Source organism: Mesorhizobium comanense (genome assembly GCF_005503535.1).
Taxonomy (GTDB): Bacteria; Pseudomonadota; Alphaproteobacteria; order Rhizobiales; family Rhizobiaceae; genus Mesorhizobium; species Mesorhizobium comanense.
Window position 1 is genome coordinate 681910 of sequence record NZ_SCNN01000001.1, and the last position, 56910, is coordinate 738819.

At 63.5% G+C, this 56910-nt stretch carries 51 protein-coding genes, 1 tRNA gene, 1 pseudogene and 1 riboswitch (1 of these 54 only partly in view); of the genes and pseudogenes, 25 read left to right on the plus strand and 28 right to left on the minus strand.

Annotation, left to right across the window (positions count from 1 at the left end; all coding sequences use genetic code 11):
* Positions 1-162: 162 nt before the first annotated feature.
* The gene (locus FFS37_RS03205) at positions 163-576 is read left to right on the plus strand and encodes a tellurite resistance TerB family protein (protein ID WP_137929475.1); all 414 of its coding nucleotides are present in this window, start codon (positions 163-165) and stop codon (positions 574-576) included.
* Between the two features lie 21 nt (positions 577-597).
* Here FFS37_RS03205 and FFS37_RS03210 read toward each other — a convergent pair whose 3' ends face one another.
* Positions 598-1449 carry a transporter substrate-binding domain-containing protein gene (locus FFS37_RS03210; RefSeq protein WP_137929476.1) on the minus strand — a complete coding sequence of 284 codons (852 nt, stop codon included), beginning with the start codon at positions 1447-1449 and terminating at the stop codon, positions 598-600.
* Positions 1450-1710: 261 nt separating this feature from the next.
* Here FFS37_RS03210 and FFS37_RS03215 point away from each other — a divergent pair, with 261 nt between their 5' ends.
* The 3 genes from FFS37_RS03215 to FFS37_RS03225 all read left to right on the plus strand — a co-directional run bounded on the left by FFS37_RS03215 (position 1711) and on the right by FFS37_RS03225 (position 3934).
* Positions 1711-2442, plus strand: coding sequence for a helix-turn-helix transcriptional regulator (locus FFS37_RS03215; RefSeq protein ID WP_137929477.1), 732 nt, complete (start codon positions 1711-1713; stop codon positions 2440-2442).
* Positions 2443-2540: 98 nt separating this feature from the next.
* Entirely contained in the window at positions 2541-3179 is a 639-nt protein-coding gene (locus FFS37_RS03220; RefSeq protein ID WP_137929478.1) for an acyl-homoserine-lactone synthase, read from the plus strand.
* The gene (locus FFS37_RS03225; RefSeq protein WP_137929479.1) at positions 3176-3934 is read left to right on the plus strand and encodes an enoyl-CoA hydratase-related protein; all 759 of its coding nucleotides are present in this window, start codon (positions 3176-3178) and stop codon (positions 3932-3934) included. The genes FFS37_RS03220 and FFS37_RS03225 overlap by 4 nt, the downstream gene beginning before the upstream one ends.
* A gap of 105 nt (positions 3935-4039) precedes the next feature.
* Here the strand turns inward: FFS37_RS03225 and ppk2 are convergent, their stop codons facing one another.
* On the minus strand, positions 4040-4948 hold the full coding sequence (gene ppk2, locus FFS37_RS03230; RefSeq protein ID WP_137929480.1) for a polyphosphate kinase 2: 909 nt from the start codon (positions 4946-4948) through the stop codon (positions 4040-4042).
* Between the two features lie 110 nt (positions 4949-5058).
* Between ppk2 and FFS37_RS03235 the strand changes: the two genes are divergently transcribed.
* The 3 genes from FFS37_RS03235 to FFS37_RS03245 all read left to right on the plus strand — a co-directional run bounded on the left by FFS37_RS03235 (position 5059) and on the right by FFS37_RS03245 (position 8267).
* Entirely contained in the window at positions 5059-6324 is a 1266-nt protein-coding gene (locus FFS37_RS03235; RefSeq protein ID WP_137929481.1) for an ATP-binding protein, read from the plus strand.
* Positions 6325-6437: 113 nt separating this feature from the next.
* Positions 6438-7163: a phosphate signaling complex protein PhoU gene (gene phoU / locus FFS37_RS03240; RefSeq protein ID WP_137929482.1), complete on the plus strand. Its 726-nt coding sequence runs from the start codon at positions 6438-6440 to the stop codon at positions 7161-7163.
* 96 nt (positions 7164-7259) lie between these two features.
* Entirely contained in the window at positions 7260-8267 is a 1008-nt protein-coding gene (locus tag FFS37_RS03245) for a magnesium and cobalt transport protein CorA (protein ID WP_137929483.1), read from the plus strand.
* Positions 8268-8358: 91 nt separating this feature from the next.
* Here the strand turns inward: FFS37_RS03245 and FFS37_RS03250 are convergent, their stop codons facing one another.
* Positions 8359-8877 carry a GcrA family cell cycle regulator gene (locus FFS37_RS03250; RefSeq protein ID WP_137929484.1) on the minus strand — a complete coding sequence of 173 codons (519 nt, stop codon included), beginning with the start codon at positions 8875-8877 and terminating at the stop codon, positions 8359-8361.
* Positions 8878-9235: 358 nt separating this feature from the next.
* On the opposite strand from FFS37_RS03250, the gene FFS37_RS03255 reads away from it, so the two are divergent.
* From FFS37_RS03255 to FFS37_RS03265, 3 genes are all read left to right on the plus strand, one after another.
* Positions 9236-10435, plus strand: a complete 1200-nt coding sequence (locus FFS37_RS03255; protein ID WP_137929485.1) for an aspartate aminotransferase family protein — start codon at positions 9236-9238, stop codon at positions 10433-10435.
* Positions 10436-10452: 17 nt separating this feature from the next.
* Complete coding sequence (gene argF, locus FFS37_RS03260; protein ID WP_137929486.1) at positions 10453-11364, plus strand: ornithine carbamoyltransferase; 912 nt, start codon at positions 10453-10455, stop codon at positions 11362-11364.
* A 147-nt stretch (positions 11365-11511) separates the two neighbouring features.
* Positions 11512-12519: an Hsp33 family molecular chaperone gene (locus tag FFS37_RS03265; RefSeq protein WP_171026146.1), complete on the plus strand. Its 1008-nt coding sequence runs from the start codon at positions 11512-11514 to the stop codon at positions 12517-12519.
* Between the two features lie 125 nt (positions 12520-12644).
* Here the strand turns inward: FFS37_RS03265 and FFS37_RS03270 are convergent, their stop codons facing one another.
* Positions 12645-13196 (minus strand): TetR/AcrR family transcriptional regulator, encoded by a 552-nt coding sequence (locus FFS37_RS03270; protein WP_137929488.1) that lies wholly within the window; start codon positions 13194-13196, stop codon positions 12645-12647.
* 90 nt (positions 13197-13286) lie between these two features.
* Between FFS37_RS03270 and FFS37_RS03275 the strand changes: the two genes are divergently transcribed.
* A complete protein-coding gene (locus FFS37_RS03275; RefSeq protein WP_137929489.1) occupies positions 13287-14756 on the plus strand; it encodes an MFS transporter in 1470 nt (489 codons plus the stop codon).
* Between the two features lie 69 nt (positions 14757-14825).
* On the opposite strand, the gene apaG is transcribed toward FFS37_RS03275, so the two are convergent.
* Complete coding sequence (gene apaG / locus FFS37_RS03280; protein WP_137929490.1) at positions 14826-15218, minus strand: Co2+/Mg2+ efflux protein ApaG; 393 nt, start codon at positions 15216-15218, stop codon at positions 14826-14828.
* Positions 15219-15438: 220 nt separating this feature from the next.
* Here apaG and FFS37_RS03285 point away from each other — a divergent pair, with 220 nt between their 5' ends.
* Positions 15439-16590, plus strand: a complete 1152-nt coding sequence (locus FFS37_RS03285; protein ID WP_137929491.1) for a ceramide glucosyltransferase — start codon at positions 15439-15441, stop codon at positions 16588-16590.
* Positions 16591-16609: 19 nt separating this feature from the next.
* Here FFS37_RS03285 and FFS37_RS03290 read toward each other — a convergent pair whose 3' ends face one another.
* Positions 16610-17800 (minus strand): O-succinylhomoserine sulfhydrylase, encoded by a 1191-nt coding sequence (locus tag FFS37_RS03290; RefSeq protein WP_137929492.1) that lies wholly within the window; start codon positions 17798-17800, stop codon positions 16610-16612.
* A gap of 56 nt (positions 17801-17856) precedes the next feature.
* A riboswitch (SAM riboswitch) is annotated at positions 17857-17934 on the minus strand.
* Positions 17935-18057: 123 nt separating this feature from the next.
* Here FFS37_RS03290 and FFS37_RS03295 point away from each other — a divergent pair.
* Entirely contained in the window at positions 18058-19170 is a 1113-nt protein-coding gene (locus tag FFS37_RS03295) for a 2'-deoxycytidine 5'-triphosphate deaminase (protein WP_408631425.1), read from the plus strand.
* A gap of 196 nt (positions 19171-19366) precedes the next feature.
* On the opposite strand, the gene araD1 is transcribed toward FFS37_RS03295, so the two are convergent.
* The 4 genes from araD1 to chvE form a co-directional block, all read right to left on the minus strand.
* On the minus strand, positions 19367-20359 hold the full coding sequence (araD1, locus tag FFS37_RS03300) for an AraD1 family protein (RefSeq protein WP_137929493.1): 993 nt from the start codon (positions 20357-20359) through the stop codon (positions 19367-19369).
* Between the two features lie 201 nt (positions 20360-20560).
* Positions 20561-21847, minus strand: a complete 1287-nt coding sequence (mmsB, locus tag FFS37_RS03305) for a multiple monosaccharide ABC transporter permease (protein ID WP_137929494.1) — start codon at positions 21845-21847, stop codon at positions 20561-20563.
* A complete protein-coding gene (mmsA, locus tag FFS37_RS03310) occupies positions 21844-23373 on the minus strand; it encodes a multiple monosaccharide ABC transporter ATP-binding protein (protein WP_137929495.1) in 1530 nt (509 codons plus the stop codon). The genes mmsB and mmsA overlap by 4 nt, the downstream gene beginning before the upstream one ends.
* 164 nt (positions 23374-23537) lie before the next feature.
* Entirely contained in the window at positions 23538-24608 is a 1071-nt protein-coding gene (gene chvE / locus FFS37_RS03315) for a multiple monosaccharide ABC transporter substrate-binding protein (RefSeq protein ID WP_137929496.1), read from the minus strand.
* 267 nt (positions 24609-24875) lie between these two features.
* Between chvE and FFS37_RS03320 the strand changes: the two genes are divergently transcribed.
* The 4 genes from FFS37_RS03320 to FFS37_RS03335 all read left to right on the plus strand — a co-directional run bounded on the left by FFS37_RS03320 (position 24876) and on the right by FFS37_RS03335 (position 33521).
* Positions 24876-25865, plus strand: a complete 990-nt coding sequence (locus FFS37_RS03320; protein ID WP_137929497.1) for a LysR family transcriptional regulator — start codon at positions 24876-24878, stop codon at positions 25863-25865.
* A 60-nt stretch (positions 25866-25925) separates the two neighbouring features.
* Positions 25926-26666, plus strand: a complete 741-nt coding sequence (locus FFS37_RS03325; RefSeq protein ID WP_137929498.1) for a response regulator — start codon at positions 25926-25928, stop codon at positions 26664-26666.
* Positions 26667-26671: 5 nt separating this feature from the next.
* Positions 26672-28396 (plus strand): sensor histidine kinase, encoded by a 1725-nt coding sequence (locus FFS37_RS03330; protein WP_232375572.1) that lies wholly within the window; start codon positions 26672-26674, stop codon positions 28394-28396.
* Positions 28397-28709: 313 nt separating this feature from the next.
* Positions 28710-33521 carry an autotransporter domain-containing protein gene (locus FFS37_RS03335; protein WP_171026147.1) on the plus strand — a complete coding sequence of 1604 codons (4812 nt, stop codon included), beginning with the start codon at positions 28710-28712 and terminating at the stop codon, positions 33519-33521.
* A gap of 153 nt (positions 33522-33674) precedes the next feature.
* On the opposite strand, the gene FFS37_RS35670 is transcribed toward FFS37_RS03335, so the two are convergent.
* Positions 33675-34223 carry a hypothetical protein gene (locus FFS37_RS35670; RefSeq protein ID WP_171026148.1) on the minus strand — a complete coding sequence of 183 codons (549 nt, stop codon included), beginning with the start codon at positions 34221-34223 and terminating at the stop codon, positions 33675-33677.
* Positions 34224-34298: 75 nt separating this feature from the next.
* Here FFS37_RS35670 and FFS37_RS03345 point away from each other — a divergent pair, with 75 nt between their 5' ends.
* The gene (locus FFS37_RS03345; RefSeq protein ID WP_137929502.1) at positions 34299-35063 is read left to right on the plus strand and encodes a Stf0 family sulfotransferase; all 765 of its coding nucleotides are present in this window, start codon (positions 34299-34301) and stop codon (positions 35061-35063) included.
* A 123-nt stretch (positions 35064-35186) separates the two neighbouring features.
* On the opposite strand, the gene FFS37_RS03350 is transcribed toward FFS37_RS03345, so the two are convergent.
* The 12 genes and pseudogenes from FFS37_RS03350 to FFS37_RS03405 form a co-directional block, all read right to left on the minus strand.
* A complete protein-coding gene (locus tag FFS37_RS03350; RefSeq protein WP_137929503.1) occupies positions 35187-35867 on the minus strand; it encodes a hypothetical protein in 681 nt (226 codons plus the stop codon).
* 575 nt (positions 35868-36442) lie between these two features.
* Positions 36443-36718: a toxin-antitoxin system HicB family antitoxin gene (locus FFS37_RS03355; RefSeq protein WP_232375554.1), complete on the minus strand. Its 276-nt coding sequence runs from the start codon at positions 36716-36718 to the stop codon at positions 36443-36445.
* Positions 36691-36840, minus strand: a pseudogene (locus tag FFS37_RS03360) (hypothetical protein); the annotation flags it as partial. The gene FFS37_RS03355 and the pseudogene FFS37_RS03360, both read right to left, overlap by 28 nt.
* 209 nt (positions 36841-37049) lie before the next feature.
* Positions 37050-37123, minus strand: a tRNA-Gly gene (locus FFS37_RS03365).
* Between the two features lie 75 nt (positions 37124-37198).
* The gene (locus FFS37_RS03370; protein WP_137929506.1) at positions 37199-39106 is read right to left on the minus strand and encodes an acyltransferase family protein; all 1908 of its coding nucleotides are present in this window, start codon (positions 39104-39106) and stop codon (positions 37199-37201) included.
* Between the two features lie 211 nt (positions 39107-39317).
* Positions 39318-40808 carry a hypothetical protein gene (locus FFS37_RS03375; RefSeq protein WP_137929507.1) on the minus strand — a complete coding sequence of 497 codons (1491 nt, stop codon included), beginning with the start codon at positions 40806-40808 and terminating at the stop codon, positions 39318-39320.
* Positions 40805-41230: a GtrA family protein gene (locus FFS37_RS03380; protein ID WP_137929508.1), complete on the minus strand. Its 426-nt coding sequence runs from the start codon at positions 41228-41230 to the stop codon at positions 40805-40807. The genes FFS37_RS03375 and FFS37_RS03380 overlap by 4 nt, the downstream gene beginning before the upstream one ends.
* A 32-nt stretch (positions 41231-41262) precedes the next feature.
* Entirely contained in the window at positions 41263-42291 is a 1029-nt protein-coding gene (locus FFS37_RS03385; RefSeq protein ID WP_137929509.1) for a glycosyltransferase family 2 protein, read from the minus strand.
* 89 nt (positions 42292-42380) lie between these two features.
* On the minus strand, positions 42381-43814 hold the full coding sequence (locus tag FFS37_RS03390) for a sensor histidine kinase (protein ID WP_137929510.1): 1434 nt from the start codon (positions 43812-43814) through the stop codon (positions 42381-42383).
* Complete coding sequence (locus FFS37_RS03395; protein WP_137929511.1) at positions 43811-44485, minus strand: response regulator transcription factor; 675 nt, start codon at positions 44483-44485, stop codon at positions 43811-43813. Before FFS37_RS03395 ends, FFS37_RS03390 begins: the two co-directional genes overlap by 4 nt.
* A 49-nt stretch (positions 44486-44534) precedes the next feature.
* Positions 44535-44915, minus strand: a complete 381-nt coding sequence (locus FFS37_RS03400) for a hypothetical protein (protein WP_137929512.1) — start codon at positions 44913-44915, stop codon at positions 44535-44537.
* A 306-nt stretch (positions 44916-45221) separates the two neighbouring features.
* The gene (locus FFS37_RS03405; RefSeq protein ID WP_137929513.1) at positions 45222-45839 is read right to left on the minus strand and encodes an outer membrane protein; all 618 of its coding nucleotides are present in this window, start codon (positions 45837-45839) and stop codon (positions 45222-45224) included.
* A gap of 472 nt (positions 45840-46311) precedes the next feature.
* On the opposite strand from FFS37_RS03405, the gene FFS37_RS03410 reads away from it, so the two are divergent.
* The 3 genes from FFS37_RS03410 (at position 46312) to FFS37_RS03420 (ending at position 48416) form a co-directional block, all read left to right on the plus strand.
* A complete protein-coding gene (locus FFS37_RS03410; protein WP_137929514.1) occupies positions 46312-47250 on the plus strand; it encodes a hypothetical protein in 939 nt (312 codons plus the stop codon).
* 83 nt (positions 47251-47333) lie between these two features.
* Positions 47334-48083: a galactosyltransferase Lgt5 gene (locus FFS37_RS03415; RefSeq protein ID WP_137929515.1), complete on the plus strand. Its 750-nt coding sequence runs from the start codon at positions 47334-47336 to the stop codon at positions 48081-48083.
* 69 nt (positions 48084-48152) lie between these two features.
* The gene (locus FFS37_RS03420; RefSeq protein ID WP_137929516.1) at positions 48153-48416 is read left to right on the plus strand and encodes a DUF6460 domain-containing protein; all 264 of its coding nucleotides are present in this window, start codon (positions 48153-48155) and stop codon (positions 48414-48416) included.
* Between the two features lie 43 nt (positions 48417-48459).
* On the opposite strand, the gene FFS37_RS03425 is transcribed toward FFS37_RS03420, so the two are convergent.
* Positions 48460-49362 (minus strand): histone deacetylase family protein, encoded by a 903-nt coding sequence (locus FFS37_RS03425; RefSeq protein WP_137929517.1) that lies wholly within the window; start codon positions 49360-49362, stop codon positions 48460-48462.
* 132 nt (positions 49363-49494) lie between these two features.
* On the opposite strand from FFS37_RS03425, the gene FFS37_RS03430 reads away from it, so the two are divergent.
* Complete coding sequence (locus FFS37_RS03430) at positions 49495-50835, plus strand: MATE family efflux transporter (RefSeq protein ID WP_171026149.1); 1341 nt, start codon at positions 49495-49497, stop codon at positions 50833-50835.
* Here FFS37_RS03430 and FFS37_RS03435 read toward each other — a convergent pair.
* The gene (locus tag FFS37_RS03435; RefSeq protein ID WP_137929518.1) at positions 50828-51904 is read right to left on the minus strand and encodes a quinone-dependent dihydroorotate dehydrogenase; all 1077 of its coding nucleotides are present in this window, start codon (positions 51902-51904) and stop codon (positions 50828-50830) included. The two genes, FFS37_RS03430 and FFS37_RS03435, sit on opposite strands and share 8 nt — an antisense overlap.
* Positions 51901-52251 carry a DUF952 domain-containing protein gene (locus FFS37_RS03440; RefSeq protein WP_137929519.1) on the minus strand — a complete coding sequence of 117 codons (351 nt, stop codon included), beginning with the start codon at positions 52249-52251 and terminating at the stop codon, positions 51901-51903. Before FFS37_RS03440 ends, FFS37_RS03435 begins: the two co-directional genes overlap by 4 nt.
* A gap of 107 nt (positions 52252-52358) precedes the next feature.
* Here FFS37_RS03440 and FFS37_RS03445 point away from each other — a divergent pair, with 107 nt between their 5' ends.
* A complete protein-coding gene (locus FFS37_RS03445; RefSeq protein WP_137929520.1) occupies positions 52359-52793 on the plus strand; it encodes a hypothetical protein in 435 nt (144 codons plus the stop codon).
* Positions 52794-52917: 124 nt separating this feature from the next.
* Positions 52918-53577 carry a response regulator transcription factor gene (locus tag FFS37_RS03450; RefSeq protein WP_137929521.1) on the plus strand — a complete coding sequence of 220 codons (660 nt, stop codon included), beginning with the start codon at positions 52918-52920 and terminating at the stop codon, positions 53575-53577.
* A 24-nt stretch (positions 53578-53601) separates the two neighbouring features.
* On the opposite strand, the gene FFS37_RS03455 is transcribed toward FFS37_RS03450, so the two are convergent.
* A complete protein-coding gene (locus tag FFS37_RS03455; protein ID WP_137929522.1) occupies positions 53602-54894 on the minus strand; it encodes an MDR family MFS transporter in 1293 nt (430 codons plus the stop codon).
* Between the two features lie 226 nt (positions 54895-55120).
* On the opposite strand from FFS37_RS03455, the gene FFS37_RS03460 reads away from it, so the two are divergent.
* Positions 55121-55756: a TetR family transcriptional regulator gene (locus FFS37_RS03460; RefSeq protein ID WP_137929717.1), complete on the plus strand. Its 636-nt coding sequence runs from the start codon at positions 55121-55123 to the stop codon at positions 55754-55756.
* 33 nt (positions 55757-55789) lie between these two features.
* Here the strand turns inward: FFS37_RS03460 and FFS37_RS03465 are convergent, their stop codons facing one another.
* Positions 55790-56910: the 3' portion of a PAS domain-containing hybrid sensor histidine kinase/response regulator gene (locus tag FFS37_RS03465; protein WP_137929523.1), read on the minus strand. 2389 nt of this gene lie beyond the right edge of the window; only the last 1121 of its 3510 coding nucleotides appear in the window; its start codon lies beyond the right edge, outside the window; the stop codon is at positions 55790-55792.

The window sequence follows — 56910 nt, forward strand, 5'->3', positions numbered from 1 at the left end:
CCAGTTATTCGTCGGCCAGACTGTTGGCTGGTACGGCCGCAGGTGTCGATTTTCATCCGGTCTCTAGGCGTGCATGGCCGGAGCGTCAACGCGTGGAGCGCCTTTTTCCTTGCGGCGCCAATGGCGCGTTCCTACCTTCGAAGCCCGTCAAAGGAGTAAAGAATGCCGTCGCCGACCCCGCATGAAGCCTTGATCTACCTGATGGTCATCACGTCCGCCTCAGACCGTGACATGACCGATGTCGAATTGGCGCGGATCGGCGAAGTCGTCCGCTCATGGCCGGTGTTCGAGGATTTCAGGCACGACCGGCTGGTCGAGGTTGCCCAGGACTGCCAGCAGATGCTGCATGAAAAGGATGGTCTTGAAGGCGTTCTCGCACGCGTTGGCGAGGCCTTGCCTGAACGTCTCCGCGACACCGCCTATGCCGCCGCCTTTGAGGTCGCCGCCGTCGATCTCGAAATGCGCATGGAGGAGGTGCGGGTGCTGCAGCTTATCCGCCGGGAGCTCGATCTCGACACGCTGACCGTTGCCGCCATCGGCCGTGCCGCCAAGGCGCGCCTGCGCACACTGACCTGAGAGTCTCTTTGGCCGCGGCCCCTAGAAAAAGCTGACCGGAAAGTAGCGCAGGTAGAATTCGGCGAAGGTGCCCTTCATCGAAATCTCCTGTAGCGCATAGTCGAGCGCAGATGCCAGCGCCGGATTGTCCGCCTTCGTGGCGATGGCCAGGCCTGTTCCCAGATATTCAGGCGCGAGATAGGGACCGCCGGCAAAACGGCAGCAGCCGGCCGCATCGGAGCCGCCGAGCCAGAAGGCGAAGCGCATGCCGTCGCCGAAGGCGGCATCGATCTTGCCCGCCTTGAGATCGCCGTAGAGGGCGTCCGGTCCATCGAAGGTGACGACCTGGACCGTTTTGAAATAGTCCCTCAGCATGCGCTCATGCGCCGAGCCCGCGATGACGCCGACGCGCTTGCCGCGCAGCTTGTCGAAGATCGGCTCCGCCAGCGCCTTGCTTTTCGGCATGATGAAGCGGGCTGGAAACTGCAGATAGGAGCGCGAGAAGGCGTATGCCTGGCGCGACTGCGCCGTGGCGGCGATGCCTGCGATGATCGCTTCGCCTTCGCCCTTATCGAGCGCGCCCTGGAGCTCGGCCCAGGGCAATGCCTGGATCTGGCATTTGTCGGCAACTCCGAGCTCCGCGCATATGGCGCGCGCCAGATCGATATGGAACCCGGACAGCTTTCCCGAGCCGTCGAGAAAGTTGAAGGGCGGAAAATCCGTGGTCGTCAGGAATCGCAGTCGCGGCAGGGCCGAAAGATCCGGCTTGGGCAGCCGTTCCTTGGCGTCCCACAACACTGGCACCTGTGGCTCGGCGGCGTGCGCTCGGGCAGCCCATGATGGCGCCGCGATCAGGGCCGCCGCCAGGATCAGGGACCTCCATTGCAACGCCACGATAGAACTCCGCCCGCACTCACCTATGCACCGGTTTTGGTACGAAAATGGTACAGGCACAATGGTTTTTGATTTCAACGCGCCAATTTCAGGATATGGTCTGGTGCGTTTGCAAACAGCGGTGGCTGCCCTGGTGGGGGTACCAGGGTCGAGAACCACAACCGGAAATGTGCGCGTTGCAATCCGCGGTCGGTGGCAAAGTGCGCGCAAGGCGCGGACCATCGATCCCAATGCATAAGGCAACATGGGGTTGATGTTGCGATGAGTCAGTTCGATCGAACGCTGGAATACATTGACCAATTGCAGCACGCCGCAACGGCGGCTGCGGTCTGCGAGAGACTGCTGGGCGTAACGTCGGATTTCGGTCTGACCGCGCTGATGGCCGGCACCGTCCCGCAGCCGGGCACGCCGGTCGGTCAGCAGAAGCAGCATGTTCTGCTGTGCGATTGGCCCGTCGAATGGCTGGAGCGCTACGTGGCGCGCAACTATGTCGATCACGATCCCGTGGTCAGCCACATGAAGCAGCTGCAGGCGCCGTTCAAGTGGCAGGAAGCCGCGCGAGGCGTGTCCATCGACAAGAGCAGCGGCGAAGTGATGGGAGACGCGGGTTCCTTCAAGCTGCGCGACGGCCTGGCTTTCCCCTTGATTACACTCGATGGCCAGATCGTCATGGTCTCGCTGGGCGGTGAGGCGGTCGAGCTGTCGGCGGCCGAGTTCGGCCTGGTCTCGCTCGTCTCGACCTATGCCGTTGGCCGCGCCATGCAACTTCACACCATGGCCGGCAGGACGATCGACCATATCGAGTTGACGCCACGCGAACGCGAGTGTCTGCAATGGGCGGCAGTCGGCAAGTCGGAATGGGAGATTTCGCAAATCCTCGGTATCTCCGAACACACATCGGAGAAACATCTTCTTAACGCCAAAAGCAAACTCGGTGCCGTGAACCGGGTGCAGGCAGTCGCCGAGGCGATACGGCGCGGCTACATTAGCTAGGATGGCCGTGCCGGACCAGAATTTCTTGCCTACGTGATCACGCAATTTTCCCACTGAAGCACGGCCGTATCTTCCTCTTAAACCCAGGAGACGACGGAATGCTTTTTTGTCTTACAACCCAAGAACTGATGGAACGTCCCGACTTGTGGGAGGCGGTCCATCGGCTGCGTTACCAGATATTTGTCGAAGAGATGGGGTGGGAGGATCTTCGGCGCCCGGATGGTTTCGAAGTTGATCAATTCGATCATGACGAGGCGGTGCATCAGATCGTCATCCGGGGCAATGAAATCGCCGGCTATCAGCGGATGCTGCCGACCACGCGGCCGCATCTTTTGACCGAGGTCTTGACCGACCTCTCCGAGGGAACGCCACCCTCAGGCCCCAACATCTGGGAGTTGACCCGCTATGCCGTGGCCTCCGGCTTCCGCGACGGCCGTCGCGGCGTTTCGACCGTCGGTACGGAATTGATCGCCGGTTTCGTCGAGTGGGGGCTGAAGCGCGGCGTCGACAAGGTGATCATCGAATTCGAACCGATGTGGGTGCTGCGCGCCTTGCAGCTGCATTTCCTGGCGACGCCGCTGGGCTATCAGCGCACCTATGGCAACCAGCAGGTCGTGGCGACGCTGCTCACCTTCAACGAACATACGCTGGAGGTGGTGCGCTCGCGCCGCAATCATCATGCTCCGGTCCTGGCCAGGGGATATCCCGACATGTTCGGGCAAAGGAGGGCGTCATGAGATCGGATACGGTCGTGCACCCGCAGCCTGAACTGCGCAACCACACGCTGATCGTCACCGTGTCGTCGACCGATGGCCGGCCGGTGCTCGACAGAAGGGCCTATGAGAGCCTTGCCAGGACGTTCCACGAGGCCGCGGAAAACGACGAGGTGCGTGTCGTCGTGCTGCGTGGCCTGGCGGGTTGCTTCTGCCTCGGTGGCGATTTCTCGGAATTCCTCGATGCCACCAAGCATCAGAAGCTGATCGCCGCCGTCACCGACATGTTCCGCATGCTGGCGACGTTTCCCAAGCCGATCCTGGCCTGTGTCGATGGCGATGCCGTTGGCGTCGGATGCACCATCCTGTTCCACTGCGACATGGTGATCGCATCCGGCGCGAGCACTTTCCGGGTGCCGTTCGTCGATTTCGGCCTGGTGCCGGACGCGGCGACCAGCATCCTGGCGCCGCAGAAGCTCGGCTATGCCGGCGCCTTCCGCTTCTTCTGCCTCGGCGACACGCTGAACGCCGAGGATGCCAGGGCGCTCGGCCTCGTTGCCGAGATCGTCCACGGCGGTGTCGAGGAGGCCGCGCTCGGCCGGGCAAGGCAACTCGCCAAGAAACCGGTGGCGGCCCTGCTTCAGACCCGCGGGCTGCTCAAGGGAAATCCCGGCGCACTGTGCGAGCGCATCGACGAGGAAATATCGCTGTTCCAGCAGGCACTGCAGGATGACGCCACGCTGCGGCGCCTGCAACGTATCGCCAGGCTTGCGGCCTGAGCGATGGCCTGAGCAATTCCGGGAAAATGGTTCGCCGTTTCCGTGAAACGGTGAACCTGTCCTGGAATGCCGTGCCGCGTGGGGAACCATGCGGCGCGGCGAAAATCACCCTTCCTTGCCGAGGAACGACGGCCCGTCGCCGATGATCTTCTTGTCTTCCTTGCCGATCACATCGAGATCGCGTCCCTCATAGGGCAGCGACAACAGGATGCGGCGCATCACCGCCAGCCGCGCGCGGCGCTTGTCGTTGGCGCGCACGATGATCCATGGCGCGAACTCCTTGTGGGTACGCTCGAACATGGTGTCGCGCGCCTTGGTGTAATCGTCCCACTTGGTGATGCCGGCAATGTCGATCGGCGAAAACTTCCAGCTCTTCAGCGGGCTGTAGCGGCGATCGTGAAAGCGCTCGAGCTGCGTCTCCTGGCCGATGTTCAGCCAGAATTTGAAGAAATGGATGCCATCATTGACGATCATCCGCTCGAAATGCGGCGTCTCGTCGAGGAACCGCTCGTGTTGTTCGGGCGTGCAGAAGCCCATCACCGGCTCGACGCCGGCGCGGTTGTACCAGGAGCGGTCGAAGGTGACGAATTCACCCGATGTCGGGAAGTGGTCGACATAGCGCTGGTAGTACCATTGCCCAAGCTCGGTGGGAGTTGGCTTGGTCAGCGCGACATTGCGCGCGGTGCGCGGGTTGAGGTACTGGCGAACCACGAAGATCGTACCGCCCTTGCCGGCGGCGTCGCGGCCCTCGAACAGCGCCATCGCCCGCTTGCCGGTCGCCTGCAGCCAGGCCTGCGCCTTGACCAGTTCGATCTGCAGCTTCTCGAGCGTCTCGTCATACTCCTCGCTTTTCATTTTCTTGTCGTAGGGATAGCCGCCCGCGGTCAGCTTGTTGTTCTCGACCCAGTCCGGAAGCTCCCGGTTCTCGATATCGAATTCCCGCTCCTTGCCGTCGATCTTGAGCTTCAACGGCGCCGAGGCCGGTTCGGCGGATTTTTCCTTGGCTTTTTTCATCGAGACAAACCTTTCCAGCTTCCGGACTCATGCTATTGGGGGCCTTCCTGCCGGTCCAGCACGAAAGTTGCCAGGCTGGCGAAACCTGGCAATGCGGGACGCAGGGGCCAATGGCTGACCGGGGCGCGGACGACAAGGATGTGGCGGGGACGATCGCCGCCCGGCTATGGAACGGCCGCTGGCTGATCCTGGCGGGCTTTCTCGCAATTCTCGCTGTATATTTCCTTGCCGGCATTTCCGCCTATGTGCTGGTGCCGGCTTTGGCCATGCTGCTCGGGGCCGCGCTACTGCCTGCCGGCGGGGCGGGCCAGTCGCCAGAGGACGCTGCCGCCATCGAGGCGATTGGCTTGCAGCGCCTGTCTGGCGAGTATCTGGCGGCTGCCGTTGCCGATCCGCTCATCATCTTCGATCATGCCGCGACGATCGTCCATGCCAATGCCTCCGCCTTCGCGGCCTTCGGCGGCATCGCACCGGGCATATCGCTGCCGCTGAAATTCCGGGCGCCGGAGATGCAGGCCCTGCTGGACAGCATGCTGTCTGGCGCCGTCGCATCTGACGTTGTCGACTATACCGAGAAGCTGCCGGTCGAACGCGCCTACCGGGTCAGCGCGTCCTCGGTCGGGCACGGCACGGATCTTTATGTGCTGGTGTTCAAGGACCAGAGTGAGGCGCGACGCATCGACCGCATGCGCGCCGACTTCATCGCCAATGCCAGCCATGAACTGCGCACCCCGCTCGCCTCGATAGCTGGTTTCATCGAGACGCTGCGTGGACCGGCCCGCAACGATCCGGCGGCACGCGAACAATTCCTGCAGATCATGCAGAACCAGACAGGCCGCATGGCGCGGTTGATCGACGACCTCCTGTCGTTGTCGCGGCTGGAGATGAAGCCCTATCTCAAGCCCGGTACCGAGGTCGACCTGCGCCAGACCGTCGACGGCGTCATCGATTCACTTGCCCCGCTGGCGCGGGAAAACAATGTCGCCATCGAGCGGAATTTCGCCCAGGGAGCGCTCAGTGTGCCGGGTGACCGCGACGAGCTGTTTCAGGTCTTCGAGAACCTGCTGGAGAACGCCTGCAAATACGGCCAGTCGGGCGGCCGCGTCGTGGTGTCGATCGCGCGCGGCAACGACGGTTCCGAACCCGGCTTCGACGTAACGATCAGGGATTTCGGCCCAGGCATTCCCGAGGAACACATTCCGCGCATCACCGAGCGCTTCTACCGCGTCGACGTCGAGAGCAGCCGGACCCAGAAGGGCACGGGGCTCGGCCTGTCGATCGTCAAGCACATACTGACCCGCCACAACGCCAGGCTGACGATCAAGTCCGAGGTCGGCAAGGGCGCCGCCTTCTCGGTCCATTTGCCGGCGCACTGATATCGCCCTAGTTTTCCACCGGACCGTTTCTTTTTTCTGTCATCCGGGTAGCGTATCAGCGGGGATTCGAGGAAACGACTCAAAATCAAGAACCGTGGGAAGGCATTTCGTCCATGCAGTCCGTGCACATAATGAGCGCCTATGACGAGGAGCTGAAATTTCTGTCCAAGCGCATCGCTGCCATGGGCGGCCATGCCGAACGCATGGTCGAGCAAGCGGTCGCCGCTCTGGTCAATGCCGATCCCGGACTGGCCCAGAAAGTCATCCGCGACGACGTCGTCCTGGATGAGGGCCAGCGCGAGATCGACGACAAGGCAATCATCATCATCGCCAAGCGCCAGCCGATGGCGACGGATCTGCGCGAGATCGTTGGCGCGATCCGCATTTCCGCCGATCTCGAACGGGTCGGCGACCTCGGCAAGAATGTTGCCAAGCGTGTGGTCGCCGTCACGGACGGCCGCCAGCCGACCAGCCTGTTTCGCGGTCTCGAAGCCCTGGCCAACCTTGCGCTCACCCAGCTCAAGGAAGTGCTCGACGTCTACGCGTCGCGCTCGGTAGACAAGATCAGCTTCGTGCGCGACCGCGACGATCAGATAGACGCCATGTACACGTCGCTGTTTCGCGAACTGCTGACCTACATGATGGAAGACCCGCGCAACATCACGCCCTGCACGCATCTCCTTTTCTGCGCCAAGAACATCGAGCGCATCGGCGATCACGCCACCAACATCGCCGAGACGATCTATTACATCGTCACCGGCGATCAGATGCCCGCCGACCGGCCGAAGGGCGACAAGACCGACAAGATCAGTCTTTCCGCGTCAATGCCGGCAAACTGAGAGGCTTCCGGCCTCTCGAACGCTCGACCATATTGCGCTAAGCTGACCGGCCAAGCTCGTCGGCCTCCACCAAGGCCAAGCTTCCGGGAGGCTGCGATGGATTATGTTCGGGAGTCCAAGCCCGCGCCGCCGACGTCGGGTATCATCGCCTCCAGTGTCTATGTGGCTGGTCGGCGTATCGCCGATATTCCGATCGAGGAAGCCGGCGAATGGGCCAGGAAATCCGGGCATGTGGTCTGGATCGGCCTGCTCGAACCGGACCGCGAGCTTCTGTTGCGCGTCCAGGCGCAGTTTCATCTGCACGAACTGGCGATCGAGGATGCGGAGCATCCGCACCAGCGGCCCAAGATCGAACAATATGGCGATGCCCTGTTCATTGTCGCCCGCACCGCGCAGTTGATCGAAGGCCGCGTCACCTTCGGCGAGACCCATCTCTTTGTCGGCTCGGGCTACATCGTCAGCGTCAGGCATGGCCCTTCGACATCCTATGCCGCCGTTCGCCAGCACTGGGAAAGCTGTCCGCACTCGCTGGCCAAGGGTGAGGATTTCGTCCTCTATGCCATTCTCGATTTCATCGTCGACAACTACATGCCCGTGCTGGAGCAGATCGAGGACGAGGTCGAGGCAATCGAGGACCGGGTGCTGCTGAAGCCGATGACAGGTCCCGATATCGAACGGCTGTATATGTTGCGCCGTGATCTCCTTCGCCTGCGCAATGCGGCGCTGCCGCTGGTCGAGGTCTGTCGTCGGCTGACCAGCGCCGACCTGCCGCAGATCCATTCAGCCATGCATCCCTTGTTCCGCGACGTGACGGACCACATCCGCACCGTCCAGGAAAAGATCGACAGTCTGCGCGAGGTGCTGGCCTTCGCATTCGAGGCGAGTTTGCTGGTCGGTCAAAGCCAGGAAACGGCGATTTCCAAGAAACTGGCCTCATGGGCCGCCATTCTTGCGGTGCCGACCGCATTCGCCGGCATCTATGGCATGAACTTCACCGACATGCCGGAACTGAAGATGGAATATGGCTATCCCATCGTGCTGACCGCCATCGCGCTGATCTGCGCGTTTCTCTACTGGCGGTTCAGGAAGAATGGCTGGCTGTGAGTGAGAGGTGAGTAGTGAATAGTCAGTAGTAGTTAGGGAGGATTGGCTCCCCTACTCGTTCACTATTCACTATTCACTATTCACTATTCACTCAGCGATTGCGCCGCCGCTCCGCCGCCGGCTGGAACGCCACGCGGGCGTGATACTTGCAGTAGGGACCGGTTTCGGCGGCCTCGTTGCCGCAGAAGTTGAAGTCCTCCGACAGCGGATCGCCGTTCGGCCATTTGCAGGTGCGCTCGGTCAGTTCGACCAGCTGCAGGTGGCGTGAGATCGGTACCACGACATTTTCGACCGGACGGATGTAGTGCCGCACCACCGGCTCCGCATCGAACTGTGCCTGCAGCGCCGTCGCGCCGATCGAGGTGGTGACGTGGCGCGTGGCCGTCGCGGCGCGCGCCACCGACTTCTGCACGCTCGAACCTTGCGTCGCCTTCTTCTGACGTGCAGGCGTCGCCGTCGCGCGGCCACGGCCCGACAGTTTCAGCCGGTGCACTTTGCCGATGACCGCATTGCGGCTGACCCCTCCAAGCTGGGCAGCAATCTGGCTTGCGCTCAGACCCTCCGACCACAGTTTTCGTAAGAGTTCGACCCGCTCGTCAGTCCAGTTCATGAGACCGCGCTCCTGCTAAGCGTGCGGCAATCGGAATCCGTTTCCGGCCCAGCACCACTGCTGGGGCAGACACCACATATATCTGGTGATTAGGTCCGCCGCACGAAATCTAGTTATTTCTCGACTACAACTACCTTATGCGCTGACTCGGTGACAAGAGTCCCAAGTGCAACACGAATCGGTTTTTTCGGTTTTCCCCAACTTGCCCGCTCGCTCATGAGCCGGCGTCTCGTCAGGGGGCTTGCCGCGCGGCACTACGCGACGTTTTCGTTGACTTCATGGCCGAAAAACACGATAAGCCGCACAAGGCCGCCGCTTTGGCGGCTTTTTTGATTTTCCGGTACCGGAGACGCATATAATGAGCGGTTCGGCGCTTTACGAGACCTTTGCTCGGGCACCCCTGGCATTCGACCACGGGGAAGGCACATGGCTGGTTACCGACAAGGGCGAGCGATATCTCGACTTTGCCGGCGGGATCGCGGTCAATTCGCTCGGCCACGGCCATCCGCATCTGGTTGCCGCGCTCACCGAGCAGGCGGCCAAGCTTTGGCATGTTTCCAATCTCTACGAGATCCCGGGCCAGAGCCGGCTCGGCGAGCGGCTGGCCGATGCCACCTTCGCGGACAAGGTGTTCTTCACCAATTCTGGCGCCGAGGCGCTGGAGTGCGCCATCAAGACGGCGCGGCGGTACCACTTCGTCAAGGGGCATCCCGAGCGCTTCCGCGTCATCACCTTCGAGGGCGCCTTCCATGGCCGCACGCTAGCCACCATCGCCGCGGGCGGTCAGTACAAATACCTGGAAGGATTCGGACCCAAGGTCGAGGGGTTCGACCAGGTCGGCTTCGATGATATCGATGCGGCCGAAAAGGCGATCACGCCCGAAACCGCCGCCATCCTGATCGAGCCGGTGCAGGGCGAGGGCGGTATCCGCCCGGTGCCGGTGCAGTCGCTGAAGCGGTTGCGCCAGCTTTGCGACCAGCACGGGCTGCTTCTGATCTATGACGAGGTCCAGTGCGGCATTGGCCGGACCGGCAAGCTTTTCGCGCACGAATGGTCAGGTGTCACCCCTGACATCATGGCGATCGCCAAGGGCATCGGCGGCGGCTTCCCGATGGGCGCCTGCCTTGCCACGGACGAAGCCGCCATTGGCATGACCGCCGGCGTCCATGGCACCACCTTCGGCGGCAATCCGCTGGCCATGGCGGTCGGCAACGCGGTGCTCGACGTCGTGCTGGAAGACGGATTCCTCGAGGACGTCCAGCGCAAGGCGCTGCTCATGAAGCAGGGACTTGCGGCAGTCGCGGACGAATTTCCCGAGGTGATCGAGGATATCAGGGGTACCGGCCTGATGCTCGGCCTCAAATGCGCCATGCCCAACACCAAGGTCAACATGGCGCTGCGTGACCAGCATCTGCTTGCGGTCCCGGCCGGCGACAACGTCATTCGCCTGCTGCCGCCGCTGACGGTAACCGACGCCGAGATCCATGAGGCGCTCGCCCGCATTCGTGCCGGCGCCAAGGGCCTGTCGGAAGCGATCGCCTCCGCGGCCGCGAAGTAATCCCGGAACCATTGCCGATGTCCCTTCGCCATTTCACCGACCTCTCCGCCGTTTCAGAGGGCGACCTGCGCTTCATGCTCACCGATGCGGTGGCGCGCAAGGCGCGTCTCAAGGCGGGCGAGCGATCGAAGCCGCTCGAAGGCAAGGTGCTGGCCATGATCTTCGACAAGCCGTCGACCCGCACGCGTGTCTCCTTCGATGTCGGCATGCGCCAGCTTGGCGGCGAGACCATCATGCTGACCGGCACCGAAATGCAGCTTGGCCGCTCCGAGACCATCGCCGACACCGCCAAGGTGCTGTCGCGCTATGTCGACGCGATCATGATCCGCACCACCTCGCACGACCGGCTGATGGAGCTGACCGAGAACGCCACGATTCCGGTGATCAACGGCCTGACGGACGACACTCATCCCTGTCAGCTGATGGCCGACATCATGACCTTCGAGGAGCATCGCGGCCCGGTTGCCGGCAAGACGATCGCCTGGACGGGCGACGGCAACAACGTGCTACATTCGCTGCTGGAAGCCTCGGCGCGGTTTCGCTTCAACCTCAATGTCGCGGTGCCGGAAGGCAGCGAGCCGGCGCAGAAACACATCGATTGGTCGCAGGCGCATGGCGGTAGGGTGAACCTTACCCGCTCGCCCGAGGAAGCCGTCGACCAGGCCGATTGCGTCGTCACCGATTGCTGGGTGTCGATGGGCCAGGAGCATCGCGCGCGCGGCCACAACGTCTTCTCGCCCTACCAGGTCAACGCCAAGCTGATGGCCAGGGCCAAGCCGGACGCGCTGTTCATGCATTGCCTACCCGCGCATCGCGGCGAGGAAGTGACCGACGAAGTCATCGATGGGCCGCATTCCGTGGTCTTCGACGAAGCCGAGAACCGGTTGCATGCCCAGAAGGCCGTGCTTGCCTGGTGTCTGGGTGTTTGAAGTGGCCCGGAAGTGTCCGGGTGCCTGATGGGCCCGGGCGCTTGATCTCCGCGCGTGTGATGCCTATCTGCGCCGCATCACGGAAATCAAGCGCGTATCGACGTATGCTCCCTCCAGGGCGGCATCGCCGCGCCCTGGAGCTTTGTCATGTTGGAAACGCATCAAGTGACTGAACATCACCCCAAACTCGGCGAGTTCGGCTATGCCGGCGACGACCACGTCGTGCCCTTCGAGGTCGGCCCGCTCGACGTGCGCGGCCGCACGGTCCAGCTCGGACCGATGCTCGACGCCATCCTTTCGCGGCATGACTACCCCGAGCCGGTCGCCCGCCTGCTGGCGGAGGCTTGCGTGCTGACGGTGCTGCTTGGCACCTCGTTGAAGTTCGAGGGCAAGTTCATCCTGCAGACCCGCACCGACGGGCCGGTCGACATGCTGGTGGCCGATTTTTCCACGCCCTCGGCGCTGCGCGCCTATGCGCGTTTCGACGCGGATCGTCTCGAGGCCTTGATCGCGTCGGGTGAAACGTCCCAGCAGACTTTGCTTGGCAAAGGCGTGCTGGCGCTGACCATCGACCAGGGTGCCCACACCCAGCGCTATCAGGGCATCGTGCAGCTCGACGGCGAAACGCTGGAGGACGCGGCGCGCACCTACTTCCGCCAGTCGGAACAGATTCCGACCGACATCAGGCTGTCCGTCGCCAAGTTGCTGACGCCCGCGCCTGGCGGCGCGCGCGAGCAGTGGCGCGCCGGGGGTATCCTGGCGCAGTTTCTGCCGCAGTCCCCGGAGCGCATGCGCGTTCCCGACATTCACGGCGGCGACGGTGATCCGCGCGACGATGTGCATGATCCGGCCGACAATTCCTGGCAGGAATTGCTGGCGCTGCTCGGCACCGTCGAGCCGACCGAGTTGATCGATCCGACGGTCGGCGCGGAGCGGCTGCTCTATCGCCTGTTCCACGAGCATGGCGTGCGCGTCTTCGGCGGCGTTCCCGTCACCGATCAATGCTCATGCTCCAGGGACAAGATCCGCGGCATCCTCGAGGGCTTCTCCGCCCAGGAGATCAGGGACTCGACCGAGGATGGCGGCATCCACGTCGCCTGCGAGTTCTGCTCGACGCAGTACGACTTCGACCCGGCCGAATTCGCTGCGCAATGAAGTCCCTTCCTTCTCCCCGTTTCGCGGGGAGAAGGTGCCCGGGCAGATAGGAGCCGGCGCGAACCGGGTTGTTCATCTTCCCGCCCTCATGCAAACTCAGGCTCCGCGGGGATTTTGGGGCAGGTTCATTCCCCGTCGGTGCGCGTCAGCTTCAGCATATCCGTGAATAGCGCGTGCCAATGGGACTCGCTCAGGCTGATCAGGCCGAGTGCCTTGAGCAGGAAAGCGCCTTCGCCGGCCAGGAAGGCGACGGCGATCTGGCGGTCCGCCGGTCTCGACAGGTCGAGCCTTGCCAGAAAGCCGTTGTACCACTCCCGGCTCTCGGCCACCCGCTCCGGTGCCTCCAGCAGCGCCGTCATCATGACCGCGGAACGCGAGTGTTCTTCCTCGTCTTCATCCTTCGTCACCGACAGATGCGCCCGGATCACCGATTGCGCCGACGGGCTGGGTCCGGCCTGTTTCATGACCTTGGTTTCGTAGGCGTCGGCCCAGCGGGCGATCATCGCGCGGATCAGATTGTCCTTGGTGCCGAAGCAATATTGCACACCGCTCTTGGTGATGCCGGCGGCCTTCGCCACGGCATCGAAGCTCAGCCCCGATGCGCCGAGTTCGGTCACCACCGTCTCGGCGGCGTCGAGGACCTTGTCGCGGTCGATGCTGCGCGGTCTTCCTGACATCCGGCCTCTTCCATTTGAATACGATCGTATTTATATGCGTGCCCGTGGCCGTTCAAGGCCGCGAGTGACCGTATACTGAAGGAAGCCGTCATGTCCCTGTCCAACCGCTGGCTGGTCCTAGCCATCGTGTCGAGTGCGCTGTTTTTGATCGTCATCGATATGACCGTGCTCTACACCGCGCTTCCCACGCTCACGCACGACCTCAGGGCGACGGCGACCGAGAAGCTATGGATCATCAACGCCTATCCGCTGGTGGTCGCGGGTCTGCTGCCGGGCGTCGGCACGCTGGGGGATCGGCTCGGCCACAAGCGCATGTTCATGGCCGGCCTCGTCGTGTTCGGTCTGGCGTCGCTCGGCGCGGCCTTTTCCCAGACCTCGGCCTGGCTCATCGCTTCGCGTGCGCTGCTTGCGGTCGGCGCCGCCATGATGATGCCGGCCACACTGTCGCTGATCCGGCTGACCTTCACCGACGAGAAGGAGCGCGCCTTCGCCATCGGTGTATGGGCGGCCGTGGCGTCCGGCGGCGCCGCGTTCGGACCGGTCGTCGGCGGCGCGCTGCTGGAGCATTTCTGGTGGGGTTCGGTGTTCCTGATCAACGTGCCCGTGGTGCTCGTCGCCCTGCTTGCCGGCATGACGCTGTTGCCCAACAGGCCGGGCAACAGCGATCACCCCTGGGATCTGGTCGGCTCCGTTCAAATCATGGTCGGCCTGGTCGGCCTGACCTACGCCATCAAGGAGTTCGCCAAGCGCGATCCGTCCTGGCTGGCGGCGGCGCTCGCTTTTGCCGTCGGTCTCGCCGCCATGGTCGTCTTCGTGCGCCGCCAGCTCGCCAGCCGCACGCCGCTGATCGATTTCTCGCTTTTTGCCGATCCGCGCTTCTCGGCCGGGGTCGCGACGGCTGTGGTGGCGTCTGCCGCCTTGATCGGTGTCGAGCTGGTGTTCAGCCAGCGCCTGCAGCTCGTACTCGGCCATTCGCCGCTGCAGGCCGGCCTGATCATCCTGCCGATCCCGCTCGCCGCCTTCATCGCCGGCCCGCTCACCGGCCTGGCGCTGCCCCGGGTCGGAGCGGTGCGCGTGCTGTGGTCCTCGTTGCTGCTGGCCGGGGTGACGCTTGTCGCCTACCTGCTGGTCTATCAGGGCGAGACCTGGCTGTGGCTCACCGCGCTGTCGCTGATGGGCTTCGGTTTCGGCGCGGCCATGACGGCTGCCTCCAGCGTCATCATGCTGTCCGCTCCGGAGGAGAGAGCAGGTATGGCGGCGTCCATCGAGGAAGTCTCCTTCGAGCTTGGCGGCGCGCTCGGCATTGCTCTCCTCGGCTCCCTGATGTCGGCGCTCTACACCTATGCCCTGGTGCTGCCGCAAGGGATCGCCGCGCAGGCCGGCGACAGCCTGGATGAGGCGCTGCTGATCGCCGAGCAACTGGCGCCCGCGGATGCCGAGGCCTTGGCCCGCCTCGCCAGCACAGCGTTCGACCACGCCTTTTTTGGCGTGATCGCAGCCTCGGCGGCACTCCTGCTCCTGGTCAGCCTGGTTATCTGGCGGCGGACCGCGACGGTGTGATGTCGGCGGACCGAAGCTGCTTCTTCGGGCCACCTTCTCCCCGTTAACGGGGAAAAGGCAAAGCCGTGCCTAATTCACCGTTCGCCTTGTTCCCGGCAGGTCCAGCGAAAACGCGGGGATGGCGATGTCGAACGTCTCGCCCCGCTTGTTGCGCATTGTATAGCGCCCGACCATGATCCCTGATGGTGTCGAGAGCGGACAGCCTGACGTATACTGATAGCTGTCGCCCGGATTGAGTTCGGGCTGGTCGCCGACAACACCCGGGCCACGCACCTCCTCGACACGGCCGGCGCCGTCGGTGATATGCCAATAGCGCGACAGCAATTGCACGAACTCGTCCGACTGGTTGTCGATCGTTATCTGATAGCCCCAGACATAGCGGTTCTCCGCGGGATCCGAGCGATCCTCCAGGTAGAACGGCCTGACCTGCACTTCGATGTTGCGCGTGACGGCGCGATACATGAACGGCTCCAAAACGATCCGACAACCCTCGGTGCTCCCGGCGGGCAGGTCAACCTGCGCGTCTTGTCGCGGCTGATCCTCAAACGCAGGTGCCGGCAAAGAATGTCATTTAAGTGACACACGACAATGATGGTGTGCGCCAAGCGCGCGACTCGGCGCTCTGTCGAACTGTTGAAAACGGCCTCATGCGGCCCGTGTTTTCCGGAGTGACCAGATTTCGATGGAACTCAGCCTCATAGCCGCCTCGCTTTCGACCGCGCTCATTCTTTCAAACGCCACCAGCATTGCGCTTGCCGCGTCGCAACTCAAACGCCGCGCCTCGATGGCAGCGCCAACCGCCGGATCGTGGCCGGTGTCGATCGTCGTGCCCTCACGTGGCGTCGAACCGTTCACGCAGGAGACGCTCGAGCGGGCCTTCTCTCTCGACTGGCCGCGTTATGAGCTGATCTTCTGTGTCGCCCATGCCGACGATCCCGTCGTCAAGCTGATCCGCGCCGCGATCGGCCGCTTTCCGAAAATCCCGGCCCGGCTGTTGGTCGGCGACGACCGCGTCAGCGCCAACCCCAAGCTCAACAATTGCGTCAAGGGCTGGGAAGCCGCGCGGCACGACTGGGTCGTGCTGGCCGACTCCAACGTGCTGATGCCAAGAGACTACATCCAGCACATGATGGCGGCGTGGCGGCCCGGTACCGGTCTCGTCTGCTCGACACCGATCGGTTCGCGGCCGGATGGCTTCTGGGCCGAGGTCGAATGCGCCTTCCTCAATACGTTGCAGGCCCGCTGGCAATATGCCGGCGAGGCGCTTGGCCTGGGCTTTGCCCAAGGCAAGAGCATGCTGTGGAACAAGCCGATGCTGGACGCCAATGGCGGCATTCGCGCGCTGGCGGCCGAGATCGCCGAGGATGCCGCCGCCACCAAGCTCGTCAACAGCCTCGGACTGCGCGTCAATCTCGTCGCCGCGCCCTTCGAGCAGCCGCTCGGCCGGCGCAGGCTTGGCGAGATCTGGTCACGCCAGGCGCGCTGGGCCCGCCTGCGCCGCGTCACATTCCCGCTGTTCTTCGCGCCGGAAATCCTGACCGGCGCGGTAGTGCCCTTGGCGCTCGCATTGATCGCGGCCGCAAGCGCCGGCTTCAGCCTGTGGGCCACCGCCGTCGCCGTGCTGGCGGCCTTCTACCTTCCGGAATACGCGCTTGCATGGTCCAAGGGCTGGTACCTGTCGTCACGCTCGCTGTCGGCCATGATGGCACGCGACCTCATCCTTCCCGTGATGTGGGCGCGTGGCTGGCTCGGCGGCGCCGTCGACTGGCGCGGCAATGCCATGACCATCGGCACCAAGGCCGCCGAACTGGAGGAGACGCCTTCGAGCGCCTGACCGGTGCGGTCCGGTGCTCCTATTTCACAGCCTTCAAGGCCTGCGCGATGTCTTCAAGAAGGTCGTCGGTGTCCTCCAGACCGACCGACAGCCTGAGCGTACCGGGCCCGATGCCGAGTTCGGCGCGGGCCTCGTCGCTCAGGTTCTTGTGGGTCGTCGTCGCAGGGTGGGTGATCAGGCTCTTGGCATCGCCGAGATTGTTCGAGATCAGCACGATGTCGAGCGCGTTCTGCAAGGCGAAGGCTGCCTGCTTGCCGCCCTTGACGTCGAGGCAGATCAACGTCGAGCCGCCTGACATCTGCTTCTTGACGATGGCAGCCTGCGGATGGTCTGCGCGCCCGGGATAGATGACGCGGGCGATCTGCGGCTGTTCGGCCAGGAAATCGGCGATCTTGGCAGCACTTTCCGTCTGCTGGCGCACGCGCACAGGAAGTGTCTCCAGGCCCTTCAGGAGCGTCCAGGCATTGAACGGCGACAGGCTGGGCCCGGTGTGGCGGAAATAGTCGTGCAAATTCTCGTCGATCCACTTCTTGTCCGACAGGATGACGCCGCCCAGGCAACGCCCCTGGCCGTCAATATGCTTGGTCGCCGAATAGACCACGATATGGGCGCCGAGCTGCAAGGGTTTCTGCTGCAGCGGCGTGGCGAAGACATTGTCGACCACCAGTCGCGCGCCGATCGAATTGGCGAGCGAGGCAACCGCCGCGATGTCGACCACTTCCAGGGTCGGGTTGGTGGGGCTTTCCAGGAAGAACAGCTTGGTGTTGGGCCTGACCGCCTTTTCCCAGTTGGCGATATCGGTGCCGTCGACCAGCGTCGCCTCGATGCCGTAGCGCGGCGCCAGCGTCTCGACCACCCAGCGGCAGGAGCCGAACAGCGCCCGCGCCGCCACGATGTGATCGCCGGCCTTGACGCTGCACAGCAGCGCCGCGGAAACCGCTGCCATGCCCGATGCCGTGGCGCGCGCGTCTTCGGCGCCTTCCAGCGCGCACATGCGCTTTTCGAACATGTCGACGGTTGGATTGGCGTAGCGCGAATAGATGAAGCCCGGCTCCTCGCCCTTGAAGCGGGCTTCTGCCGCCTGGGCGGTCTCGTAGACATAGCCCTGGGTGAGGTACATCGCCTCGGAGGTTTCGCCGAATTGGGAACGCAGCGTTCCGCCATGCACGAGTGCGGTTTGAGGCTTCCAGTTGCGCGTCTTGCTCGTCATCGTCCTATCCAAACACAAAAAAACCGGCCGCGAAAAGTCGCAACCGGTCCATACGGCCTTGCGGCCCGACGGTCCTTTAGCGACTTGTTTAACGTGGCTGCAAGCCGACCGGCCAAATCACCACGGGATAACGACCCTTTAGACCCGCGCCGCGCTTGCGTCAATTGCCGGCTTCATTAAGAGGTTTGTACCAAGGCAGGTGCCGCAAAAGTGCCGAGCGGTTTTGTGGTGAGAACCTGCGGCAAGAGAGACCCGTCTTGGAGCGGAGCAAGACTTTGCGGCAGACAGGCATTCTTCCCGATCAGGACATTTCGGCGCTGTTCCAGTCCGGCGCCCTGAAGTCGCCGCGCGCGCTCGATGCCGATCAGATCCAGCCGGCCAGCCTCGATCTCAGGCTCGGCGACAAGGCGTGGCGCGTGCGGGCCTCCTTCCTGCCCGGTCCCAACCACACGGTCTCAGAGAAGCTCGACCGGCTGAAGCTGCACGAGATCAGCCTGGCCGATGGGGCTGTGCTCGAAACCGGCTGCGTCTACATCGTGCCGTTGCTGGAGAGCCTTGCCCTGCCGGGGCACATCTCCGCCTCGGCCAATCCCAAGAGCTCGACCGGACGGCTCGACATCTTCACCCGCGTGATGACCGACCGGGGCCACGAGTTCGACAAGATCGCTTCGGGCTACAATGGTCCGCTCTATCTGGAAGTGAGCCCGCGCACCTTCCCGATCGTCGTGCGCACCGGTTCGCGGCTGTCGCAGATCCGTTTTCGCACCGGCAATGCGCTGCTTTCGGAAGCCGAACTGCATGAACTGCACGGCTCGGAGATGCTGGTGGCCACCGATCCACCCAACATTTCCGGCGGCGGCATCGCGCTGTCGATCGACCTCAAGGGCGACAAGGACGGCCTGGTCGGCTATCGGGGCAAACACCACACCGGCCTTGTCGACGTCGACAAGCGCGCCGCGCAGGACGTGCTGGATTTCTGGGAGCCGATCCACAAGAGCGGCGCCGGTGAACTGGTGCTCGATCCCGACGAATTCTACATCCTCGTCAGCCAGGAGGCGGTGCATGTGCCGCCGCTATACGCGGCCGAGATGACGCCCTTCGATCCGCTGGTCGGCGAATTCCGTGTCCACTATGCCGGCTTCTTCGATCCGGGCTTCGGCCATTCGGCGGCCGGCGGCACCGGCAGCCGTGCGGTGCTGGAGGTGCGCAGCCACGAAGTGCCGTTCATCCTCGACCACGGCCAGATCGTCGGCCGGCTGGTCTACGAACATATGCTGAAACGCCCGCAGGCACTCTACGGCACCGATCTCGGCTCCAACTACCAGGCGCAGGGCCTGAAACTGTCCAAGCATTTTAGGGCCGTGCGGTGACGCTGCCAATCTCCCCCCCTTGTGGGGGAGATGCCCGGCAGGGCAGAGGGGGGCGCGAAGGATCGCGGCCTCTGCCATTTTCAAACAAACCAAAAAAATCCGAACGCCCAGCTTTGTCAGCTTGATGCGCTGGCGGGACAGCGCCCCCCCCTCTGACCTGCCGGCCATCTCCCTCACAAGGGGGGAGATCAATCTCTCAAAGCGCCTTCACGACCACCTTCACTGGCTGCTCGATCTCCAACGGGTTGCGCAGCGGCAGACCGAAATCGCCGGCTTCGATCTCGAAGACATCGCCGGCCTCGGTCCTGACGCCGTCGGCGAAGGACAGTGTCGCGGTGCCGAACATGTGGACATGCACATCGCCCGGCTGGCGGAAGGCCGAATATTTGAAATGGTGGTGCTCGAGATTGGCGATGGTGTGCGACATGTTCGCCTCGCCCGACAGGAACGGCTTCTCCCACAGCGTGTTGCCGTCGCGCACGATGCGCGAGCTGCCGCGGATGTCCGCCGGCAGGTCGCCGAGCAGGATCTCGGGTCCGAACGAAGCGTTGCGCAGCTTGGAATGAGCAAGGAAGAGATAGTTCACGCGTTCGGTGACGTGATCGGAGAACTCGTTCGACAGCGTGAAGCCGACGCGGAACGGCGCGCCGTCATCGCCGATGACATAGATGCCGGCGATCTCGGGCTCTTCGCCGGCGTCCTTGGCGAAGGCGGGTGACAGCAGTGCCGCGCCCGGCGCCACCGCCATCGTGCCATTGCCCTTGTAGAACCATTCCGGCTGCACGCCGACCTGGCCCTTGGCGGGTTTGCCGCCCTCGAGCCCCATGCGGAACATCTTCATGGAATCGGTAAGCTGCTCCTCGCCGTCCGTGGTGAGCTTCTTGTGCATGGAATCGCGCGTCGCCGCGGAACCCAGATGGGTCAGTCCGGTGCCGGTGAGATGCAGATGCGCGGGGTCCGGATGGTTGATTGGCGACAACAGCCGGCCCTTCTTGTAGGCGGCATCAAGATCGACCGTCTCGCCAAGACCCTTGCGCTCGATCAGTGTTGCGAGGCCGACGCCGGTGCGCGCCGCCTCCATCGCCAGCGAATAGACGCTGCGCGCCCCATTGATGATCCGGGTCTTGCCGCCGTTACGGGCCACGACGCGAATGGTCTCGGCGTCGTCGAGAATCTGCGAGATCAGCATGATCAGTCCTCTCTCATATGTCTTGGCCCGGCTGCCGCTCGGCAAACCTTGACCTGCGCGGCTCGGACCTTGCCGCGCCACGGGTGAAATTCTTCGTCCGGATTGCGCTCGCGGGTCCGGTTTCCCGGGGACTTCCTGATGCCGGCTGTTGGCCGGCAGCGCCGCGATCGTATGCCTTCCTCGTTGCCTCGCCTAAGCCCGTCAGGCCTTGTTCTTGTTGTAGACGTCGAAGATCACGGCGCCGAGCAGGACCAGGCCTTTGACCACCTGCTGCCAGTCGACGTTGACGCCCATGATCGACATGCCGTTGTTCATGACGCCCATGATGAAGCCGCCGACCACGGCGCCGATGACCTGGCCGACACCGCCCATCGCCGAGGCGCCGCCGATGAAGACGGCGGCGATGACGTCGAGCTCCGAACCCAGACCCGCCGCCGGCACGGCCTGGCCGAGGCGCGCCGCGATGATCAGGCCGCCGAGTGCGGACAGCACGCCCATATTGATGAATACCAGGAGCGTCAGCCGCTCGGTGTTGATGCCCGACAATTGCGCCGCCTTGGGATTGCCGCCCATCGCGTAGATGCGGCGGCCGATCGTCATGCGCTTGGTCACGAAGACGAACAGCGAGATCAGCACGCCCATGACGAGCAGCACCACGGGCAGGCCCCTGTAGCTGGCGAACTCATAGACCAGGAACAGCGCCAGCGCGCTGGCGACCAGCGTCTTGATGACGAACAGCGGGAAGGGTTCGGCCTCATAGCCATGGCGTTCGCGCTTGCGCCGGGTGCGCAGCCCGAAATAGGCGTAGGCCACCACCGCGATCACGCCGAGCACGACCGTCGTCATGTGCAGCGTCAGGCCGCTGCCCATGATGGTCTTGCCGGCCGCGTTCACCGTCGGTGGGATCAGCGTCAGCGGGCCGATTACATCAGGGATGAAGCCGGAGCTCAGCGCCTTGAAGCCGTCCGGAAGCGGGCCGACCGACGAGCCGCCGCCCAAAAGCGCCTGGCAGATGCCGCGGAAGATCAGCATGCCGGCCAGCGTGACGATAAAGCTCGGTATTCGATGGTATGCGATCCAGTAGCCTTGCGCCGCGCCGATCAGGCCACCCACGATCAGGCAGACGATCGAAACCACCAGCGGATTGCTGAGCGGTCCGAGCTGCCAGATGACCATCATGTTCGCCGCCAGCGCGCCGATGAAACCGGCGACTGATCCGACGCTGAGGTCGATATAGCCGGAAACGATGACCAGCAGCATGCCCAGCGCCATGACGATGATGAACGAGTTCTGCTGCACCAGGTTCGAGAGGTTGACCGGCTTGAACAGCGTGCCCGACGTGGTGAACTGGAAGAACAGCATGATGACGATCAGTGCGATGATCAGGCCGTATTCCCGCAGGTTCGTCGTCAGTGCCGAGACGGCGATGCGTGGTCGCTGTTCTTCGCCGACATTGCCTTGCGGGGCGGGGGCGCTTTCGGTGCTCATGCTGCTTTTCCTTCTCCCCGGACGATGGCGCGCATTATTTTTTCCTGGCTTGCGTCCGCCGCCGGCATTTCGCCGACGATGCGCCCTTCATTCATGACGTAGATGCGGTCGGTGATGCCAAGCAATTCCGGCATCTCAGACGAGATGACCACGATCGCCTTACCTTCCGAGGCCAGCCGCGCGATGATCGTATAGATTTCGTACTTGGCGCCGACGTCGATGCCGCGTGTCGGCTCGTCGAGGATCAGCACGTCAGGGTCGGCGAACAGCCATTTCGACAGCACCACCTTCTGCTGGTTGCCGCCCGAAAGATTTCCGGTCAACTGGTAGACGCTGGAAGCGCGGATGTTGGTCTTCTTGCGATAGTCGTTGGCAACCGCAAGTTCGCGCAGATCGTCGATGACGCTGTGGCGCGACACGCCGCCGAGATTGGCCAGCGTGATGTTGTGTTTGATATGATCGATAAGGTTGAGGCCGTAGGTCTTGCGGTCTTCCGTCACGTAGGCGATGCCGTGCTGGACCGCCTTGCTGACCGAGGAGACGTCGACCGGCTTGCCCTTGAGCAGCACCTCGCCGGTGATGCGGCGGCCGTAGGATCGGCCGAACAGGCTCATGGCGAATTCGGTGCGGCCGGCGCCCATCAGTCCGGCAATGCCGACCACTTCGCCCTTGCGGACATTGATGTCGATGCCCTTGATCACCTGCCGCTCGGCATGGATCGGGTGGTAGACCGACCAGTTCTTCACCTCGAACACCACTTCGCCGATCTTGGGCTCACGCGGCGGATAGCGGTCGTCCAGCGAACGGCCGACCATGGAGGTGATGATGCGGTCTTCGCTGATGTCTTTCTTGGCGAGCGTCTCGATGGTGCGCCCGTCACGGATGACCGTCACCTTGTCGGCGACCCGGTTGATCTCGTTCAGCTTGTGCGAGATCAGGATCGAGGTCATGCCTTGCCGCTTGAATTCGAGCAGAAGGTCGAGCAGCGCCTGGCTGTCCTTCTCGCTGAGCGACGCGGTCGGCTCGTCGAGGATCAGGAGCTTGACGTCCTTGCTGAGCGCCTTGGCGATCTCGACCAACTGCTGCTTGCCGACGCCGATGTTGGTGATCAGTGTCTTGGGGTCCTCGTTGAGACCCACCTTCTTCAACAGGGCGGCGGTGCGCTGCTCGTTGGCATCCCAGTCGATGACGCCGTATCTGGCGTTTTCGTTGCCGAGGAAAATGTTTTCGGTAATTGACAGCATCGGCACCAGGGCAAGCTCCTGGTGGATGATAACGATACCCTTGTGTTCGCTGTCATGGATGCCTTTGAACTGGCATTCCTGGCCCTGGAAGATGATCTGGCCGTCGTAGGTTCCGGAAGGATAGACGCCCGACAGAACCTTCATCAGCGTCGACTTGCCGGCGCCATTCTCGCCGACCACGGCATGGATTTCGCCTTCCTCGACGCTGAGGTTGACGTTCGACAGCGCCTTCACGCCTGGGAACGTCTTGGTGATGTCGCGCATCTCCAAAATCGTCGTCATCGGGGCAAGCTCCTCCCAGACGTTCTTGTTTTTACGCAATTCCCATGGGGAAAGCGCTACGCACTTTTCCTGGAATTGCTCTAGGCCGGCAGGAACAATACCGGGGTCGCTTCTGAACGAAAAGGGGCCCTGCGTTGCGCAGGACCCCTTCCTGGTAATCGGGATTACTTCAGGTCTTCGGCCTTGATGTAGCCGGAGTCGACGACCAGCTTCTGGTAGTTCGACTTGTCGACTTCATGCGGCGTCAGCAGGATCGAGGGAACGACCTTGACGTCGTTGTTGTAGGTCTTGGTGTCGAGACCATCCGGCTTGCCGCCCGACAGCACCTTGTCGACCAGACCGACAGTGGCCTTGGCGAGGTCACGGGTGTCCTTGAACACCGTCGAGTACTGCTCGCCCGTGATGATCAGCTTGACCGAGGCGGTCTCGGCGTCCTGACCGGTCACGATCGGCCAGGGCTGAGCGGCCGTGCCGTAGCCCACGGCGCGCAGCGAGGCGGTGATGCCGCGCGACAGGCCGTCATAGGGCGACAGAACGCCATCGACGCGGCTGCCGTCCGAGTAGTTGGCGGAGAGCAGGTTGTCCATGCGGGCCTGGGCGGTGGCCGCCAGCCAGCGCAGCGTGCCGACCTTGTCCATGCCCATCTGGCCGGACTTGATCTTGATCGAGCCGTCATCGATCAAAGGCTGCAGGACGGAGATCGCGCCATTGTAGAAGAAGAAGGCGTTGTTGTCGTCGGGCGAGCCGCCGAACAGTTCGACGTTCCACGGCTTGGTGTTCGGGAAGCGTTCCTTGAGGCCCTTGACGAGCGAATTGGCCTGGATCACGCCGACGCCGAAATTGTCGAAGGTGGTGTAGTAGTCGACATTGGGGGTCTTCTTGATCAGGCGGTCATAGGCGATGACGACGACGCCCGCGTCAGCGGCCTTCTGCAGCGCATCCGACAGGGTGGTGCCGTCGATCGAGGCGATGATCAGCGCCTTCGGGCCCTTGGTGATTTCGTTTTCCAGCTGGCTGAGCTGGTTGGGGATGTCGTCCTGCGCGTACTGCAGGTCGACCGTGTAGCCGAGAGCCTCGAGCTGGGACTTGACGGCGTCGCCGTCATTGATCCAGCGCTGCGAAGTCTTGGTCGGCATCAGCACGCCGACGAGACCCTTGTCGGCTGCGTGCGCCGAATAGGTCATGGCAGCGATGCCAAGCGCCGCGACTGCGGCCAGTGTCTTGATGATCTTCACTTTACTCTCCCTGGTTGAAGGACGCGGCACCCCGGGGGTCGCGGGCCGCGCAATCGTGCAGAAGCGCCGAGGCACCACTGCCGTCATATCGATCTCCGGTATCCTCCCATGGCTCCAAGGCGCTTGTTTCAATCGATACGATTTTTCTCGTCGGCGACTGTCACGTCTCGGAACACGCGAAAAGTGTGACCCTTTGCCATAACTGTCAAATGCGATCTATGATGGTTGCTATATCAGAACCGGTATATGAAGGACGGGTCAGAAAACATGGCGGAGCTGACAAATCCTGATGGGATTTCAGAGCCTTACAAAGACCGGCCTGGCGCGGGTGAGACCTTGCTGCGCAGTGGCCTCAGCCTGCGCCACATGCGCATGATCGTCGCGCTCGACGATCACGGCGGGGTGAGCGCGGCGGCCCAGGTCATGAACATCTCGCAACCAGCCGCCTCGCGCATGATCGCCGAGATGGAGGCGGTGCTGGAGGTCAGGCTGTGTGAGAGGCTGCCGCGCGGCATCACGCTGACGCCCTACGGCAAGGCGCTGGCCAGGCGCGCGCGTTCGATCCTGCTCGAGATGCGCGAGGTCGATCGCGAGATTTCCGAACTCAAGGCCGGCAAGGGCGGGTCGGTGTTTCTGGGAGCGGTGACGGCGCCGGCGATCGAACTCGCGGTGCCGGCCATCCGGGAGATCCGCCGCATCTATCCGCGCATCGAAATCACCATGCAGGTGGAGACCTCCAACGTGCTGGCGCGCGAACTTATCGCGTCGCGTCACGACTTCATCATCGCGCGCATCCCCGACGACCTCAATCCGCGCCTGTTCGAATCGCGCGTCATCGGCGTCGAGAAAGCCTGCCTCATCGTGCGCCGTGGCCATCCGCTCACAAGAGGCGCGGCGGTGCGGCTGGAGGACACGGCCGCCTATGATTGGGTCTTCCAGTCGGGCGGTTCGCCGCTGCGCCAGGCGATGGAGAGCAATTTCCTCAACCGCAACATCGCGCTGCCGGATCGCATCCTCAACACCTCCTCACTGCTGCTGACCCTGGTCATGGTCGCGCAATCCGACGCGATCGCGCCGGTATCGGTGCAGGTGGCGAAGTTCATCCAGAATCCCGACGGGCTCGCCGGCGCCATCGACGTCGTCCAGACCGAGTTCGATATCGAGGTCAGGCCCTACAGCCTGATCACGGTCAAGAACCGCGTGCTGTCGCCGGCCGCCAAGATGCTGCACGATTTCATCCTGCGCGAAGTGGGGTGATCCGGTGTCATGGGACGACTTGGCAAGGCCTGAGGTTCTGCTCGCAGGAGATGCCGAGCTGTGATTGCCGGCGGGTGGAGATTGCCATCTGGTGTGCCGATCGGTGTACAATGGCCCGGCAGATTCATTGCAGACAGGCGGGCGGGGGCCGTGAAAGCGAACGTTGTCATTGTCGAGGATGATCCGCTCGTCGCCGCCTATGTTGGACGCGGCGTGGCGGCGCATGAGGGCTTGTCGCTGATGGCCGCCGCGGGCACGCTGGCCGGCGCGCGTGCTCTGCTCGACGAGAAGGTGGACCTGTTTATTCTCGATCTTGGCCTTCCAGATGGCAGCGGGATCGAACTGATCGAGGAAATCCGTGCACGAGGCGGTCTTGAGCCGAAGATACTCGTCCTCTCGGTGCTGGGCGATCAGGATACGGTACTGGCGGCCGTGCTGGCGGGAGCGGACGGCTATCTGCTGAAGGACATCGACAGTCTCGACATCGGCCAGCAAGCAGCCGATGCATTGACCGGCGGTGCTCCGTTGTCGCCCAGCATCGCCGCGTATGTGCTGCGTCATTTGCGCCGGCAACGGGAAGATCTCAAGCCGGATGATGCCGATCCGCCGCTGTCGCCGCGCGAAATCGAACTGCTCCAGCTTCTGGCGCGCGGGTTAAGCAACCGGCAGGCGGCGGCCGAACTCGAAATCTCACCACACACGATCGGCGATCATGTGAAGTCGATCTACAGGAAGCTCAGGGTTAGCAATCGGGGCGAGGCCATGGTGCGCGCCTTTCGCAGCGGGTTGCTGCGCCTGTGACCATCATGCCCCGGTTGACCGGATGGCGCCGCGCGCTGGTTATTATTCTCGGTGCGCAATTGCTGTTCTGGTGCGCTTATGGCCTCCTCATCGCCGGCCTGCAGCCCGCGGGCACACTTGAGGAATACCGGTTGCCGGCGGTGGGTGCGGTGCTGGCATCCGAGCCGGCCGAGGTGGGCGCCTATGCCGCCGGGCTTTCAGGGCCGGCCCTGCTGCGTATCCCCGGCTGGCAGCCCGTGATCCTGCATCCGGCGCGAGCGAGCCTGTTGTCGCGCGCGGAAACATCGGCGGGGGACGCGTGGTCGCTCATCTGCCGGAAAGATCCCTGCCCGGAGACCGTGGCAGCCTATGCCGGGCCTTTCGACCGTATGGACGAGGCCGCCGGCCGGGAGGAATTCCAGCGTTTCGACATGGTATGGCTGGTCGTTGTCACGGAACTGATGATGGGATCGGCGCTGCTCGTCGTGTTGCCGGTCAACCGGTTCTCACGGCTGCAATGCATTACCGGCCTGCTGCTCATCTCGGTGGGCATCGACGCGTGGCTCACCACCTTCGGGGCGCAGAGCCTGCCCTATGCCTGGTTTCCGTTGCTGCGCTACGGTGTGGAATATCTGATGTTGACGGTGGCCGCGCTTGCGGTGAACGCCTTTGCCGGCTGGCGGCCGCGCGAGGCGTGGGTGGCCTACGGCTGCTTTGTCGTCGCCTTTGTTGCATTGCTTGGGGCCATGATCGAAGGCGTCGACTTTGCGACAGTCGTGTCCTGGCTCGATGCGATAGCGCTGACCCTGCTGCTGGGCTATGGCGTTCTGGCGTTGCTGCGGATGGGACGCACAACTCCGGGGCCGGCGATCCGGGTTCTGGCGATATTGCTTGTCGCTCTAGCCTCGATTGGCTTCGACCTGTTTCTCTTGCCGCCGCCCGCCGGTTTCGCCTTGCAGGCTTCGGTCCTCGCACCGCCATTGACGATGTTCGGCATCCTGTTCGAGATCGCGCTGCAGGGCCACAGGCTCAATCAGGAGGCGGAGGAGGCGCGCAGCGACCTGGAACGTCAGGTGCTGGAGCAGGATGCGAGCCTGCTGCGTTCCTCGCGATTGCTGCGTCATCAGGAACGGTTGATCGCGATCGACGCCGAGCGTCAGCGTCTGTTGCGCGACATGCATGACGGGGTCGGCGGTGTGCTGACGCACCTTCTCCTCGATGTTCGCGAGAATCGACTGACCTCGCGGGAAATCGAGCAGGGATTGCAGTCTTCGGTCGATGACCTGCGCAACATGGCCAGTGCAATCGACGCGGGCAACGAGCCGATCGACGAGGCGCTCGCGATGTTCCAGGAGCGCATGGCGGGCCGTCTTGCCCGATCCGGCATCACCCTGGACTATCGCTGCACGCTCCCGATCCCGGCGCCGAGCCTCGACGTGCGGCGGCTGCTCAGCCTCTATCGGCTGTTGCAGGAGGGCATCGCCAACACCTTGCGCCATGCTTCGGCCACAAGGATCGAACTCGCGGTGAACCCGGGTGAGGATGGCGCCATTCACGTCATGCTGTCTGACGACGGCAAGGGCTTCGAGCCCGGGACGGCTTCAGGCGCCGCCGGCGAAGGGCGAGGCCTTGCGAACATACGCCGTCGGGCTGACCAGATGGGTGGACGAATAGCAATCGAAAGCGCGCCCGGACACGGCACGCGACTGATCCTGGCCATCCCGATCCAGACCACGGCACGAAAGGCCTGATCGCGGGCGGCAAAGACGGCTAGCGCGGACCCGGCTTAAGACGAGGTAGGGCGATGGCCAACCGGAACGCCGGGGGCTTGTTGCCTGGCTGCCCGGCGAAATACCGGATTTACCATAATATTTTGCCCATACCCCCCGGAACGCGGGATTGATGTGTCCGCGGCCTCGGCGGAAAAGACCATCGACGACTCCCGTTCGGGATCGGGAACAAATCAATGAAATCGCGGTGCCGCCGATGGCGGCGCGAGGGGAGGGCGTATGCCCGCGCTCCCTTGCGCTACCACGCGGGCGGCTGCCGCGAGGGAGCATGGCAATGGCGGCAGGGCGCGGCAATCGTTCAAGGACCATTTCGCTCTGCAGGCTGTCGGTCACGACCTCGACCCTCGCGCTCCTCGCCATCGCCTGCGCGCCTTCGACGGCCCAAGCGCAACAGCCTTGTGACCCGGGAGGTGGCCCCTATACCAGCGGGTTTCCGGATTTCAACGGCGGCCTTACCAATGGTTGCCAGGTGGATGCCGACACGGCCGACACATTCAGCGGCACTGTCGCCGCGACCTTCCGTAATGGCGCCGTCCTCAATGCGAACGCGGCCGGGGCCGTCAGCGGCGGTCTCGTGCAGTTGCCGACCTTCGACGCCGTCATCAATGCCAACGTCGCCAACGCCATCACTGGTGGGACGCTGGTCATCAACGGCACCGTGAACGCACTGGCCACCGGCGCCATCAATGGCGGTCGGTTGAGGCTCGGTGGAGACGGTGTCGTCAACATCGGGGCCGCCAACGCGACGACGGCGAACACCGACCTGGAATTCGGCAGTCAGGCAGTGAGCGCCGGAGGTCTCCTCAACCTCAACGGCTTCAGCACGACCGTCGGCCGGATCACGAACTACATCCCCAGCGGGCAGATCGTAAACGGCGGCGCGGCGGATGCCGTGCTGACGATCGATGGTTCCGCCCTTGGAGATTCTTCTTTCGGCGGCGTGATCGCCGATGGCGCCGGTAGCGGCACGCTCGCGCTGGTCAAGCGCGGGTTGAGCACGCTGACACTTTCGGGTTCCAACACCTATGGCGGCGGGACGCGGATCGAAGCAGGTACGCTGGACCTCAAGGGCAACGGCACGCTCGGTGCGCCCACGGGAAAGCTCGACATCGCCAGTGGCGCCACGCTGCTTTTTGATACCACGGCCCTGACGGTCGGCTCGCTATCGGGCGCGGGTACGATCACCCGTTCGGACTTCAACCCGGGCTTGCTCACCATCGATCAAGCCACCGACACCACGTTCAGTGGCGTCATCACGGACTACTTCGACGAAATCAATGGCGTAACCACCATGACCGGACTGACCAAGTCCGGCGCCGGCACGCTCACCCTGAGCGGCAACAACGCCTATACCGGCACCACCAATGTGACGGGCGGCACGCTGCTCGTCGATGGGTCCCTGGGCAATGTCATGTGGGGACCCATCGTGTTGGGCACTTCCACGGTTGCGGTTGCATCGGGAGGCAGCCTGGGCGGCGCGGGATCGATCGCCGGCGACGTTTCCGTGGCATCCGGCGGCATCCTGCTGGGCCGCGCCGGTCGGACCCTGTCGATGGGGTCGCTGGAGCTCAACGCCGGCTCGGTCGTGGATGTCTCGCTCGGCGCACCGGGCAACGCGCGCCTGTTCAACGTCGCCGGCGACCTGACGCTCGCCGGCACGCTCGATGTGAGCGACGCCGGCGGTTTCGGCGATGGTCTCTATCGCCTGTTCGATTACGGTGGGGCGCTGACCGACCACGGGATGACCGTTGGCGCGACGCCAGCCGGTTATACTGCCGGCGATCTGGCCGTGCAGACCTCTGTGGCCAACCAGGTCAACTTGCTGGTCGGGGCGGTCGCGCCCGACACGTACAATTTCTGGAACGGCGCGCAGACCACGGCCAACAATATGGTCAACGGCGGCACAGGCACGTGGAGCGCTGCCGGAACCAACTGGACCAACGTGAGCGGCAGCGCGAGCGGCGCCTACGATCCTGCCGCCATGGTGATCTTCCAGGGCACGCCGGGCGTGGTCACGGTGAGCGCGGGCGGTGGTGCGCTGGACGTGGCCGGCGGGATGCAGTTCTTCGTCGATGGGTATCAGATATCAGGCGACGCGCTGGATCTCACCGGGTCGAGCGTTCCGATCCGCGTGGGCGACGGCACCGCGGCCGGCGCGGGGATGTCCGCGACCATTTTGTCCGCGCTCACCGGCAGCGGCGGCATCGACAAGACCGACCTCGGCACGCTCATTCTTTCGGGATCCAACACCTACACCGGCGGCACGACGATCTCGGCCGGCACGCTGAAGCTCGACGGCGCCGGCACACTCGGCGCAACAACGGGCACGCTTGCCATCGCCAGCGGCGGCACGCTCGATATTGCCGGCACCAACCAGATCGTCGGCGCGCTGTCCGGTGCCGGCGGCATTACCAGTTCCGTTTCAGGCGGTATGCAAAGCTCGCTCACGGTCGATCAGGCCGGCAACACCAACTATGGCGGTGCGATCACCGACGGATACATGACCGGCACCGGCACTGGCACCGTTTGGCTGCTCAAGAACGGCGCGGGCACGCTGACCCTGACAGGGAACAGCACGTTTGCCTTCAACACCGTCAATGGCGGCACGTTGGCGATCGCAAATGGCGGTGAGGTTGCGAACGAAACCAGTTATGTGGGTGACGCAGCAGGCAGCGACGGAACGGTTCTCGTCACCGGCAGCGGGTCCGTTTGGACGACGGATTATCTGTACCTCGGCTATCGGGGCGCAGGCACGCTCACCATTGCGGATGGTGGCAGGGTCAGCGTCGGCACGCTCGATATGGTGCGCTCAAGCTCCGCCAGCGGCACGCTCAATCTGAACGGCACGGCCGGGGCACGCGGGGTATTGGAAACCGGTGGCATCGTCAAAGGCCTCGATGGCGCGACGGTCAATTTCGATGGCGGCATTTTACGAGCCACGGCTGCCGACGCCGATCTGCTCGGCCACTTTGTCGCCGGCGATGTGACGATCAAGGCGGGCGGCGCCTTCATCGATACCAACGGCTATAATGTGGAGATCACCTCTCCGCTGGGCGGCGGAGGGGCGCTGACCAAACAGGGTGCCGGCGAACTGTACGTGATCGGGGCCAACACATACGAAGGTGGCACCAATATCGAGGCCGGAAGGCTGTTCCTTGGCGATGGCGGCACGCTCGGCGCCCCAACCGGATCGCTTTTCGTCGCAAGCGGCGCCACTCTCGATCTCGGCATCACATCGCAGACGGTCGGTTCGCTGTCGGGCGCAGGCGACATCACCAGCACGGTGGCGATGGGATCCCCCAGCTTGCTCACCGTGGATCAAGCCACCGACACCACCTTTAGCGGCGCCATCAGGAATGGCATCCAGCTTGTCAGTCCAGGCAGCAGCACCCTCCCGGCGATTCTTGTACCCACGGTCGTCGGACTGACAAAATCGGGCACGGGGACACTCACCCTGAGCGGCAGCAATAGTTATACCGGAAACACCAACGTCACCGGTGGAACGCTTCTCATCAACGGGACAGTGGGCAATAGCCAGGTCACCGTCGGATCGGGTGCCGCCCTGGGCGGCACCGGCACGATCACGGGCACTGTCGCGATCTCCGGCCGCCTCTTCGCCGGCACGGGAGCATCTGGCTCTGGCGGGGGCATCGGCACCATGACGGTGGCGGGCGCCGTCACCTTCAACACCGGCTCGACCTATCAGGTCGCAGCGAATGCGGCCGCGCAAGCCTCCCGCCTCAACGTGACTGGCCAGGCCACGATCAATGGCGGGACAGTGAGCGTGCTGGCTGGCGCGGGCAGTTACAGCCCTCAGACCGACTATACGATCCTGTCGGCGACCGGCGGCGTCAGCGGTGCCTTCGCCGGTGTCACCAGCAATTTCGCCTTCCTCGATCCCTCGCTCAGCTACGACGCGGACAATGTCTATCTGCGGCTGCATCGCAACGGCATCAGCTTTGCCTCGGTAGGCCAGGCCGCCAACCAGATCGCCGCCGGTAGCGGCGCCGAGAGTCTGGGCAGCGGCAATCCGCTCTACGATGCCATGCTGCAGCTACCCGCCACGCCTGCAGCTCGAGATGCCCTCGACCAATTGTCGGGCGAGATCCATGCCTCGGCTAAGGGCATGCTGCTGGGAGATAGCCATTTCGTCCGGGATGCCGTCACCAGCCGCATCTCCGCTGCCTTCGGCGACGGCAGCGTGGCCGCCCTGCCAATCATGGCTTATGGCGAGGGAGGCCCCGAAATGGTGGCCGCCGACACCGATCGTTTCGCCGTCTGGGGCCAGGCCTTTGGGTCTTGGGGCAAAATGGATTCCGATGGCAACGCCGCCGGCTTCGATCGCTCGACCGGCGGCCTGTTGGCGGGCGCCGATACGTCGGTCGGCGGCTGGCGTGTCGGTGTGCTCGGCGGCTACAGCCATTCGAGCTTCGATGCCGACGACCGCAATTCGACTGGCAACAGCGACAACTATCATCTCGGTCTCTATGGCGGCACCAATTGGCGCGCCATCGCCTTCCGCACCGGCGCCGCCTACAGTTGGAGCAGCATCTCGGCCAGGCGCTCGGTAGCCTTCGACGGTTTTGCCGACGCGCTTTCGGCCGACTATGACGCCGGCGCTGCGCAGGTCTTTGGCGAACTCGCCTACAAGGCCGATGCCGGACAATTCAAGTTCGAGCCCTTCGCCAATCTCGCTTATGTCAGCGTGCACGCCGATGGGTTTGCCGAACAAGGTGGCCCAGCGGCGCTGGTCAGCGCCGGTTCGACCACCGATGCCACTTTCACCACGCTCGGCCTGCGCGGTTCCACCGACTTCGCGCTTGGCGGCATCAACGCCACCGCGCGCGGCATGCTTGGCTGGCGTCATGCTTTCGGCGATGTCACGCCGCAGTCGACCTTCACTTTCGCCGGTGGCGGTCCCTTCACCATAGCAGGCGTGCCGATCGGCAGGGACAGCGCGCTCATCGAGGCCGGTCTCGACCTGCTTCTCGCCCCCAACGCAAAGCTCGGCCTGTCCTATACAGGCCAGTTCGGCGGCGGCGTCGCCGATCAGGGCGCCAAGGTTGATCTCGGCGTGGCATTCTGACGGCGCCGGCGTCGCGTTTTGTCGACGCAGCACGACTTCTTCCTGCGTTCCTGCGAAGAAACGGGTGATGGAACGAGAACGGCACTCGCGCGTTTCCTCCGATCGGCATGCTCGCTGGAGCCCTTTTCGGGCGAGGGAACGAGAAGCCGGTGGTCAACAACTCGGGAGGTTTTGATGGAACGTCGGTTGTTTCTTACTGGACTGCTTGGCGTTGCGGGGGCTGTCGCGTTTGCGGGCGTAGTCGGCCCGGGCCGCGCGGTTGCCGGTATTCCCCAAGGCAACGGAATTCTCGATGAGCTGGACAAGCCGGATCAGGCTGTCTTCGAAGGCGATGACGGGGTCGAAGTGGAGCAGGTCTCCCATCGCCGCGGACATCATGGCCGTCACCACGGCCACTGGCGTCGTGGACGGCGGCGCGGCTGGAGACGTGTTTGCCGCAGCTACTGGCGGCATGGCCGCCGTCATGTCCGCTGCTGGCGCGAGCGGGTCTGGATTTGGCTGTAACCACTGCTCTGCAAAGGCCGGCCACCGCAAGGTGGCCGGTTCCTTGCGCTGGGTTCGCGGGTCTGGAATTGGCTCTTTTGCAATCGGTGTCTCAAGATCGACACCGATCACCGAACTGTGACGGCTTCTGGCCAGATCGAATCGACGGAACCATGAGTGCCGGTTCGTTGAAACGCTGTTGAGGCGGAGCTGCACCATGCCGAAGGGCGATAGAGAAGAACCTTACGTTGCAATCGGGATCGCGCGTCCGCTTATCAGGGGCAACCGGGACGCATGAAGGGTGTAGCGATACTGACCGAAGCCCGCAGCGGTTCCGAGTGGCTTGGCAGCCTTGCCAACAGCACCGGAATAATGGGGCAGTCCGCGGAATGGCTCGATACCGGCAATCTGGGGTTCAAGCCCAAATCCCTCGATGAGCTTCTTTCCGCGACGATCGATCGTGGCGGCACCGCGAATGGCCGGTTCGCCGTCAAGCTGTTTCCTCGCCATCTCCATTGGTCGCAGGCGAAGTACGGCGCCGATTTCCTCGCCGAATGCATCAGGCGCCATGCGCTGGGATTGGTCCTGCTGGAGCGGCGGGACCGTCTTCGCCAGGCGATTTCCTATTGCCGGGCCAAGGCCTCGGGCCGGTGGACGAGCACCACCATGGACGCTGCCGAAACGGTTCCGCGCTATGATTTCGCCGGCATTTGCCAGGCCTATTTCCTGATCGGGCAGAGCTATGCCTTCTGGGAGGCGTACCTGCGCATAACCGGCCTGCCCTACGACCATTTGTTCTACGAGGACCTTCTGGACGACCCCGCTCCTTACGTCGCATCGCTGGCCCGGCACCTGTCAGTCGACATGCCGGAAGGCGAGTTCGAGACGAATCTGAGGCAGCAACGCGACAGCCACACGGAAGAATGGGTGGAGCGGTTTCAAGACGATGCCAGGTCGAAGGACCTGCTGGCACATCTGCCTGAAACGGTGGCGCCGCGTAACATCGACAACTTTGCCCGGTTCCTGTTCAAGAAGCAGATGCGAATTGGCCAGGCCTAGGCCGGGTGCCCATCTGCTTGTCTGGACAGGGTGCGCGAGCCGGTATGCGATCTTCACGCGGGCCGTTAGAGGGCCTGGTGGGTGAGGCGGGCGCGCCGAACCTCGGCGCGCCCGCCTCGGCGATCAGAACGAGTGCTTGTAGCCGATGGCGATGTTGATCTTGTCGCCGGCCAGGTCGTTATAAGGAGACGAGCTGGTGTCGATCTTCTTCCAGGAATAACCGACGCTGGTATAGACCGCATTGTACGAATCTATGTTGTAGGTCACGCCGGTCGCCACCTTCGGCGTTTCCCAGGTGGTGTTGAAGGCATTGCGGTAACGCAGGTTGAAGACGTTCCATGTCCACTGCTGGTTCAGCTTCCAGTCGCCTGCCAGGTAAAGGGCATAGTAGGGGACTTCCGCATTGGCATTGCCGTCCTTGATGATGCCCGTGTCATGCCATGTGTAGCCCAGCCCCAGGCTCGGGGTGAGGGTGAAGCTGTCGGTGAGCTTGATCTTGTAGCCGAGGGTCGCTTCCCCATAATACTGGGATTTCCCGCCGGTCTTGAGAGTGGGCTGGAGCGACACGCCGCCGACGAAGTTGTTGTCGAAACTGTGCGAGACGCTGAATTTGAAGTAGGTGTCGGCAAGCGAACGGGCGGTGTTGCTGCCATTGTTGATCGCGTAGAATTCGGGGCTGCCCTCGATGGCTATTGTCCAGGTCGGGGGCGCCGGGGGTGGCGCCTCGACAAGATCGGCCGCGAAGACGGGTGTCGCTGTGGCCAGGCAAATGCCAAGCGACGCGATTATTCTGTGTGGAAACATAGTTTTCCCTCAAGCTGAGATGTGTGACGAAACCCAGCTAGGCGCGCCACATTACAGGTATGTGACAATGTTCCATCGGTCCCGGCTGAAGCTGCGCAGGGCGCGTGCCGGCTGGTGAGCAGCGCTTCGACCGGCCTGGCTGTCGGGCAGCTATTCGGCCGCCAAGCGCCTCTCCCGCCACGATTTGGAGGCGAAATTCAGGCTTGATACCGGTTCTGCCGGCACTTTGCGGCCCGCGGACGAACAGCGGCGTATCCCGATGGCCTGGTGATCAAATTCCCGTCACAACGGCGTGATCGCGACCCAGCCGCCGAAATTCAGGGCGCTGGAGCGGGTTGCGGGAATCGAACCCGCGCGTTCAGCTTGGGAAAGCCGGACGTGATCCAAGTGTTTCAATCGTTTGGCTGTACGGGGCTATAGTCAGTCGGGAATTCCCTAATGAAATCAATAGTTATGTAAAATCCCTGGGCGCGCTATTCTCGCGCCCACCTCTGTTCTTCACCTACCTGAGGTAGAATGGCACGACCGGCCAGCTACGCTGCCATACCAACGAGCGCCAGAGTCACTGCCTCATTCTATTTTGCGAGCTCGTCGCCTTTGACCGGTGGCTTGCCCTTACCGGCACGCTTGAGGATGTCGAACGCCTTGGGAAGGTCCGCGCGCGACGCGCGTTCCTGGAAATAGCTCTCCACCCTGAGCGCCGACAGTTTCTCGGCAACGGCCACGTTGATGAATTGATTGAGCGCCACACCCTCGTCTTCCGCTACCTTGCGCGCTTCATCGAGAAGCGACTGCTGAAGCCGCAGCGCGAAATTGCTCTTCCTCATTTGTCTTTCTCCGGTCTTTTCCATGCTTCTCCAGGCGACAAGAGCTCTATTCCAAAACGGATTCCCGCCTGGTCGAAGTGACGGATGTTGAACGTCACGATCGCATCGGCCTGTCCGTTGACCGCCGCTTCGAGCACCATATCGTCATCCTGATCGCGGTCGAAGAGGCGATCTCGGAAAGACGCGCCTTGCCGATGCGCGAATCATTCGTCGTTACGTCGGCCGCCGAGCCGCGATCAAAGAGAAGATCCGCAGGCTCAACGAGGCCGGATCGAGAACATAGGCTGTAAAACCACCTGTAAAACCAACCATCGCGATGGCGGGCGGCTCAGGCTCAAACCCTCGGCCGGCGTGCTGGAGCGGGTAGCGGGAATCGAACCCGCGCGTTCAGCTTGGGAAGCTGACAGGCTACCATTACATCATACCCGCGCTGCAGCCTCGTTATCATGACGGCACGGCTCCGGGCAATCGCAAAACCGGCCGCGTATTGCGGGTCATGACGGTTCACCGTGTGACGGTCGGCGCTTGTTCCCCGACCTTGGCGACGTCGCCGCCGGTGGCAAAGCTTGGCCAGTATTTCGAGATGGCGAGCGTCGCGCCAGCGGAAGAGAAATGACCATAGTCGAAATAGAGGAATTGCCTGGTGCCGGCATCGGCATAGGAACAGCCGGCGGTGTCGCACAGATAGGCCAGCGGATCGATGAAGGTCGCGCCCCTGGTGAACGGCAGCACATGTTTGTTGATGTCGGGGTCCATGGCCATCGGCCAGGATGTGTTGGCGACATGCTCCTGCCTGGCGAAGAAGGCGATCTTCTGGACGTCGGCGATGAATTCGGGCGATTGGCCGATGACATAGACCTTGACTCCCATGTCGCGCAGCCGGTCTATCGTCTTCTGCAGCCCGTCAAAGCCCCTGGCCTGATAGTCGGTCCACCGGCCGCTGAGGATCACCGCCTGGATGTTGGCATCGCGGATGATCTGCAGTGCCCGCTCGTTGAAGCGCGTGCAGGCCGGCCGGGCATAGGAGAAATAGGAAAGGTTGGGCGGGCAGCCGGCATAGGTGTACTGGACGATGTTGGCCTGGATTTTCTGCGCATTGGCCTCCAGCCCCGACACATAATGGGCGGCGAAGGAATCGCCCCACAGCAGCACATTCGTGGGAAAGCCGTGCGTGCGGGTGCAATCGGCGAGGTTCCATCTTTCGATCGAGGTTTCGCCCTCGTTGAAGCAGACGCCGTTGCGCCAGTCTCCCACCAGGATCCGCTCCCGCGAGAAATCGGGGAACCTCTGCGGAAAGCCGTTGCCCAGCGTGCCGGCCAGCCCCCCGGCGCACAGCAGGACGATCGCCGTCGCCGAAAAGGCAAAAATGGGCAGCGGCGCGGTGAAGGCGTGCTTCTGGCGGAAAGGCTGCTCGACGTATTTCCACGAGAAGGCCGCCAGGGCGAAGCTCGCCACAGTCATGGCGGCGATCGTCGGAACCGAGACGGCTTGCAACGAGAGATAGTGGACGAACGAATTGATCGGCCAGTGAACGAGATAGAGCGAGTAGGAGATGAGACCGATCCAGACCAGCGGGGCCAGCCGAAGCACCTGCGTGGCCATCGGCGCCGGCCGGTCCTTGTGCTCCTGTCCCGCATAGATGAGCAGCGCCGTTCCGACGCAGGGGAAGAGGGCATTGTAGCCCGGGAACGGATCGCTCTCCGAGATCGTCAGCAAGCCGAACGCAATCAGGCCAAAGCCGGCGACGCCGATCAGTTCGGCCGCCAGCCGGCTGGCCGGCGCCGGCGGCTTCTTCAGCATCAGCATGGCGCCCAGCGCCAACTCCCAGATGCGTGTCGGCAGGAGGTAGAAGCCGGCGGTCGGCGCCAGCGACGTTGCCATGATCGCCAGCGCGAAGCTGGCTATTGCGATCGGCAGCAAGATCGTCAGCCAGCGCTTCGAGGCATAGCGGTAGATCAGGTACACCAGGATCGGGGCGAAGATGTAATACTGCTCCTCGACCGAAAGCGACCATGTGTGCAGCAGCGGGCGCAGTTCGGCATCGATCGAGAAATAGTTCGTGGTCTTCCAGAAGTAGATGTTCGACCAGAAGGTCGAGGCCGCGATCACGCTGAGGCTGAATTCGTGCAGGTCCGACGGCAGCAGGATGAACCAGGCCGCGATGCACGACAGTACGATGACGAAAGTCAGCGCCGGCAGGATGCGCCGCGCGCGGCGCCAGTAGAAACGGGCGATGAACTGGCCGCGCTCGAGATCGTCGAGCAGGCTGCCGCTGATCAGATAGCCCGATATGACGAAGAAGATATCGACACCGGTGAAGCCGCCGGGAATGGCCGATACGCCGAAATGGAAGAGCACGACGGGCAGCACCGCAACGGCGCGCAGCCCGTCTATGTCGCGCCTGTAGTTCATTTGGCCGGTCCGTGCGCCGCGGCCTTCGGTCGTCGTGTGGCTGAGCCTGGCATGCTCGTCATACGGCGGTCCTTCGTCCTGCGACAAGATCGTGGCACGGGTCCTGCGGACTGTGCCTTGCAGCATAGTTTTGCTGCACTGCAATATCCGTGTCAAGGCGGATGCCAGGTCTTTGAACGCTGGTGACGTCGGGTCGGGAAGCCCGGCCGGCTCAGGCGCCGGGCAGGTAGATCACGGCATAGTCGTCCGCATAGGCCCGCTTCCAGCCCAGCTCCGTAAAAAAGGGAATGCGGGTGTCGTCGGCCGTGAGCAGCGCCCAGCCGATGGCGTATTTCTTCAACTGGGCTTCCAGCAACGGTTTGCCGTCGCTGTGCCCAGTCGCCTCGTCGGCTTTCGTGAAACCGTTCAGGAACAGCTGGTCCGTCCTGCCGTCGATATAGGTCTTGATGCCATGGAAGATCAGCGTGCCGCCGAAATTGTAGGAATTCATGACGTTGCCGGACAGGTGATGGTCGCGTGCGAAGGCAAGGGCGCCGTTGGCCGAAGTCTTGGGGCTCGGCGCGACCTGGTAAGTGCTGCCCAGGATGGAGACCGCGCCGATGACCAGCACAGCCACCGCACCGCAGAGCGTGTAGAACCGGCCGGCAAGAAATCTTTCAAGCCCGTCGCGCCTTTCCGCCAGCCAGGCGCTCGCCGAAAGGGCCGGGTATTGCCGGCCGACTTCGACCGCGACCACCAGCGGAACCAACAGGAAGAACAGGTAGATGAATCGCAGATGCGACAGGTAGACATGCAAGGTGAAGATGACGAACAGCGCCTTGGCCCAGCCGATCCTCAGCCTTGAGGTCAGCAATCCGAAGAGCGCGAGCAGCATCACGGCCTCCTGGAGAAGCTCTTCCTGGGCATTGAACGGCCGCCATTCCAGGATCAGCGGCACCGCCTCGTTGCCATAGGCGACGGTCAGCGTGGCCAGGATGGCCTTCACGCCATAGGGGTTAAGGAGACTGACCAGCGGGCACAGCAGGCCGAATACCACCCACTTCGCCAGAAGCGCGGGCTTGGACAGGCCGACACGCGCCAGGAGATCGAGGCCGGCGAAGGCAGCGATGATGAAGCTGAGCGTGAAGGTGGCGTGCAGGTTCGCCCACAGCACCACCAGCGCGAGCAGCCAGAGCGACGGGGCTTTCTCGTCCTGCGCGGCGCGAAACAGCATTGCCGTCCACACCACGATGATCGGCAGAGTGAAGATATGCGGGCGGGTCGTATAGATCGGGCTGATCAGGAAGGCGGCCGCGAATGCCAGGGCGACCGCCAGTATCGGTTTCAGCTCTGCGCTGAGGAACCATCCCAGCAGGAAGACCGCGAGGCAGATCGTGCCGATGATCAGTGCGGCGACGCCGTTCCAGCCGCCGGCGCTGAAGGCAAGGGCCAGCAGAACCTGTCCCAGCCATTCCTTGGCGATCCAGGGCTGGCCGGCGAAAGTATAGGAATAGGTGTCGGCGGTCGGGAACGTCCCGTTTGCCAGGACATCCAGCCCGACCTTCACGTGCCACCAAGTGTCGGGGTCCTGCAGGGTGGCGCCGGCAAAAGCGGTCAGCACCGTCGCCATCACACAGGCGCCGATCAGGCAGAATATCAGTCTGACGCGTTGTGTGTCGGCGAGCGGCGAGAAGGCTGGAGCGATTGCGTCCGCGTTGTTCATGCCGTCTCCGATGACTTTTCCGCGCCGACGAAGACGAAATGGGCCGAGCCGAGATAGAAGAGGACCGAGTAGACGCAGTTTCCTGCCAGGTGAACGAACGGATTTTCGATCAGGCCCGCCGACATGGCCGTCATCACCACCGCCAGGTTCGCGGCATAGGCAACCGCGAAGGTGATCGCATAGCGCATGGCCGTGCCGGGACGAAAGCCGCCGGCGCGGCCGAAGGTCCATTGACGGTTGAGGAAGAAGCCGAGGGCGAGGCCGCAGGCATAGCCTGTCATGTTGGCGCCGATGTCGCCAAGGCCAAGCCGCAGGCCGGCCAGGATGATCGAATAGCCCAGCGCCGTGTTGAGCAGCCCGACGGCGCCAAACCGCAGCATCCGCGAAAAGTCGGACGGAAGAAGCGATCGGACACTGTTCATGGCATTTGCGCTGCGCACGGCCGGACCTTGCCTCAACCGCGCGCCGCCCGCTTCACCATCTCCTGGAGGCGGTGGACAGGCAACTCCTGGTCCTCGGCGGCAACCTGGCTTCGGGATACGATCTCGTTGACGAAATAGAGCGGTCGCCGCTTCGTCTCCATATACATGCGGCCGAGATACTCGCCGAAAATGCCGAGCACCAGGAGCTGGACGCTGCCCAGGATCAGCATGATCGCGGCAAGGCTGGTCCAGCCGGGCAGCACATTGCCGACGGACCATTCGAACAGCGTATAGCCAAGCACCACCAGCCCGAGCAGGCCGAACATCATCCCCAGCAGCGAGGCAAAGCGCAGCGGCATGATGGAGAAGCTGGTCATGGCGTCCACCGCCAGGAGGACCATCTTCTTCAGCGGGTAATGGGTGGTGCCGGCAAAACGCCGGTGCCGCTCGTAGGGGAAGGCAACCTGTTTCAGTCCGATCCAGCTCACCATGCCGCGGATGAAACGGTAGCGTTCGGGCATGGCGTTGAGATGGTCGAGCGCCCGGCGGCTCATCAGCCGGAAGTCTCCGGTGTTCGGCGCGATCTCGACATCGACCATGCGCCTCAGCAGCCGGTAGAACATCGAGGCGGAAGTGAGCTTGAACCAGCTTTCGCCATCGCGCGTCACCCGCTGCCCGTAGACCACGTCGAAGCCTTCATTCATCTTCGCCATCATCGGGCCAAGCAGTTCGGGCGGGTCCTGGAGATCGGCATCGAGAATGAGGATGCGCTGGCCACGGCAGAATTCCAGCCCTGCGGTCAAGGCTATCTGGTGGCCATAGTTGCGGGCGAGGTCCACGGCGACGACGTGATCGTCCTTTTCGGCCAGATCGAAAATGGCCTCGCGGGTGCCGTCGGTCGCCCCGTCGATCACCAGCACGATCTCGTAGGAAGAACCTTGTTCCAGGCATGCGGCGCTGACGCGGCGATGAAGCTCGGCCACTCCGTCGCGCTCATTGTAGCACGGCACGACGACAGACAGCATGACCGCGCGGCGCGCGCCGATTTTTTCCGGTTCCATCAACAGCCTGGCTCCCGCTCAGGCAATGGCAATAGCGGCAATTGGTTAGAAAACAGATAAGCCGGCGGCCGTTGGGCGGCCCGGCACGGCTATGAACGGATCGGCAGTTCCATGCGGATGCGGGCGCCGCGCCATGAGCCGGCCAGGATCCGGATCGTGCCGTCATGCAGGAGCGCGATCTGCCGGGCAAGATTGAGCCCCAGTCCCGCCCCGCGCGACAGCGGCTGCAGGCGATAGAAGGGCTGAAAGACGTTCTCATGTTCTTCCGCGGGAATGCCCGGGCCTTCGTCGCGCACCTCGATGCCGCCGGTCGCGTCGATCGCGATGGTGATCGTGCCGCTGCCGCCGCCGTGCTCGATCGCGTTGCGCACGAGGTTTGCCAAGGCCCTCTCGATCTGCAGCACGTTGACCTCGACATGTGCCTTCTGGCGCGACGGCTCGAAGGCAAGATCGTAGCCGGCCTCGATGGCGAGCGGCGCGAAGTCCGCTGCGACCCGGCTGACGAGATCGTCGAGATCGATGCTCTGGCGCTGGTCTGCCGGACGGTCGAGAAGCTGACGGTCGAGCAATTGCTGCGCAAGGTGCGACAGGCGCTCGATGTCGTGCAACAGGCGCGCGCTCTGCGGCTCCGGCTTCAGGAGCTCGGCGCGCGTGCGCAGGATGGCGATCGGCGTGCGCAGTTCGTGCGCGGCATCGGTCAGGAAGCGGTTGTGCCGGTCGTAGCCTTGCGCGAGGCGGGCCAGCGCCTCGTTGAAGGCATTGACCAGCGGCGCGATCTCCTGCGGCACCTGCTTGACCGGCAATTGCATGGCGCGGGTGCCGATGTCGATGCGAGCCGCCTGGCGCACGGTGTCGACAAGGCCGGCAAGCGAGCGGCGCACGACGGCTGGTGTCGTCACCAGCGTGGTTGCGCCCATGACCAGGATGATGGGCAGGAGCAGGATCGCGATGACCAGGGCGAGCGCCGGCAAGGCGCGCTCCCAGTTCTTGCTGCCGTCCGGATTCCGCGCGACCTCGACGGTGGCCGAAATGTTGATCTCGAGCCCGTCCGTTTCCTGGCGCGACGACTGTGTCGCCGCGATGATCTGTACCGTGCCGGCCTTGGTGGAGGCCTTTTCGATATAGGCCTCCGGCCGCATGTCCTTGTCGGAGAAGCCGATGGTGGCATGGTCCGCCTCGCCGAGCAGGTCGCCGAAGCTCCTGGTGTAGACATCCGGTATGGTGCCTGACCGGACGCTCTGGCCGCCGCTGTCCCGCACGATGTACCAGACATTGGGGAAGCTCTCGCGGAATTCGGCAAGCTCCTGCGTCTCACGGACGATCAGCCTGCCGTCCTTGTCGCGGTCGACGGCATCCTTGATCGTCGCGGCCGCCGCCTCATTGTCGATCAGCAGCCTTGGGTTGGCGATCCACAGCGCCGCCGCGCACAGCACGATGAAGATGAACAGCGTTGCCGCCTGCAGCAGGATCAGCCGCCGCACCAGCACCCATTGCAGCGAGCGGGTGCGCACCTTCTTCGTCACGAGGCGGCTCGCAGCAGGTAGCCAAGGTTGCGGATCGCCCGGATCTCGATGCCGGCGGCGACATCGTCGAGCTTGCGGCGCAATCGCGAGATGTGCGCATCGAGCGCATTGGAACCTATCTCGTCGTCCAGCGCGTAGACGGCCTCTTCTAACGTGCTGCGCATGATGGTCCGGCCAGGGCGGCGGATGAGGGTTTCAAGCACCAGGCGTTCGCGCCGCGGCAGGTCCAGCGCCTGATCTTCGATCAGGGCCTCGCGATAACGGAAATCATAGGTGAGACGGCCGACCATCGTCTGGTTGGCGCGTGAGGTGAAGGAGCGCCGGTGCAGGGCATGCAGCCGGGCCACCAGTTCAACGGTGGCGAAGGGCTTGACCATGTAGTCGTCGGCGCCGGCATCGAGCCCAGCGACCCGGTCGTCCAGCCCGCTCATGGCGGTAAGCGCGATGACGGGCACATCGAGATGCAGGGCACGCAGGCGCGGGATCAGGCTGAGGCCGTCGCCGTCCGGCAGCCGGCGGTCCAGCACAACCGCGTCGTGATGGCCCAGGCGGGCCACCGCCTCGGCGTCGGCCAGTGTCGCCGCATGGTCGACAATGATGTCCAGGCGCTCCAGCGCGGCCTTCAGCACCGAGGCCATTTCCGGTTCGTCTTCGATCAGCAGGACGCGCATCGGCGCTCTCTTTCAGGGGCGGCGGGAAGTGGCTTCCGGCCGCGGCAATTCATTCGCATTCGAGCTTCGGCTTGCGGAAATTCGTGATGTACCAGCGGCCGCCGGAAATGCGGGCATAGAATGTATAGAAACACTCCTGCCGTTCGACATAGCCCGGGGTCTCGGTCTCTTCATAGACGGTTCCGTTTTTTGTGTGGCGGACCTCGCCGCTGGAGGTTCCAGCAACGGCGTTGGTGGACACCTTGCGCCATTGATAGGCGCGTTCGCCCTGGCCGAGATCGACGATCGCCGTTGGCGGACCGTAATCCAGAACCACCGATTCAACCGGCTGCCCAATATAGTTCTTCATGATGTCGGACGCACAGCCCGCCAGAACGGCCGCGGCCGCGATGAGGACCATACTGCCGGTCAGAAGGCCGGCTTTCTTCATGAACATAGGTGATTCCCGTGATCAATATTCACGTGCGGGACCTAGATGGCGAAGATTACATCGACATTGCGACCAGGCCCGGGAAGGCTTTCTTCAGGAAAGATGCCGGCAACCGGCATGGAAACGGCAAGATCGCGCGATGCTGTTGCGACATCGCGCGATCGAGGTCAGCCATTCGCCGTGTCTAGATCAGGATGACGTTTCGTCGAATCGCCACCCTGATCCAACTTCTTGTTGGAGCATGATCTCCGGACAAACGGAGACGTTTGTCCAAGAAAACCGGTTCCCACTTTTCGGGATCATGCTCTAGAACCGGTAGTTGATGCCGGCTTTCAGCTCATGGCTTCCGATCGTCTCCTTGGACTTGCCAAGGGCCGATGTCGTTTCCACACCAGGGGTGCGGATATAGTCATATTCGACCTTGGCCGAGAGGCCGCCGGCAAAACCCTGTTCGATGCCGGCGCCGACCAGATAACCGGCCTTCCATCCGTCGGTGCTGGTGACATTGTCGCCCTTGGCGAATTTGGTCAGGGCGACGCCGCCGGTCCCAAACAGCAAGGTCTGGTCGAAGCTGATACCGGCCTTGGCCTTGGCCGCACCCCGCCATTTTTCCTTGATCTTGCCGCCCAGCACATCGTGCTCGGCGCCGCCCAGATAGGAGCCTTCGATCTCGGCGCCCAGCACAGCCGGGCCCATCTGCTGGTTATAACCGGCCTGGACGCCGCCTGACAGGCCGTTGCGGCCGGCAAATGGATTTGGCATCCCGGTAAAGGCCGTGCCGCCGTGGACGCCGACATAGGCGCCGCTCCACTGGAAGGCGGGCGGGTCGTTGTAGGCGGGGGCGAGGTCGGCGGCCATCGCCGGTCCGATGAGGCTAAAGGCGAGCGCGCTCGCCAAAAGGACAATCTTTGCTTGAGAGGACACGAGCATTACTCCAACACGAACGCGCATCCGGCAAATCGGTACGCAGGTTAATTCCCTGGGAAACCGGCCGTTGGGGCGGCCGGGCTCCGGTTGGTGTCTTCCAGGGACGGTTGCGCGGTTCTGGAACCGGCTTTCGCCGGTGCGGTGGGGGCCAGGGGCGTCCGCATGGCCAGTCACCTGAAAGACGCAGCCTGTGTCGCAGGCGAAAATTGCACGCACATTGCGCAAAATTCGAAAGTTACGATTTTTTGCTTTATTTTCAATAAATTATCGGGGCTGCGTTTACGCAATGTTAAGAGTCGGCTCCAGCGGGGATGACGATAACTTGTTCGAGATGTGAGCCCGCGCCGATTGCCCGGTCGTTCTCCGTTGACCTAAAAAGCCGTAGGCTCAGCCCTGGCCTGCAACGAGAAAGCGGTTTGGACTCTCGACGGTGCCGGGGCGGACCGGTCAAGGCAATGAGGCCCTTGCTTTGCGGATCATCTATTTCCATTCGGACACGCATCCGTATGAGAAAGCGATCTACCCCGGCGTGGGTCCGGCCTTCGCCAGGCCATTGTCGTGGCAAGCGCGGCCGATCAGCCGGATAGATGAAGGCGATTGCGACTGCGCGGTGGTCGACAATCGTCTCGAACCTGGTGATGTAGAGATGCTCAAAAGGCATCTGGTGGTTGCCGCCAGCAGTCGCCCGCCGCTCTTCTTCCGGATCAGTGACCCGGACATGCCGCAGGCCGCCAATCCCTGTGTCCGGTTCATTTTCGAGTGCGCCGACCATCCCGGCGTCCACTACGCGACGACCTATGATCCCGAAGGCCCGTTCCTGACATTCGTGAGGACACTCAAGGCCTCACGTGTCGTCCACTTACCCTATCCCTACGATTCCTCGCGTGAGGTGGAGATTCCGCTGGCCGTCCGGCGGCGCAAGGTCCTCCTGTCGGGCAGCAATTCGAAAACCCTGTATCCGCTGCGTCACGCCTTGCGACGCAAGCGTTCGCGGTTTCCGTGGCTGCGGCCGCTCATCTTCGAGCTGAAACATCCGGGCTATCCCGAAGAAGGAAAACCGCCGCGCCATGACATCACTCATGCGCGCTTCGTCGACTTCGCGGCACGCTTCACCCACTTTTTCCTTTGCGGCACGCGTTACAATGTCGAGCTCATGAAGTATGTCGAATGCGCCTATGCCGGATGCGTACCTGTAGGCGTTCCTGCCACCTCGCTGAATGCAGCCGTGGGGCATTTTTTCCTTCCATACGCAGCACGCGCTTTCGACCTTCTCAGGGATGTCAGCCAGCCAATCAAGGCGCTTGAGGAGCGGGCGACGGGCTATAGAGCCGCGATGCGCGAGTTGAGGTCTCCCCCCAGGATTATCGGGGATTTCTGCGCCGAGGTTAGGAGCATGGAGCGCCGGTGAGCGGGAGGGATGCCGAAAGCCCTCGGTCATCGCCCGACAGTGCCATCGAGCCTGTCGTCAATGCCGTTTGGATCGGCGCATCGTTGGGCGATCTCCATGCCGCCTGCCTTCGTTCCTTTGTGATGGCAGGCCATCGGATGCGCCTTCATTGCTATGACGTCCCGAGCAATGTCCCGGCCGGTGTCGAAACGTTTGACGCATCGAGACTGATGTCGCGCGACCAGATCGTCTACTACAAGTCGAATGGCAGCCCGTCGCTGTTTTCAAATCTCTACCGCTTGAAAATCCTGGAAGCCGGGTTGGGCCTGTATGTCGATTGCGATGTTTTCTGCCTCAGACCCATACCCAGGCGGGACTATATCTTCGGCTACCAGGCAAGTGATCAGCTCAATGGCGCGGTGCTGAAATTGCCGGCTGGCAGCCAGACTCTGCTCGAGATGCTGAAGTTCGCCGAAGACCCCTATTACATCGCGCCTTGGCTCCGCCGCTCGAAGCTGGCGCGCTACAAGGTCCGCAGGTTCATCGGCTTGCCGATCCACATTTCCAACTACGGTTGGGGCAAGCTGGGTCCGGAGGCGCTCACCTTTTTCGCTCGCCAGGCTGGCACCACCCATCATGCCGCGCCGATCGATGTCTTCTATCCGATTCACTATCAACAGGTGGCGATGTTGCTCGATCCGGAGCTTTCGCTTTCGCACATAGGCACACCGCGCACCCTGTGCATCCATCTGTTCGATCAAACGCTCCGCCAGCAGATGGCCGGCCATGCCATTGCGCCGGGTTCCCCGCTGGGTCAGATGCTTCGGAGTTGCGGGCCATCACGGCCGGCTTGATGGATGGCCGCCAAGCACGTATCTCTGAACCGTGTCCGCGAGTCTGGACATCTCAATCGGGAGACGGCCTTGTCCGCATTGACGCGCTTTCTCGGCGACTCGCCGCTCAGGGTTATCCTGAAGCTGCTGGTGGTGTCGTTCCTCGTCGGCCTTGTCATGAATGCCTTCGGCTGGTCGCCGATGGACGTGTTCTACGGCATTCAGAAGTTCTTCATGGACCTCTGGAACCTGGGTTTCCACGCCATTGACCGCTTCCTCGGCTACATCCTGCTCGGGGCCGCGATCGTCGTGCCGGCCTTCATCCTGCTCAGGATCGCCAACTACCGGAAGTAGGGTCACGATCGCGAAAAATGGCAACCGGCTTCCGGGCGCGATTTCAGGCGTAAGCCGATGCGGCCTCGAAGAGGATGGCGTGGCGCGCCGCAAGCGCCGGCACGTCGGTGGAATAGCCGCCGCCGATGACGCCGCAGACCGGAATGCCAAGCTTGCGAAAATGGCCGATGACCATTTCATCGCGGCAGCGCAGGCCGTTGTCGGAAAGCGCCAGCCTGCCAAGCCTGTCCTCGGCGTGAACGTCAACGCCGGCATTGTAGAAAACGATGTCCCAATCCGCCCGGGCCGACAGCTCCGGCAGGATGGCGGCGAGCCGTTCGACATAGGCGTCGTCCGCGGTGCCGTCCGGGAGGGCGACGTCGAGATCCGAGGCGATCTTGCGCACGGGGTAGTTGCGGTCGCCATGCATGGAAAAGGTGAAGACGCGTGGATCGCCTGCGAGGATGTCGGCAGTGCCGTCGCCCTGATGCACGTCGAGATCGACGACCAGGATGTTTTGCGCCGCGCCTTCGGCAAGCAGGGTCAGTGAAGCGACGGCGACATCGTTGAACGTGCAGAAGCCGGCGCCTTGCGCGCGCCGCGCATGGTGACTGCCGCCGGCGGTGTTGCAGGCAATGCCGTGGCGCAGCGCAAGCCGGGCCGCCAGCACTGTGCCGCCTGTCGCGAGCCGGGCGCGCAGCGAGACCCGCGGACCGACCGGAAAGCCGATCTCCTTCTCGATCTTTTCGGGCACGGCGCAGTTGATGACCTGATCGACATAGTCCGCCGCATGGGCAAGTTTCAGCCATGAGGGCGGTGCCGGTTCAGCAACGTTGAGCGCCTCCGGCCCCGCCAGCCCACGGGCGCGCAGAGCTTCCATCAACAGCGGATACTTGCTCATCGGGAAGCGATGATTGGCGGCGAAGCCGGCGTCATAGTCGCGATGATGGACGATCTGCAGGGACATGAGCGGAATGGGGTGGGCTCGCGCCAGACTGGGGATTTCGGTTGGCCGTGATGGCATGGTGATTGCGCGGTGGCTGGAAAATGGGGCACATCGGCGCATCGATCAAGCAGCAATCAGCAAGGCAGCAATCCCTTGGACAAGGGCGCAACCCCAGCCGAAGCCAGATCCTTTGTCGTCACCAACCGTTCGGTGCTCGCCATAGCGGTGCCGATGACGCTGGCCTATCTGACGACGCCGCTGCTCGGCATCGTCGACACCGCCGTTGTCGGACAGTTCGGCGATGCCGCGCTGTTGGGAGGCCTGGCGGCTGGCGCGCTGGTCTTCGACGTCGTCTTCACCACCTTCAATTTCCTGCGCTCCGGCACCACTGGCCTCGTCGCCCAGGCTTTCGGTCGTGGTGACGCGCTCGAGGAGCAGGCGGTGCTGTGGCGCGCCGTGCTGATCGCGGTGGTGGCGGGCGTGGTTCTTGCCGGCCTCGCGCCGCTCTTCGCAGTGGCCGGCCAATGGTTCATGGGCGCCGAACCGCGCGTCAGTGCGGCGATGTCGGTCTATATCCGCATCCGGCTGCTGGCCGCGCCCTTCTCGCTGATCAACTACGCCATACTTGGCTATGTGCTGGGGCGCGGCGAAGGCGGGCTGGGCCTGATGCTGCAGGCGGTGCTCAACGGCATCAACATCGCGCTTTGCTTCCTGCTCGGCCTCGAACTCGGCTGGGGCGTTGCCGGCGTCGCTTGGGCAACCGTCACCGGCGAATTCCTGGCCATGCTGCTCGGGCTGGCCATCATCCTTCGACGCTTCAGCAGGCTGGAGCGGCCGTCGCGCCGTCGCATCCTCGACTTGCCGGCCTACCGGCGCATGCTGTCACTCAACCGCGACATCATGATCCGCTCCTTCTCGCTGCTTGCCGCTTTCGCGCTGTTCACTCGCCAGGGCGCCCAATTCGGCACGGTGACGCTCGCCGCCAATGCGGTGCTGATGAATTTCTTCCTGATCGCGGGCTATTTCCTCGATGGCTTCGCCACGGCCGCGGAGCAGCTCGCCGGCCGGGCCATCGGCGCACATGCCGAAACGCCTTTCCGGCGCGCCGTGCGCCTGACCCTGGTCTGGGGTTTTGGCCTTGCCGGTGCCGCCACGCTCATCCTGCTCACCGCCGGCGCCGGTCTGGTGGGATTGGTGACAACGTCAGCGGATGTCCGCGCGGTCGCCGACACCTATCTGCCCTGGGCCGCCTTCACCGCACTGAGCGGCGTGCTGGCCTTCCAGATGGACGGCGTCTTCATCGGCGCGACCTGGTCGCGCGACATGCGCAACATGATGCTGTTGTCGTTTCTGGTCTTCAGCGCCGCGCTCATCACGCTGGCGCCGGCCTTCGGCAACAATGGCCTGTGGGCGTCGCTGCACGTCTTCCTGCTGGTGCGGGGATTGAGCCTGTTGGCGGTATTGCGCCGCAGGGTGCGAACCGCGTTCAGCTGAGGGGCTTCGACGCCCACTGGCCAAGACGCGTGTCACGCAACGCGCGTATCGATGCCAGCTTCTCTGTTTCGGCAAAGCGCGCCATGCCGGCAACGATGCGGCCCGGCAGCGCCGGGCCGGCATAGATCATGCCGGTGTAGAGCTGGACGAGATCGGCGCCCGCGCGGATTTTCTCCAGCGCCGCATCGGCGCTATCGACTCCGCCGACGCCGATGATGGCCATGTCCGGGCCGAGCAGCTTGCGCATCCGGGCCAGCACGATTGTCGAGCGTTCGAACAATGGCTTTCCCGAAAGCCCGCCGGTTTCACCTGACGCGCCGCTGCGCAGTGCCGGGCGTGAAATCGTGGTGTTGGAGACGATGACGCCGTCGACCTGCTTTTCGGCGACTTCGGCGGCGATGTCTTCCAGTTCCGCCTCGACCAGGTCCGGCGCGATCTTCAGAAACACGGGAGGTCTCGCCGATGCCGCGGCGCGCGCGGCCATCACCCGCGACAGCAATTCGCCGAGCTGCTCGCGCGCCTGCATGTTGCGCAGGCCCGGTGTGTTGGGCGAGGAAATGTTGACAGTGAGATAGCTGGCATAGGATGCGAAGCGGGCGACACCGAGTTCGTAGTCGCCGATGCGGTCGGCACTGTCCTTGTTGGCGCCGATGTTGACGCCGACGATGCCGGCACGTCCCTTGCGGATGGCGAGCCTCTTTTCAGCGGCGGCATGGCCTTCATTGTTGAAGCCCAGCCGGTTGATGACCGCTTCGTCCGCCGTCAGCCGGAAAATGCGCGGTTTGGGATTGCCGCTCTGCGGCAGCGGCGTGACGGTGCCGACCTCGGCGAAGCCGAAGCCCAGCCCAAGCAGCGCGTCGGGCACTTCCGCGTTTTTATCGTAGCCGGCCGCCATACCCAGCGGATTGGGAAAATCGAGACCACACAGACGCACGCCAAGCCTGGCGTCGCGCATCGTGCGCATGCCGGCGGGCAGGCCACAGCGCAGCGCCGCGATCGAGAGGCCATGCGCGGTTTCCGGATCGAATGTGAACAGCAGCTTTTGGCCGATCCGGTCGAGAACGCTCATTCAGCCTCCAGCACGGGGAACTGGTGCGCGCCGTCGGCACCGAGCGGCAGGGGCTTGACCCACAGCACGTTTTTCAGCTCGAGGACGCCATAAAGGTGCGGAAACAGCGCACCGCCCCGAGAAACCTCGTATTTCAACGCATCGCCGAGCCTGGCGCCGTCGATGGCGATGAGCAGAAGCCCGCTCTGGCCCGCGAAATGCTTGGCGGCGGTCTCCCTGGCCTGGGCGGCGGTGGAGAAATGAATGAAGCCGTCGGCGATGTCGATCGGCGCTCCGGTGAAGCTGCCCTTTGCCTCGGCCTCGCGCCAAAGCGTTTCCGGCGCTATCTTGTAGATAATCTGTGACATGGTTGCGCTATAGTCCGAACCAGCGGCGCGGGGAAGGCCATGCCGGCCCTCTTCCCCATTTCCGGCGCAAACATGCGATATCTCAGGCTTTGGCCATGGAGGACAACATGCGTCTGCAACACATCTTGATCCCCGCCGCGCTCGCCTCGCTCGTCGCGGCCTCGGCATATTCGGAAGAAACCGACCGCTACCGGCTTGAGAAGTCGGACAATGGCTATGTGCGCATGGATACACAAACCGGCGCGATGTCGATCTGCCAGGAGCACTCCGGCCAGCTTGTCTGCAAGATGGCGGCTGACGAGCGCGCCGCTTACCAGGACGAGATCGATCGCCTGCAGACCTCGATGAAGGCGATGGACGAGCGCGTCACCAAGCTGGAGAATTCGCTCTCCGCGCGCCTCGAATCGAAGCTGCCGAGCGAGGAGGATTTCAATCAGACGATGAACTACATGGAACGCTTCGTGCGCGGTTTCATGGGCATCATGAAGGATATGGACAAGGACAAGGGCGACGGAGCCCAGCTCAATTCGCAGAAGACCTGAGCACCATAGCGGGGAAAATGCGGCGCGCTGGCATTGCTGCTTGAAAACAGCGCGCGGCCCCTCATAATCGTCCAACTGGTCCCGGAAAAAGCCTATAAATCAGCGGGGATTCGGGGAGGGACATTTGCCGTCAGGCTATTCTTTCGTCATCGCCGACGATCATCCGCTGTTTCGCGGCGCGCTGCGCGAGGCGCTTGCCGGCATCGGCAATGTCGCAGCCATCCACGAGGCCGGGGACTTCGAGAGCGCAAAGGCTCTGGTCGTTGCCAACGAGGATGTCGACCTCGTGCTGCTCGACCTGTCGATGCCGGGCGCCAGCGGCCTCTCCGGATTGATCTCGCTGCGCGGCATCCATCCGGCGGTACCGATGGTGGTGGTGTCCGCGCATGACGATGCCTCGACCATCCGGCGCGCGCTGGACCTCGGCGCTTCCGGCTTCATCTCCAAATCGGCCAGCATGGAAGATATCCGCGCCGCGGTGCTGTCGGTGCTGGCCGGTGATATCGCGGCCCCCGCCGGCGTCGATCTCGGCGTCGAGCGCGACCCCGAAATATCGGACGTGATCAAGCGGTTGCAGGCGCTGACGCCGCAGCAGACCCGCGTGCTCGGCATGCTGGCCGAAGGCCTGCTCAACAAGCAGATCGCCTATGAGCTCGGCGTCTCCGAGGCGACGGTCAAGGCGCACGTCTCGGCCATCCTGCAGAAGCTCGGCGTCGACAGCCGGACCCAGGCGGTGATCCAGCTGTCCAAGATCGGCGGCGACCCGCTGCAGCCCGTGGGCTGAGCGGGCGCCTGGCCAGCGACCGTATCAGCGATAGTTCTCCAGCATCGACCCGTTCTGGGGCATCGAGGTGTCGGCCGCCGCCTGGTCATCCGGCTCGACGTTGTCTCGCCGGTGACGAGCCCTCCCGATCGCCGCGCCAAGGCCGAGCGACGCGATCGCCACCAGCGGAATGCCGGCGAGCCAGGGCAGGCGGGGGGCCAGAGCATAGAGCGCGGTGCCGATCGAAGGTCCAAGCGAATCTTTGAGATCGACCGCCACCGATGACGCCGCCATGTAGGAGGCGCGACGCGACCTAGGCGCCAGCGCGTTGACCGCGGTCGGCACCAATGGCCCGACCAGCATCTGCGCCACCGCGCAAAGACTGACGGCGGCGACCAGCGAGAGCATTGCCGGTGACGCCGCGAGCAGCGCGAAAGCGCCGATCGTCGAGAGGCCGGCGCCGACGGTCAGCCAGAGCGCGGAGCGCGTCTCGGCGAAGCGGCTGACCAGCATCTGCAGGCCGACCGTCAAAGCGCCGGCATAGGCGAACAATGCGCCTATGCCGGATGGGGTCAGCGTGCCGGCATCCTGCGCATAAAGCGGAATGACGGCTTCGATCCAGTTGCCGGAGATCTCGAACAGCACGACCCAGGCAAGCAGCTTTGCCAGGCGGCCGTCACGAAAGGCAGGCAGCAACGCCGACAGGCCGTCGTCCTCCTCGTCGGGATCGCTGGCGGCGTCGCCACGGCCGAGCGTTTCGGCGAGAGCCGCCAGCATGACGACGCCGCCGAGAACAAGCACGCCACCGGCAGCGAGGAACACGGTGCTGAGCGACATCAGAGCCAGCAGCGCGCCGCAGGTCGGTCCGAGGATCTGCCCCACGCTCGAACTCACCCGCGCCATGCTGAACCAGCGCGGATGTGCGGATGGTTCGGTTACATCGGCGATCGCGGTCAGGATCGTCGGATGGAGCACCGATTCGCACATGCCGGTAGCCAGAAGCACGATCGCCGTGGTCACGACACCATGGACGAAGAACAGTGCGATGAAGCCGCAGCCGACGCCCAGTGACGAGAGGATCAGCACCGGTCTGCGCCCGACCCGATCGGCGATGCCGCCGATGAGCGGTGCGGCGACAAGCTCGCCGCCGGCATAGCAGGCGAACAGCAGCCCGATCGCGCCGATGGGGATGCCGGCCTCGCTGCTCGCCCAGAGCGGAAAGAAGGGCACCAGCGCGCCGTCGGCGAAGCCGGCGCAGAAGAACAGGAAAAGGCCAAGCAGAGCGGGGCGCGGCAGCCCGTGCCCGGAGGGCGGAATTGTCGATGGAATTGCAGTCATGATGTCACCTGCGCGTCAGAGGCCCGAAGGCCAGGGATTGCGCGTTGGTTGACGTTAACGCCTACGGCCGCCGGAGGGCGGCATACTGGTCAGTTTGCCGGGCGTTCAGCCGAGCCGCATCAACAGCGCATGGCTCGTCTCCGGCCGGAAGTGAATGCGCTGTTGTGTTGCTCCGGAAAATACGAATAATCCTTCAGGTTTTCTATTCGCATTCCCGGGCGTCTTTATGACTCAGCGCGCAAGTCCTTCAATTTCCACCAGAAAACAACCCAAACAGGCCCGTGCGACAGAGCTTGTCACGGCTATCCTTCAGGCGGCAGCTCAGGTTTTGGCGAGCGAGGGCGCACAGCGTTTCACCACCACGCGGGTGGCCGAGAGGGCGGGCGTCAGCGTCGGCTCGCTCTACCAGTACTTCCCCAACAAAGCAGCGTTGCTCTTTCGCCTGCAAAGCGATGAGTGGCGGCAGACCACCGAACTTCTGTGCGGCATCCTCGAGGATATAGGCAAGCCGCCGCTCCAACGGATACGCACCCTGGTGCACGCCTTCATCCGTTCGGAATGCGAGGAAGCGGCGGTGCGTGGGGCTTTGAACGACGCGGCTCCCCTATACCGTGACGCCCCGGAGGCCAGGGAATCACGGGCCAGGGCCAATCGCACGGTCCAATTGTTCATGCGCGAGGCTCTGCCCGACGTTGCCGATTCCGTCTGCCTCCGGGTCAGCGACCTGATCCGCACGACGCTGAGCTCGGTGGGAGCGGATTTTTCGGAAAGCCCGAGGACAGGTGCGGAAATCGAAGCCTATTGCGACGCGCTTGCCGACATGTTCTGCGCCTATCTCAAAAGCCTGGGGCACAGGGGTTAACGAAGCAGGAGCGGGAGCGGCTTGGCCCGCTCGTCACTCGGCCGCCGGCGCCAGTGGCCTGACCCTTGCCATCATGGAGCGCAGCATGGCCGGTTTCAGCGGCTTGTTGATCACCGGCACGTCAAGGAGACTTGCCGCGGCACGCACCTCGCTCGAACGGTCGGCGGTCACCAGAACGCAGGGCAGGTCCTGCCCGTAAGCCGCGCGCAGCTTGCCGATCACGTCGAGCCCGGTGCCGCCGTCGAGATGGTAGTCGGCGATCACGAGATCGGGCCGGCGCCCGCCGGACGACACCGGGTCCCGTGATCCCGCTTCCGTTTCCACGACGCAGCCCCAGCCTTCGAGCAACAGCCGCATGCCGTCCAGGATGCGGGCGTCGTTGTCGATGCACAGAACATGCAGGCCGGACAGCGAAGCCGCCGAACGGGCAGGGGCCTTGGCTTCGATCTCCCGCCGGGGCTCCTGAACCGTCGCCACCGGCAGGATGACGGAAAACCGCGTACCCTTTCCCGGATCGGAGAAGATGCGGATCTCCAGCCGCAGCACCCGCGCGATCCGGTCGACGATGGAAAGGCCGAGACCGAGGCCTTCGGCCTCGCGCGCACCTTCGTCGAGCCGGGTGAATTCGTGGAAGACGGTGTTCAGCTTGTCGCCGGCGATGCCGATACCGGTGTCGATCACCTGGATTTCCGCGAGTTCGCCACGCCGCCGCACACCGACCAGGATGCGGCCTTGGCGGGTGTACTTGATGGCGTTGGAGACCAGGTTCTGGATCAGGCGCCGCAAGAGATTGCGGTCTGTCATGACGACAAGCGATGACGGCATGATCGTCAGGCCGAGTTTCTTCTCCGCCGCCAGCGGCCGGAAGTCATTGCCGATCTGGCGCAGCAACTCGTCGAGGCGGAAGGCCGTGTCGTCGGGTTTCATGGCGCCGGCATCGAGGCGGGATATATCGAGCACGGCGCCTAGAATGGTCTCGACCGATTCCAGCGAAGATTCGATGTTGATGGCAGCCTTGCCGGCGGGTCCCTTGCCGGCCTTCTCGATCAGCGACGAGCAGTAGAGGCGGGCGGCGTTCAGGGGCTGCAGGATGTCGTGGCCGGCGGCGGCGAGGAAGCGCGTCTTGCCGAGGTTGGCCTCCTCGGCCAGCATCT

What these genes read in the sequence shown, in the direction of transcription:
- FFS37_RS03205 (WP_137929475.1), top strand. Translation starts at nt 163, where the DNA reads ATGCCGTCGCCGACCCCGCATGAAGCCTTGATCTACCTGATGGTCATC.
- FFS37_RS03215 (WP_137929477.1), top strand. Translation starts at nt 1,711, where the DNA reads ATGAGTCAGTTCGATCGAACGCTGGAATACATTGACCAATTGCAGCAC.
- FFS37_RS03220 (WP_137929478.1), top strand. Translation starts at nt 2,541, where the DNA reads ATGCTTTTTTGTCTTACAACCCAAGAACTGATGGAACGTCCCGACTTG.
- FFS37_RS03225 (WP_137929479.1), top strand. Translation starts at nt 3,176, where the DNA reads ATGAGATCGGATACGGTCGTGCACCCGCAGCCTGAACTGCGCAACCAC.
- ppk2 (WP_137929480.1), bottom strand. Translation starts at nt 4,948, where the DNA reads ATGAAAAAAGCCAAGGAAAAATCCGCCGAACCGGCCTCGGCGCCGTTG.
- FFS37_RS03235 (WP_137929481.1), top strand. Translation starts at nt 5,059, where the DNA reads ATGGCTGACCGGGGCGCGGACGACAAGGATGTGGCGGGGACGATCGCC.
- phoU (WP_137929482.1), top strand. Translation starts at nt 6,438, where the DNA reads ATGCAGTCCGTGCACATAATGAGCGCCTATGACGAGGAGCTGAAATTT.
- FFS37_RS03245 (WP_137929483.1), top strand. Translation starts at nt 7,260, where the DNA reads ATGGATTATGTTCGGGAGTCCAAGCCCGCGCCGCCGACGTCGGGTATC.
- FFS37_RS03250 (WP_137929484.1), bottom strand. Translation starts at nt 8,877, where the DNA reads ATGAACTGGACTGACGAGCGGGTCGAACTCTTACGAAAACTGTGGTCG.
- FFS37_RS03255 (WP_137929485.1), top strand. Translation starts at nt 9,236, where the DNA reads ATGAGCGGTTCGGCGCTTTACGAGACCTTTGCTCGGGCACCCCTGGCA.
- argF (WP_137929486.1), top strand. Translation starts at nt 10,453, where the DNA reads ATGTCCCTTCGCCATTTCACCGACCTCTCCGCCGTTTCAGAGGGCGAC.
- FFS37_RS03265 (WP_171026146.1), top strand. Translation starts at nt 11,512, where the DNA reads ATGTTGGAAACGCATCAAGTGACTGAACATCACCCCAAACTCGGCGAG.
- FFS37_RS03270 (WP_137929488.1), bottom strand. Translation starts at nt 13,196, where the DNA reads ATGTCAGGAAGACCGCGCAGCATCGACCGCGACAAGGTCCTCGACGCC.
- FFS37_RS03275 (WP_137929489.1), top strand. Translation starts at nt 13,287, where the DNA reads ATGTCCCTGTCCAACCGCTGGCTGGTCCTAGCCATCGTGTCGAGTGCG.
- apaG (WP_137929490.1), bottom strand. Translation starts at nt 15,218, where the DNA reads ATGTATCGCGCCGTCACGCGCAACATCGAAGTGCAGGTCAGGCCGTTC.
- FFS37_RS03285 (WP_137929491.1), top strand. Translation starts at nt 15,439, where the DNA reads ATGGAACTCAGCCTCATAGCCGCCTCGCTTTCGACCGCGCTCATTCTT.
- FFS37_RS03290 (WP_137929492.1), bottom strand. Translation starts at nt 17,800, where the DNA reads ATGACGAGCAAGACGCGCAACTGGAAGCCTCAAACCGCACTCGTGCAT.
- araD1 (WP_137929493.1), bottom strand. Translation starts at nt 20,359, where the DNA reads ATGCTGATCTCGCAGATTCTCGACGACGCCGAGACCATTCGCGTCGTG.
- mmsB (WP_137929494.1), bottom strand. Translation starts at nt 21,847, where the DNA reads ATGAGCACCGAAAGCGCCCCCGCCCCGCAAGGCAATGTCGGCGAAGAA.
- mmsA (WP_137929495.1), bottom strand. Translation starts at nt 23,373, where the DNA reads ATGACGACGATTTTGGAGATGCGCGACATCACCAAGACGTTCCCAGGC.
- FFS37_RS03320 (WP_137929497.1), top strand. Translation starts at nt 24,876, where the DNA reads ATGGCGGAGCTGACAAATCCTGATGGGATTTCAGAGCCTTACAAAGAC.
- FFS37_RS03330 (WP_232375572.1), top strand. Translation starts at nt 26,672, where the DNA reads ATGCCCCGGTTGACCGGATGGCGCCGCGCGCTGGTTATTATTCTCGGT.
- FFS37_RS03335 (WP_171026147.1), top strand. Translation starts at nt 28,710, where the DNA reads ATGGCGGCAGGGCGCGGCAATCGTTCAAGGACCATTTCGCTCTGCAGG.
- FFS37_RS35670 (WP_171026148.1), bottom strand. Translation starts at nt 34,223, where the DNA reads ATGGTGCAGCTCCGCCTCAACAGCGTTTCAACGAACCGGCACTCATGG.
- FFS37_RS03345 (WP_137929502.1), top strand. Translation starts at nt 34,299, where the DNA reads ATGAAGGGTGTAGCGATACTGACCGAAGCCCGCAGCGGTTCCGAGTGG.
- FFS37_RS03350 (WP_137929503.1), bottom strand. Translation starts at nt 35,867, where the DNA reads ATGTTTCCACACAGAATAATCGCGTCGCTTGGCATTTGCCTGGCCACA.
- FFS37_RS03355 (WP_232375554.1), bottom strand. Translation starts at nt 36,718, where the DNA reads ATGGAAAAGACCGGAGAAAGACAAATGAGGAAGAGCAATTTCGCGCTG.
- FFS37_RS03370 (WP_137929506.1), bottom strand. Translation starts at nt 39,106, where the DNA reads ATGAACTACAGGCGCGACATAGACGGGCTGCGCGCCGTTGCGGTGCTG.
- FFS37_RS03375 (WP_137929507.1), bottom strand. Translation starts at nt 40,808, where the DNA reads ATGAACAACGCGGACGCAATCGCTCCAGCCTTCTCGCCGCTCGCCGAC.
- FFS37_RS03380 (WP_137929508.1), bottom strand. Translation starts at nt 41,230, where the DNA reads ATGAACAGTGTCCGATCGCTTCTTCCGTCCGACTTTTCGCGGATGCTG.
- FFS37_RS03385 (WP_137929509.1), bottom strand. Translation starts at nt 42,291, where the DNA reads ATGGAACCGGAAAAAATCGGCGCGCGCCGCGCGGTCATGCTGTCTGTC.
- FFS37_RS03395 (WP_137929511.1), bottom strand. Translation starts at nt 44,485, where the DNA reads ATGCGCGTCCTGCTGATCGAAGACGAACCGGAAATGGCCTCGGTGCTG.
- FFS37_RS03400 (WP_137929512.1), bottom strand. Translation starts at nt 44,915, where the DNA reads ATGAAGAAAGCCGGCCTTCTGACCGGCAGTATGGTCCTCATCGCGGCC.
- FFS37_RS03425 (WP_137929517.1), bottom strand. Translation starts at nt 49,362, where the DNA reads ATGTCCCTGCAGATCGTCCATCATCGCGACTATGACGCCGGCTTCGCC.
- FFS37_RS03435 (WP_137929518.1), bottom strand. Translation starts at nt 51,904, where the DNA reads ATGAGCGTTCTCGACCGGATCGGCCAAAAGCTGCTGTTCACATTCGAT.
- FFS37_RS03440 (WP_137929519.1), bottom strand. Translation starts at nt 52,251, where the DNA reads ATGTCACAGATTATCTACAAGATAGCGCCGGAAACGCTTTGGCGCGAG.
- FFS37_RS03445 (WP_137929520.1), top strand. Translation starts at nt 52,359, where the DNA reads ATGCGTCTGCAACACATCTTGATCCCCGCCGCGCTCGCCTCGCTCGTC.
- FFS37_RS03455 (WP_137929522.1), bottom strand. Translation starts at nt 54,894, where the DNA reads ATGACTGCAATTCCATCGACAATTCCGCCCTCCGGGCACGGGCTGCCG.
- FFS37_RS03460 (WP_137929717.1), top strand. Translation starts at nt 55,121, where the DNA reads ATGACTCAGCGCGCAAGTCCTTCAATTTCCACCAGAAAACAACCCAAA.